At 66.8% G+C, this 54866-nt stretch carries 54 protein-coding genes and 1 tRNA gene (2 of these 55 only partly in view); 30 read left to right on the top strand and 25 right to left on the bottom strand.

The genetic code is table 11. The annotated features are described in order from the left end of the window. Positions 1–1120 carry the 3' portion of an acetate--CoA ligase gene (locus DES47_RS19330; RefSeq protein WP_133702385.1) on the top strand. The gene continues 596 nt to the left of window position 1, outside the view, so 1120 of the gene's 1716 nt are visible here — the last part of the coding sequence; its start codon lies beyond the left edge, outside the window; the stop codon is at positions 1118–1120. A gap of 12 nt (positions 1121–1132) precedes the next feature. Here the strand turns inward: DES47_RS19330 and DES47_RS19325 are convergent, their stop codons facing one another. From DES47_RS19325 to DES47_RS19310, 4 genes are read right to left on the bottom strand one after another with little or no spacing between them, the layout of a single operon-like run. Then, on the bottom strand, positions 1133–1879 hold the full coding sequence (locus DES47_RS19325; RefSeq protein WP_133702384.1) for a hypothetical protein: 747 nt from the start codon (positions 1877–1879) through the stop codon (positions 1133–1135). A 38-nt stretch (positions 1880–1917) separates the two neighbouring features. Beyond that, the gene (locus DES47_RS19320; protein WP_133702383.1) at positions 1918–2451 is read right to left on the bottom strand and encodes a hypothetical protein; all 534 of its coding nucleotides are present in this window, start codon (positions 2449–2451) and stop codon (positions 1918–1920) included. Between the two features lie 35 nt (positions 2452–2486). Then, positions 2487–2708 carry a helix-turn-helix domain-containing protein gene (locus DES47_RS19315; RefSeq protein ID WP_133702382.1) on the bottom strand — a complete coding sequence of 74 codons (222 nt, stop codon included), beginning with the start codon at positions 2706–2708 and terminating at the stop codon, positions 2487–2489. Positions 2709–2724: 16 nt separating this feature from the next. After that, entirely contained in the window at positions 2725–3237 is a 513-nt protein-coding gene (locus DES47_RS19310; RefSeq protein ID WP_166652077.1) for a DUF2975 domain-containing protein, read from the bottom strand. A gap of 116 nt (positions 3238–3353) precedes the next feature. Here DES47_RS19310 and DES47_RS28800 point away from each other — a divergent pair, with 116 nt between their 5' ends. Next, positions 3354–3521 (top strand): hypothetical protein, encoded by a 168-nt coding sequence (locus DES47_RS28800; protein ID WP_166652076.1) that lies wholly within the window; start codon positions 3354–3356, stop codon positions 3519–3521. A gap of 19 nt (positions 3522–3540) precedes the next feature. Then, on the top strand, positions 3541–4602 hold the full coding sequence (locus DES47_RS19305; RefSeq protein ID WP_133702380.1) for an aldo/keto reductase: 1062 nt from the start codon (positions 3541–3543) through the stop codon (positions 4600–4602). 6 nt (positions 4603–4608) lie between these two features. On the opposite strand, the gene DES47_RS19300 is transcribed toward DES47_RS19305, so the two are convergent. Next, positions 4609–5817 carry an aminotransferase class V-fold PLP-dependent enzyme gene (locus DES47_RS19300; RefSeq protein WP_208115055.1) on the bottom strand — a complete coding sequence of 403 codons (1209 nt, stop codon included), beginning with the start codon at positions 5815–5817 and terminating at the stop codon, positions 4609–4611. A gap of 166 nt (positions 5818–5983) precedes the next feature. Here DES47_RS19300 and ybaK point away from each other — a divergent pair, with 166 nt between their 5' ends. The 4 genes from ybaK to DES47_RS19280 are packed head-to-tail and all read left to right on the top strand — an operon-like array spanning position 5984 to position 7927. Next, positions 5984–6481 carry a Cys-tRNA(Pro) deacylase gene (gene ybaK, locus DES47_RS19295; protein ID WP_133702378.1) on the top strand — a complete coding sequence of 166 codons (498 nt, stop codon included), beginning with the start codon at positions 5984–5986 and terminating at the stop codon, positions 6479–6481. A gap of 6 nt (positions 6482–6487) precedes the next feature. Then, positions 6488–7192 carry a glycerol-3-phosphate 1-O-acyltransferase PlsY gene (plsY, locus tag DES47_RS19290; protein WP_133702377.1) on the top strand — a complete coding sequence of 235 codons (705 nt, stop codon included), beginning with the start codon at positions 6488–6490 and terminating at the stop codon, positions 7190–7192. Positions 7193–7194: 2 nt separating this feature from the next. After that, positions 7195–7539, top strand: a complete 345-nt coding sequence (locus DES47_RS19285; protein WP_133702376.1) for a RidA family protein — start codon at positions 7195–7197, stop codon at positions 7537–7539. Between the two features lie 31 nt (positions 7540–7570). Beyond that, positions 7571–7927 (top strand): glutaredoxin family protein, encoded by a 357-nt coding sequence (locus DES47_RS19280; protein ID WP_133702375.1) that lies wholly within the window; start codon positions 7571–7573, stop codon positions 7925–7927. A 36-nt stretch (positions 7928–7963) separates the two neighbouring features. On the opposite strand, the gene DES47_RS19275 is transcribed toward DES47_RS19280, so the two are convergent. The 3 genes from DES47_RS19275 to DES47_RS19265 are packed head-to-tail and all read right to left on the bottom strand — an operon-like array spanning position 7964 to position 10329. Then, entirely contained in the window at positions 7964–8587 is a 624-nt protein-coding gene (locus tag DES47_RS19275) for an L-threonylcarbamoyladenylate synthase (RefSeq protein WP_133702374.1), read from the bottom strand. Between the two features lie 12 nt (positions 8588–8599). After that, complete coding sequence (locus tag DES47_RS19270; protein ID WP_133702373.1) at positions 8600–9529, bottom strand: DMT family transporter; 930 nt, start codon at positions 9527–9529, stop codon at positions 8600–8602. Further along, positions 9526–10329 (bottom strand): PHP domain-containing protein, encoded by an 804-nt coding sequence (locus DES47_RS19265; RefSeq protein ID WP_243748410.1) that lies wholly within the window; start codon positions 10327–10329, stop codon positions 9526–9528. The genes DES47_RS19270 and DES47_RS19265 overlap by 4 nt, the downstream gene beginning before the upstream one ends. A 265-nt stretch (positions 10330–10594) precedes the next feature. Here DES47_RS19265 and DES47_RS29620 point away from each other — a divergent pair, with 265 nt between their 5' ends. Then, positions 10595–12139 (top strand): methyl-accepting chemotaxis protein, encoded by a 1545-nt coding sequence (locus DES47_RS29620; RefSeq protein WP_133702371.1) that lies wholly within the window; start codon positions 10595–10597, stop codon positions 12137–12139. Between the two features lie 15 nt (positions 12140–12154). Here the strand turns inward: DES47_RS29620 and DES47_RS19255 are convergent, their stop codons facing one another. The 3 genes from DES47_RS19255 to DES47_RS19245 form a co-directional block, all read right to left on the bottom strand. After that, positions 12155–14890 carry an ATP-binding protein gene (locus tag DES47_RS19255; RefSeq protein ID WP_133702370.1) on the bottom strand — a complete coding sequence of 912 codons (2736 nt, stop codon included), beginning with the start codon at positions 14888–14890 and terminating at the stop codon, positions 12155–12157. Between the two features lie 49 nt (positions 14891–14939). Continuing rightward, positions 14940–16658: a single-stranded-DNA-specific exonuclease RecJ gene (gene recJ, locus DES47_RS19250; protein WP_133702369.1), complete on the bottom strand. Its 1719-nt coding sequence runs from the start codon at positions 16656–16658 to the stop codon at positions 14940–14942. A gap of 70 nt (positions 16659–16728) precedes the next feature. After that, entirely contained in the window at positions 16729–17652 is a 924-nt protein-coding gene (locus DES47_RS19245) for a hypothetical protein (RefSeq protein ID WP_133702368.1), read from the bottom strand. 78 nt (positions 17653–17730) lie between these two features. On the opposite strand from DES47_RS19245, the gene DES47_RS19240 reads away from it, so the two are divergent. The 4 genes from DES47_RS19240 to sixA are packed head-to-tail and all read left to right on the top strand — an operon-like array spanning position 17731 to position 22272. After that, entirely contained in the window at positions 17731–18609 is an 879-nt protein-coding gene (locus tag DES47_RS19240) for a UDP-2,3-diacylglucosamine diphosphatase (protein ID WP_133702367.1), read from the top strand. Next, on the top strand, positions 18606–19733 hold the full coding sequence (locus tag DES47_RS19235; RefSeq protein ID WP_133702366.1) for a glycosyltransferase family 4 protein: 1128 nt from the start codon (positions 18606–18608) through the stop codon (positions 19731–19733). The genes DES47_RS19240 and DES47_RS19235 overlap by 4 nt, the downstream gene beginning before the upstream one ends. 9 nt (positions 19734–19742) lie before the next feature. Further along, the gene (gene ppk1, locus DES47_RS19230) at positions 19743–21803 is read left to right on the top strand and encodes a polyphosphate kinase 1 (protein WP_133702365.1); all 2061 of its coding nucleotides are present in this window, start codon (positions 19743–19745) and stop codon (positions 21801–21803) included. Between the two features lie 7 nt (positions 21804–21810). Next, the gene (gene sixA / locus DES47_RS19225) at positions 21811–22272 is read left to right on the top strand and encodes a phosphohistidine phosphatase SixA (RefSeq protein ID WP_133702364.1); all 462 of its coding nucleotides are present in this window, start codon (positions 21811–21813) and stop codon (positions 22270–22272) included. A gap of 66 nt (positions 22273–22338) precedes the next feature. Here the strand turns inward: sixA and ppx are convergent, their stop codons facing one another. Beyond that, positions 22339–23865 (bottom strand): exopolyphosphatase, encoded by a 1527-nt coding sequence (gene ppx / locus DES47_RS19220; protein ID WP_133702363.1) that lies wholly within the window; start codon positions 23863–23865, stop codon positions 22339–22341. A 102-nt stretch (positions 23866–23967) separates the two neighbouring features. Between ppx and DES47_RS19215 the strand changes: the two genes are divergently transcribed. Both DES47_RS19215 and DES47_RS19210 read left to right on the top strand, forming a co-directional pair. Then, entirely contained in the window at positions 23968–24816 is an 849-nt protein-coding gene (locus tag DES47_RS19215) for a dienelactone hydrolase family protein (RefSeq protein ID WP_133702362.1), read from the top strand. A gap of 66 nt (positions 24817–24882) precedes the next feature. Then, positions 24883–25659 carry a ZIP family metal transporter gene (locus DES47_RS19210; RefSeq protein WP_133702361.1) on the top strand — a complete coding sequence of 259 codons (777 nt, stop codon included), beginning with the start codon at positions 24883–24885 and terminating at the stop codon, positions 25657–25659. Between the two features lie 80 nt (positions 25660–25739). Here the strand turns inward: DES47_RS19210 and DES47_RS19205 are convergent, their stop codons facing one another. From DES47_RS19205 to DES47_RS19185, 5 genes are all read right to left on the bottom strand, one after another. Then, the gene (locus DES47_RS19205) at positions 25740–26174 is read right to left on the bottom strand and encodes a universal stress protein (protein ID WP_133702360.1); all 435 of its coding nucleotides are present in this window, start codon (positions 26172–26174) and stop codon (positions 25740–25742) included. Positions 26175–26283: 109 nt separating this feature from the next. Continuing rightward, positions 26284–27144, bottom strand: coding sequence for a sulfurtransferase (locus DES47_RS19200; protein WP_133702359.1), 861 nt, complete (start codon positions 27142–27144; stop codon positions 26284–26286). Further along, positions 27141–28034: a DMT family transporter gene (locus DES47_RS19195; protein ID WP_166652075.1), complete on the bottom strand. Its 894-nt coding sequence runs from the start codon at positions 28032–28034 to the stop codon at positions 27141–27143. Before DES47_RS19195 ends, DES47_RS19200 begins: the two co-directional genes overlap by 4 nt. 69 nt (positions 28035–28103) lie before the next feature. Then, positions 28104–29894, bottom strand: coding sequence for an EAL domain-containing protein (locus DES47_RS19190; protein WP_166652074.1), 1791 nt, complete (start codon positions 29892–29894; stop codon positions 28104–28106). A 76-nt stretch (positions 29895–29970) separates the two neighbouring features. Continuing rightward, positions 29971–30585: a PEP-CTERM sorting domain-containing protein gene (locus DES47_RS19185; RefSeq protein WP_133702357.1), complete on the bottom strand. Its 615-nt coding sequence runs from the start codon at positions 30583–30585 to the stop codon at positions 29971–29973. 143 nt (positions 30586–30728) lie between these two features. On the opposite strand from DES47_RS19185, the gene DES47_RS19180 reads away from it, so the two are divergent. Next, entirely contained in the window at positions 30729–34055 is a 3327-nt protein-coding gene (locus tag DES47_RS19180; protein ID WP_166652073.1) for an adenylate/guanylate cyclase domain-containing protein, read from the top strand. Between the two features lie 10 nt (positions 34056–34065). Here the strand turns inward: DES47_RS19180 and DES47_RS19175 are convergent, their stop codons facing one another. Genes DES47_RS19175 through DES47_RS19165 form a run of 3 tightly spaced genes read right to left on the bottom strand, consistent with a single transcriptional unit; the run spans position 34066 to position 36763 of the window. After that, positions 34066–35163: a protein-glutamate methylesterase/protein-glutamine glutaminase gene (locus tag DES47_RS19175; RefSeq protein ID WP_133702355.1), complete on the bottom strand. Its 1098-nt coding sequence runs from the start codon at positions 35161–35163 to the stop codon at positions 34066–34068. Between the two features lie 17 nt (positions 35164–35180). Beyond that, the gene (gene cheD / locus DES47_RS19170; protein ID WP_133702354.1) at positions 35181–35861 is read right to left on the bottom strand and encodes a chemoreceptor glutamine deamidase CheD; all 681 of its coding nucleotides are present in this window, start codon (positions 35859–35861) and stop codon (positions 35181–35183) included. Positions 35862–35908: 47 nt separating this feature from the next. Next, positions 35909–36763 (bottom strand): CheR family methyltransferase, encoded by an 855-nt coding sequence (locus DES47_RS19165; protein WP_133702353.1) that lies wholly within the window; start codon positions 36761–36763, stop codon positions 35909–35911. 177 nt (positions 36764–36940) lie between these two features. Here DES47_RS19165 and DES47_RS19160 point away from each other — a divergent pair, with 177 nt between their 5' ends. The 3 genes from DES47_RS19160 to DES47_RS19150 are packed head-to-tail and all read left to right on the top strand — an operon-like array spanning position 36941 to position 38895. After that, positions 36941–37666, top strand: a complete 726-nt coding sequence (locus tag DES47_RS19160; RefSeq protein ID WP_341800636.1) for a GGDEF domain-containing protein — start codon at positions 36941–36943, stop codon at positions 37664–37666. Further along, complete coding sequence (locus DES47_RS19155) at positions 37663–38463, top strand: MinD/ParA family protein (protein ID WP_133702352.1); 801 nt, start codon at positions 37663–37665, stop codon at positions 38461–38463. The genes DES47_RS19160 and DES47_RS19155 overlap by 4 nt, the downstream gene beginning before the upstream one ends. A 27-nt stretch (positions 38464–38490) precedes the next feature. Further along, entirely contained in the window at positions 38491–38895 is a 405-nt protein-coding gene (locus DES47_RS19150; protein ID WP_133702351.1) for a group II truncated hemoglobin, read from the top strand. A gap of 36 nt (positions 38896–38931) precedes the next feature. On the opposite strand, the gene DES47_RS19145 is transcribed toward DES47_RS19150, so the two are convergent. Beyond that, positions 38932–39582, bottom strand: coding sequence for a Smr/MutS family protein (locus DES47_RS19145; protein ID WP_133702350.1), 651 nt, complete (start codon positions 39580–39582; stop codon positions 38932–38934). Then, on the bottom strand, positions 39579–40253 hold the full coding sequence (radC, locus tag DES47_RS19140) for a RadC family protein (RefSeq protein WP_133702349.1): 675 nt from the start codon (positions 40251–40253) through the stop codon (positions 39579–39581). Before radC ends, DES47_RS19145 begins: the two co-directional genes overlap by 4 nt. Before the next feature lie 111 nt (positions 40254–40364). Between radC and DES47_RS19135 the strand changes: the two genes are divergently transcribed. The 12 genes from DES47_RS19135 to DES47_RS19070 all read left to right on the top strand — a co-directional run bounded on the left by DES47_RS19135 (position 40365) and on the right by DES47_RS19070 (position 53775). Further along, positions 40365–40808, top strand: coding sequence for an FKBP-type peptidyl-prolyl cis-trans isomerase (locus tag DES47_RS19135; protein WP_243748390.1), 444 nt, complete (start codon positions 40365–40367; stop codon positions 40806–40808). A gap of 5 nt (positions 40809–40813) precedes the next feature. Continuing rightward, positions 40814–41797: a 4-hydroxy-3-methylbut-2-enyl diphosphate reductase gene (gene ispH, locus DES47_RS19130; protein ID WP_133702714.1), complete on the top strand. Its 984-nt coding sequence runs from the start codon at positions 40814–40816 to the stop codon at positions 41795–41797. A gap of 130 nt (positions 41798–41927) precedes the next feature. Beyond that, positions 41928–43223: a serine--tRNA ligase gene (serS, locus tag DES47_RS19125; protein WP_133702347.1), complete on the top strand. Its 1296-nt coding sequence runs from the start codon at positions 41928–41930 to the stop codon at positions 43221–43223. A gap of 83 nt (positions 43224–43306) precedes the next feature. Next, a tRNA-Ser gene (locus DES47_RS19120) sits at positions 43307–43394 on the top strand. 236 nt (positions 43395–43630) lie between these two features. Then, on the top strand, positions 43631–44878 hold the full coding sequence (locus DES47_RS19115) for a tyrosine-type recombinase/integrase (RefSeq protein WP_133702346.1): 1248 nt from the start codon (positions 43631–43633) through the stop codon (positions 44876–44878). 106 nt (positions 44879–44984) lie between these two features. Further along, the gene (locus tag DES47_RS19110) at positions 44985–45290 is read left to right on the top strand and encodes a helix-turn-helix transcriptional regulator (protein WP_133702345.1); all 306 of its coding nucleotides are present in this window, start codon (positions 44985–44987) and stop codon (positions 45288–45290) included. 366 nt (positions 45291–45656) lie between these two features. Beyond that, entirely contained in the window at positions 45657–46580 is a 924-nt protein-coding gene (locus tag DES47_RS29005) for a YdaU family protein (protein WP_208115054.1), read from the top strand. Next, the gene (locus tag DES47_RS19095) at positions 46577–47974 is read left to right on the top strand and encodes a replicative DNA helicase (protein WP_133702344.1); all 1398 of its coding nucleotides are present in this window, start codon (positions 46577–46579) and stop codon (positions 47972–47974) included. Before DES47_RS29005 ends, DES47_RS19095 begins: the two co-directional genes overlap by 4 nt. A 703-nt stretch (positions 47975–48677) precedes the next feature. After that, positions 48678–50441 carry a hypothetical protein gene (locus tag DES47_RS19085; protein ID WP_133702342.1) on the top strand — a complete coding sequence of 588 codons (1764 nt, stop codon included), beginning with the start codon at positions 48678–48680 and terminating at the stop codon, positions 50439–50441. Positions 50442–50443: 2 nt separating this feature from the next. Next, positions 50444–51187, top strand: a complete 744-nt coding sequence (locus DES47_RS19080) for a phosphoadenosine phosphosulfate reductase domain-containing protein (RefSeq protein ID WP_133702341.1) — start codon at positions 50444–50446, stop codon at positions 51185–51187. 1 nt (position 51188) lies between these two features. After that, entirely contained in the window at positions 51189–53192 is a 2004-nt protein-coding gene (locus tag DES47_RS19075) for a thioredoxin domain-containing protein (protein WP_133702340.1), read from the top strand. Positions 53193–53256: 64 nt separating this feature from the next. Continuing rightward, entirely contained in the window at positions 53257–53775 is a 519-nt protein-coding gene (locus DES47_RS19070) for a terminase small subunit (RefSeq protein WP_133702339.1), read from the top strand. Between the two features lie 14 nt (positions 53776–53789). Here the strand turns inward: DES47_RS19070 and DES47_RS19065 are convergent, their stop codons facing one another. The 3 genes in view from DES47_RS19065 to DES47_RS19055 are tightly spaced (at most 18 nt apart) and all read right to left on the bottom strand, a layout consistent with a single transcriptional unit that may run on beyond the window. After that, positions 53790–54068, bottom strand: coding sequence for a hypothetical protein (locus DES47_RS19065; protein WP_133702338.1), 279 nt, complete (start codon positions 54066–54068; stop codon positions 53790–53792). An 18-nt stretch (positions 54069–54086) separates the two neighbouring features. Continuing rightward, a complete protein-coding gene (locus DES47_RS19060; protein WP_133702337.1) occupies positions 54087–54641 on the bottom strand; it encodes a Rha family transcriptional regulator in 555 nt (184 codons plus the stop codon). Further along, positions 54634–54866, bottom strand: partial view of a hypothetical protein gene (locus DES47_RS19055; protein WP_133702336.1) — the 3' portion only. Its footprint extends 100 nt past the window's final position; 233 of the gene's 333 nt are visible here — the last part of the coding sequence; its start codon lies beyond the right edge, outside the window; its stop codon occupies positions 54634–54636. The genes DES47_RS19060 and DES47_RS19055 overlap by 8 nt, the downstream gene beginning before the upstream one ends.

Below are 54866 nucleotides of genomic sequence, written 5' to 3'. Positions count from 1 at the left end.
CACCAGCGGTACCACCGGCCCGCCCAAGGGGGCGCTGCTGCCGCACCGGGCGCTGATCGGCAACCTGACCGGCTTTGTCGCCAGCCAGAACTGGTTCGGCTTCGACGAGCCCGACGAGCCCTCGCATGCCGTGTTCTGGAGCCCGGCCGACTGGGCCTGGACCGGCGGCATGATGGACGCGCTGCTGCCGACGTTGTATTTCGGCCGCCCCATCGTTGCCTACCAAGGCCGCTTTGCGCCCGAACGGGCCTTCGAGCTGCTGCAGCGCCATGCGGTGACCCACAGCTTTCTGTTCCCGACGGCGCTGAAGGCGATGATGAAGGCCGTACCGCATCCCAAGCAGCGCTTTGCCATCAAGCTGCAGGCGCTGATGAGCGCCGGCGAGGCGGTAGGCGACGCGGTGTTCGCCTACTGCCGCGACGAGTTGGGCGTCACCGTCAACGAGATGTTCGGCCAGACCGAGGTCAACTACATCGTCGGCAACTGCGCCCGCTACTGGCCGGCCAAGCCCGGCAGCATGGGCAGGCCCTACCCGGGCCACCGCGTGGCCGTGCTCGACGATGAGGGCGACGAGTGCCCGGTCGGCGTGGCCGGCGACGTTGCCGTGCACCGCCGCGATATCCATGGCCACCCGGACCCGGTGTTCTTTCTGGGCTACTGGAAGAACGAGGAGGCAACGCGGGCCAAGTTCACCGGGGACGTCAGCGACTCCTGGTGCCGCACCGGCGACATGGCACTGATCGACAAGGACGGCTACCTCTGGTACCAGGGCCGCAGCGACGACCTGTTCAAGGCCGCCGGGTACCGCATCGGCCCCAGCGAGATCGAGAACTGCCTGGTCAAGCACCCGGCGGTGGCGAATGCCGCCGTCGTGCCCAAGCCCGACGCCGAGCGCGGCGCGGTGGTCAAGGCCTTTGTCGTGTTGGCAGAGGGTTTCGAGGGCTCGGCCGCCCTGGTCGAGCAGCTGCAGCAGCATGTGCGCGGCAAGCTCGCGCCCTACGAGTACCCTAAGGAGATCGAGTTCATCGCCGCCCTGCCGATGACGACCACCGGCAAGGTGCAGCGCCGGGTGTTGCGGCTGCAGGAGGAGGAGCGTTACCTGGCCCAGGCAGGTCACTGAGGCCCATCGTCGTCAGCGGGTCGCGCTGGCCCGCATGCTGAGCCGGCTGCCGCTTGGCGCCACCAGGCGTGCCGCATCCGGCCACTGCTCCTGACCGCTGAGTGTGGTACAGAAGCGGCTCGGTTCGCCCTTGACGGCGTCCGGGTCGCGGTCCTTGGGGTCGGCGCTCAGCGGCACGGCCAGCAGCTGACCCTGCTCAGGCCACTCCAGCTCCCACCGCGGCTGGTCGCTGCACACGCGCACGCCCAGCACCTGGGGGAAGAACATGCGCAGGTACCAGGGCAACACCTCGCTGCGCACCGTGTGTGCGGTCTTCATGATGCGGCGCACCTGCGCCATGTCCAGCTGCTCGGTCGGGGTCGTCAGGCGCAGGGTGGCGCGAATACCCAGGCTGCCCTTGGCCTGATTGGTGGCCAGATCGGCCTCCCTGGCCTGCTCCTGCGGCAATACCGGCAAATCGAACACCTGATCGGCGTTGGGCACGATGGGGATGTAGCGATCGGCATGCTGCAAGGCGATCTGGACCTTGCCCAACGGTTTGGACGGGTCGCTGGGCGTGAGCTTGAACTCGAGACGGAACAGACCCTGGCCGTGGCGCTGCAGCAGGCCCAGCAGCTCGTTGATGCGGCCATAGGGCATGATGGCCGGATCCTTCTGCAGCTGGACGGTCACCTTGTCCAACTGCTCTGGTTCGGCGGCGGATGTGGCGGTGCTGATCAGCAGCAGGGCGGTGGCGAGTAGCTTGAGGCCTGGTGTCATGGCGGGGGTCAGTAAGAGGTGGATCGGGTGGGTGAGCCTCAACGCCGGCACTTGCCGCGCGCCTCGGCCAGGGCCCAGAACGGCGCACTGAGCAGACCCATGCCGCCGCCCAGGAACTCGCCCTTCAGGCAGTCGCCCGTGGCGGCCTGCTGGACCTCCTGGCCGAAGCGTTCTCCGGCCGTCAGCCGGCGCGGCGCCTCACTGGCCTGCGCGGCCTGTTCGCGCATCGAGGGCTGGGCGGCGAGCTGGCGTACGGCCAGCCGGGTCTTCTCGGGGTCCAGCCAGGGTTTGGAGGCGGCCGGCTCCGGAGCGGCGACACTGGCCGCGGGTTCAGTGGGCAGGGCAGCGGTGATCGTGGCGGCTGGCGGCGCCTCGACGGGTTGCCTGATCGGCCGTGGTTCGGGGCGTGGCGCCAGGCCTGTCCGAGCAGGCAAGGGCGGCGTTGCTGCCGGCCGAGGCTCGGCGATCAGCTGCACCATCAAGCGTTGTTGCGGCGCTACCGGATTGCCCGCCCCGGGCCTGAACTGCATCATCAGCCACAAGATGCCGGTGTGCACCAGCAGTGTCAGCATCAGCACTGCCGCACGACGGGTGGGGCTGATTCGCCTCATTCTTCGTCAGCCCGGCCGGTCTCGTAGCTGAGCAGATCGCCGGGCTGGCATTGCAGCACCTCGCAGATCTGCTGCAGGGTATCGAAGCGCACGCCGCGCACCTTGCCCGACTTCAGCAGCGACAGATTGGCCTCGGTGATGCCGATGCGCTCGGCCAGCTCGCGCGAGCGCATCTTGCGCCGCGCCAGCATCACGTCCAGGGTCACGATGATGGGCATGTCTGGGCTTGCCCGGTCAGATGAACCCGGCGTTCTCATCGGCCACACGCACCGCCTCGGCCATCACGCTGGCGATGGCCAGCATGATCAGGCCGAACAGCAGGGCCAGATAGTCATGCCAATGCACATTCAGTATCAGTGCGCGCTGGCCGCTGGGGTTGTCCATCGTCAGCGCCAGGCCCACCAGGGCCACCGACAGCGGCTGGGCCAGCGGAAGGCACAACATGCCCTGGGCTACGCGCTTGAGCCGCAACACCGAGGCCGGCGTGAAGATCTGGCCCTGGCCGTAGGCACCGAACAGCGACCAGACCTGCCACAGCACGAACAGCGCCACCAGGGCCGGCAGCATCGAGGCCGCCGCGCCGAGTAGGCGGTTGTGCAAGCCGAGCTGGATGGCATGGGCCGCCAGGCCCCATTGCGAAGCGGCCGTCTGTTCGATCCAATCCGGTGATGACCAGACAAAGGCCGGCAGCACGATCAGGCACAGTGCGCCCAGGCCGCACAGGGCACGCACGCAGCGCGACAGCATTCGGATCCGGGGCAGGCTTGGGTGCATGGGTGTGGTGGGTCGCTGTGCAGGCTTGTATTTCGATGAAGTTTACTGTAAAACAATAAAAATTCGATGCCTTAAGTAAATTGACATTCATGTCGCGCTCAAGATTTCCTCGCTATCTCGGTGCTTTGCTGGTGCTGGCCGCGCTGGCCCTGGCGCTGTGGCTGATGCGCCAGGAGCCCCAGCTCAAGCTGACACAGGCACCGGCCTGCGAGCCGACGCTGTGCCCCGACGGGTCTGGGGCACACTCGCCGCTTTAAGCCGTCGCGGAGTCTGGATATGGAACACGTCACCCTGGGGCGCAGCGATCTGCGCGTCAGCAAGATCTGCCTGGGCACGATGACCTTTGGCGAGCAGGTGGGGCAGGATCTCGCCCACCAGCTGCTCAGCAGCGCCGTTGAGCAGGGCATCAACTTCATCGACACCGCCGAGATGTATGCGGTGCCGGCCCGTGCCGCCACCTATGGCGCGACCGAGGCCATCATCGGCGAGTGGTTCGCACGCAAACCCGGCATGCGATCAAAAGTGGTGCTGGCCACCAAGGTGGCCGGCCCGGTGCGTGGCTATGACTGGATTCGCAATGCCAGCCCGAACCTGACGGCAGACGACATCGTTGCCGCCTGCGAGGCCAGCCTGCAGCGCCTGCAGACCGATGTGATCGACCTCTACCAGATCCACTGGCCGGTGCGTCATGTGCCGATGTTCGGCGGCCTGAGCTACGACCCTGCCAAGGACAACCCCGGCCTGAGCGGCATCCACGAGCAACTTGAAGGCCTGGGCCGCCTGGTCAAGGCGGGCAAGGTCAGGCATGTCGGTGTCAGCAACGAAACGGCCTATGGCGTGTGCGAGTTCGTGCACCTGGCCGAGCAGCATGGCCTGCCGCGCATCGCCACCGTGCAGAACCCCTATTGCCTGGTCAATCGCGTGCTGGAGATGGGGCTGGACGAGGCGATGCACCGCCACGAGGTGTCGCTGCTGGCCTACTCGCCGCTGGGCTTCGGTGCGCTCACCGGCAAGTACGACGCGCAGGGCATCGCCGATCCGGCCAAGCCCGGGCGCCTGGCGATTTTCGACAGCCTGAAGAAGCAGCGCTGGGCCCGCGAAGACACGCTGGCCGCCGCGCGCCGCTACAACGCGCTGGCTGTGGCCCACGGCCTGACGCCCACCCAGATGGCCCTGGCCTGGTGCTACACCCGCTGGCAGACCGCCAGCACCATCATCGGCGTGACCACCCAGGCCCAGCTGGACGAGAACATCAAGGCCTGGGGCATGGTGCTGTCGCCCGAGTTGGTGATGCAGATCGACCAGATCCGCTGGCAGATGCGGGATCCGGCGCAGTAGTCGCTGTCAAGACTTCAGCCGGGCCAGCGCTTCGACGAGGCGCTGGACCTCGTCCTCGGTGTTCAGATAGGACAGCGTCGCGCGGACGATGCCGTCCAGGCCGCGGGCCTGCATGTCCAGCGGCGTGTAGGGCACGCCGTTGGCGCCGACCTCGATGTTCTGCAGCGCCAGCCGGCGTTTCACCTCGGCAGCGGCGATGCCCGCGACGGTGAACGACACCAGGCCGGAGCGCCCGGGGCCACCCAGATCCTGCACGGTGATGCCCGGCAGTTCACGCAGGGCCTCGCGCAGTTGCTCGGCCAGGCGCTGCACGCGGGCGAAGGCCTGGGCGAGGTCCAGGCGCGTTGCCAGCTCCAGCGCGGCACCCAGCCCCAGGGTCAGCGCCAGCGACGATTCGCTGGTCTCGAACATCTGGGCATCGCTGCGCAGCCGGGCCTGGTCCTCGGTCCAGGCGGCCGATTGCACGTCGACGAACACCGGTTCCAGCTGCTCCAGCAGCGCCTGGCGCACGTACAGCAGGGCGGTGCCGCGCGGCCCGCGCAGATGCTTGCGGCCCGCGCTCTTGAGGATGTCGCAGCCCAGCGCCTGCACGTCCACAGGCAACTGGCCCACGGCCTGGCCGGCGTCGATCAGATAGGGCACACCGGCGGCGCGGGTGATGCGGCCGATCGCCGCGGCGTCGTTGATCAGCCCGCCATTGGCCGGCAGCCAGGTCAGCGAGACCAGGCGCACGCGCGCGTCCAGCATGGGCGCCAAGGCCTCGGGGTCGACACTGCCGTCCTCGCGGCACGGGATCACCTCAACGGTGGCCCCCGTGCGCTGGGCTATGCGTTGATACGTGGCCAGCGAGCCGCCCCATTCCTGACGGCCGACGAGGATGCGCTCGCCGGCCTGCAGGGGCTTATTGGTCGACAGCAGCGCGGCCACGGCCAGGCCCAGCGCGCTGGAGCCGGAGCTGGCGAAGGCGATCTCGCCGACGCTGGCGTTGATCAGTCGCGCCGCGTTCGCGCGGGCACGGTCCACGCCCTCTTGTGCCGCGGCGGCCGCCTCCATGGGGCCGAGTCGGGCTTCGAGCTGCAGCTGCCCGATCACCGCGTCCAGCGTGGCCTGCGAGGGCAGGCCGGCGCCACCGTTGTTGAAATGCAGGCCCTGCGCGAGGCCCGGAGTTTGCAAACGCAGGCCTGTGATCAACTCGGTCAGCATCGAGGCTCCCAAATCCGCACAATCTTATGCCTTGTTTCTGTGGATAAGTCCGGGGGCAAGATGAGGACGGAGGCCGCCAGGCCGCGCCGGCATTGGCTTTGCCTTGGATTGCCGCAAAAAGGTGCAGTCTCCCGTGCGCCGTTGACGGGGCGAATAGCGAACGATTTATGCTTGACTCATGAGCAAGAAAGACAGCAAACACGTCAGCGAAACCCCGGCCACGCAGTTCCTGCGCCAGCAGGGCGTGGCCTTCACCGAGCATGTCTACGACTACGTGGAACATGGCGGCACGGCCGAGTCGGCCAAACAGCTGGGCGTGCCCGAGCACGAGGTCGTCAAGACCCTGGTGATGCAGGATGAGAAGGCGCAGCCGCTGATCGTGCTGATGCATGGCGACTGCCAGGTCAGCCTGAAGGAGCTGGCGCGGCAGATCCCCTGCAAGAAGGTCGAGCCCTGCAAGCCCGAGGTGGCCCAGCGCCACAGCGGCTATATGGTTGGCGGCACCTCGCCGTTTGGCACGCGCAAGGCCATGCCGGTGTTCGTCGAGGCCAGCATCCTGGAGCTGGCGAAGATCTGCATCAACGGCGGACGGCGCGGCTATCTGGTCGGCATCGACCCGAAGCTGCTGACCACGCTGGTGCAGGCCCGGCCGGTGAGCTGTGCCGGTGCACAATAGCCGGCTATGCAAGACACCCTCTATCCCCTGCTGGCCGCACTGGCCGGTTATCTTGTCGGCTCGCTGTCCTTTGCCGTCATCATCAGCAAGGCCATGGGCCTGAACGATCCGCGCAGCTATGGCTCGGGCAATCCAGGCGCCACCAACGTGCTGCGCTCGGGCAACAAGGCGGCCGCCATCCTGACCCTGGTGTTCGACGCGCTGAAGGGCTATGTGCCGGTACTGCTGGTGCTGCTGTTCGGCCAGCCCTATGGCCTGGGCGAGGGCACGGCGGCCATGGTCGGCCTGGCGGCCTTTCTGGGCCATCTGTGGCCGGTGTTCTTCCGCTTCCAGGGGGGCAAGGGTGTCGCGACCGCCGCCGGCGTGCTGCTGGCGATCAACCCGCTGCTGGGCGGCGCCACGCTGGTCACCTGGCTGATCATTGCCTACTTCTCGCGCTATTCCTCGCTGGCCTCCATGGTCTCGGCTGCGTTCGCGCCGTTCTACCAGATGCTGATCTGGGGCGGCGGCCCGGTCGTGCTGGCCATAGGCGTGATGGGCCTGCTCTTGATCTGGCGCCACGAGGGCAATATTCGCAAGCTGCTGGCCGGCAAGGAAAGCAAGCTGGGGCAGAAAGCCGCGGGCGCTGCGCCGGCTGCCGCGCACAAGCAAGTCCATGCCCATCCGCGTGGGCATTCGCACCATCACCATTCACACAAAAAGGGCAAGTAGTCATGGTTCAGCGTTTTGATGTCGGTCCGCGTCTGTCGGAAATGGCCGTTTACAACGGCACGGTTTACCTGGCCGGCCAGGTGCCCAGCGATGCCACGCAGGACGCGCAGGGTCAGACCCAGCAGGTGCTGGCCGCGATCGATGCGCTGCTGGCCCGCGCCGGCACCGACAAGACGCGCATCCTGATGGCGCAGATCTTCATCGCCGATCTGGCCGATTTCCCGGGCCTGAATGCCGCCTGGGACGCCTGGGTGCCGGCCGGCCACACGCCACCGCGCGCCACCGTCGAGGCCAGGCTGGCCAAGCCGGAGTGGAAGGTCGAGATCGTCGTCACGGCGGCGCTCTGAACTTAGCTTGATGGTCGGGCTCTGACCGGCCATGAACACTTTTCGCAAGACCTGGCTGCCGCTGATCGTGGTCGCAGCCCTCGCCTGGGGCGCGGCTTGGGGCCTGCGCAGCTGGCAGGCGGCTGATCAGGCCTCACGCCTGCAGGCTGCGGTGAAACCCGGCGACATCGTGATGCTGTCGTCGACCACCTGCTACTTCTGCGCCAAGGCGCGCAGCTGGCTCAACGCCCACGCGGTGCCGCACCGCGAGTGCTTCATCGAGACCGATGCCGCCTGCCTGGCTCAGTTCCAGGCGCTGCAGGCACAGGGCACGCCGACCTTTGTGGTGCGCGGCCGTCGCGTCGTCGGTTTCGACCGCGAGGCGATATTGGCGGCCTTGGAGCCGTAGCCCGGATGGAATCCGGGGCCCCGGATTGCATCCGGGCTACAGACCGATCCGGGCCGGATCGCCGCCACCCAGCCGCACCAGCACCGGCTCGTCGTCGCTGAGGTCGACCACCGTGGTCGGCTGCATGGCGCAGGCGCCGGCATCGACGATGGCCTGCAGCTGGTGGTCAAAGCGCTCGGCGATCTCCTGTGCGTCGTTCAGCGGCTCGCTGTCGCCCGGCGCGATCAGGGTGGTGGCCAGCAGCGGCTGGCCGAGTATGGCCAGCAGTTCCTGCGTCACCCGGTGCTCGGGCACGCGCAGGCCTATGGTGCGGCGCGAGGGGTGGCTGAGGCGGCGCGGCACCTCCTTGGTCGCCTCGAGAATGAAGGTGAAGGGGCCCGGCGTACCCAGCTTGAGCATGCGGTACTGCTTGTTGTCCACTCGGGCATAGCTGGCCAGTTCGCTCAGATCACGGCATAGCAGGGTCAGGTGGTGCTTGTCGTCGACGCCGCGGATGCGCCTGAGAGTCTCGGCGGCCGCCTTGTCGTCCAGATGGCAGACCAGGGCATAGCTGGAATCCGTCGGAATGGCCGCGATGCCGCCCTTGTCGATGATCTGCGCGGCCTGCTTCAGGAAGCGGACCTGCGGGTTGTCGGGGTGAACCTCGAAGAGTTGTGCCATTGTTTTTCTGCCTCAATCCGCGATCGTATCCTGCTCGACCGTCGAGTTGAGCCGTTTGGCCGACGCCTCGGCGAAGTTCAGCCAGACGCTCGAGGCGCCACAGGCGGCGATGACCAGCATGCCGGCCCAGGCCCAGCCGTCGGGCACATGGTTGAACATCAACCAGCCGACACCGGCGGCGAACAGGATCTGCACATAGACGAAGGGCATCAGCGAGCCTGTGCGCGCCATGCCCAGGGCCAGTATCAGCAGCAGATGGCCAAGCGTGCCCATCGCACCGATGATCAGCATCAGCACCCATTGCTGCGCCGTGGCCTGGCTCAGCAAGTTCAGCACCGGCACCTTTGCCAGCCACAGCACCGGTAGCAGCGCCACGGCGCCGACGGCGCCGGTGTAGAAGTGCGTGGTGATGGGGTTCTCCAGCGAAGCCAGGCGGCTGGTCAAGACCTGGAAGCAGCCGTAGCACAGTGCCATGGTCAGCGGCATCACGGCGGCCCAGCCGAACACACCGCTGCCCGGGCGTATCACGATCAGCGCGCCGATGAAGGCGCCCACCACCAGGGCCCAGCGCAGCGGCGACACCCGTTCGCGCAGCCAGAAGGCGGCCAGCATCGTCACCACCACCGGCGTCAGCATGCCGATGGCGGTGAACTCGGCCACCGGCATCAACTGCACGCCGTAGAAGCTCAAGGCGCTGGTGCCCAGCAGCAGGCCGCCGCGCAGCAGCTGGAACTTCGGGTGCGCCGCATGGAAGCCGGCGCGGCCGCGCCTGCCGGCCAGCCAGGCCAGCATGGTCACCGCCTGGAAGGCATAGCGAGCCCACATGAAGAGCAGCACCGGCAGGGTGGCGCCCAGCAGCTTGGCGCTGTTGTCAAGCAGCGAGAAGCAGGCGCCGGCGCAGAGCACCAGGACCACGCCCAGCAGGGGGCGCTGACGGTTCAAGGTTGATGGACCCGGTCTTGCAGGGCCTGCCAGACCGGGGTGAGCCGTCCTGGCAGATCGGGCAGGGCACCCAGGTCGGTGTGGCTCTCGGTCGGCGAGTGGAAGTCCGAGCCGCGCGAGGCCAGCAGCGAGAACTCCAGCGCCATGTCGGCATACTTCACCACGTCGGCGGCGCTGTGGTTGCCGGTCACCACCTCGACGGCCAAGCCGCCATGGGCCTTGAACTCGGTGAAGAGGGCGTACTCCTCGGTCGGCGTGAACGGGTAGCGGGCCGGGTGGGCGATCACGGCAATGCCTCCGGCCTGGGTGATCCAGCGCACTGCCTCTCCCAGGCCCGCCCAGCGGTGCGGCACGAAGCCGGGCTTGCCCTCGGTGAGGAAGCGACGAAACACCTCGGGGATGTCGCTGCACACGCCGCTGTCCACCAGATGCCGGGCAAAGTGCGTACGCGAAATCAGCTCCGGATTGCCGACGTACTTCAGCGCACCTTCATAGGCGTCCTTGATGCCGACCTGGGCCAGGCTGGCGGACATCTGCTGCGCCCGCGCGCCGCGGCCGCCGCGGGTGCTGTGCAGACCCTCGCGCAAGGCCTCGTTGTGCATGTCGAAACCCAGGCCGACGATGTGCACCACCCTGCCGGCAAAGGTCACCGAGACCTCGGTGCCGGTCAAGTAGGGCAGGCCCAGGCTCAGCGCGGCGTCCCGGGCCCGAGCCTGGCCGGCCAGTTCGTCATGGTCGGTCAGGGCCCACAGCTCGACGCCATTGGCCTTGGCTCGGGCGGCCAGCGCCTCGGGCTCCATCGTGCCGTCGGACACGCAGGAGTGGGAGTGCAGGTCGGCGTTGCTGCAGATGTGTTGGGTGCTCACGGCCCCGATTGTAGAGAGCATGAAGGCTGTCGGTCTTGGGGCCAGGGCTGAACCGGGGCGAGCCGGTGCTATTGCCACGGCAATGGCAAAAAGAGTGTTATGAATAAAACACGCAATTCCCTCTTTCGTCTTGTGTCATTCGCGCAGATACTGCGAACGATCACGACCTCGGCGTTTGTCAACCCTCAGGGAGTTCAAGATGAACAATGTCTCGATCAAGACCCGTCTGTTGCTGCTGGTCGGGGCCCTGCTGGCCCTGCTCGTGATCGATTCGGCCTCGTCCGTGTCGCGGCTGCGGCACAGCAACGCGGTGCTGGCCAGCATCTACAACGACCGTGTCGTGCCGCTGAAGCAGCTGAAGGCGATTGCCGATGCCTATGCGGTGAATATGGTGGACAGCACGCACAAGACCCGTGACGGGATCTTCACCGCGGCCCAGGGTGTGAAGGCCATCGACGATGCCCACAGCGTGATCGAGACGCAGTGGAAGGCCTATGTCGCCACCGAGCTTGTGGCCAAGGAGCAGGAGCTGGTGCGCCAGGTCGAGCCGCTGATGAAGCAGGCCGACGTGGCCGGTCAGCGCGCCCAGGAACTGATGCGCAAGAACGATATCGAGGGCCTGCGCGAATTCGCCGCCAAGCAGATGTATCCGACGATAGATCCGGTCGGCGCCCTGATCGAGCAGCTGATCACCGTGCAGCTGGTCGAGGCCGACCGCGAGTACAAGGAAAGCCAGGAGAACTACGAGGCGGTGTTCTGGCGCACCATTGTGCTGGCGCTGCTGAGTGTCAGCGTGGCCGGCGTGATGGCCTGGCTGCTGATCGGTGCCATCAGCCGTGGCATTGCCCGTGCGGTGCAGGTGGCGGAGACGGTGGCGGCCGGCGATCTGAGCTCGCGTATCGAGGTCCAGGGCACCGACGAGATCGGCCAGCTGCTGGGCGCACTCAAGCGCATGAATGACAGCCTGGTGGGCATTGTCGGCAAGGTCAGGCACAGCGCCGACTCGATTGCCACCGGCTCGGCGGAGATTGCCACCGGTGCAGCCGATCTGAGCCAGCGCACAGAGGAGCAGGCCGCCAATCTGGAAGAGACGGCGGCCTCGATGGAGCAGTTGACCGCCACCGTGGTGCAGAACACCGAGACAGCACGCCAGGCCACGCAGCTGGCGGCCAGCGCCTCGACGGTGGCCGGCCAGGGGGGCGCCATCGTCGGTGACGTGGTCAACACGATGGAGGCGATCAGCGCCAGCTCGAAGAAGATCGTCGACATCATCGGCGTGATCGACGGCATCGCCTTCCAGACCAATATCCTGGCGCTGAACGCGGCGGTGGAAGCGGCCCGTGCCGGCGAGCAGGGCCGGGGCTTTGCCGTCGTGGCCTCCGAGGTGCGCAGCCTCGCCCAGCGCTCGGCCCAGGCGGCCAAGGAGATCAAGACCCTGATCGGCGACAGCGTCGAGAAGGTGGACAACGGCTCGCGCCAGGTGGCCGATGCGGGCAAGACCATGGGCGACATCGTGAACCAGGTCAAACGCGTCAATGACCTGATCGACGAGATCAGCCATGCCAGCACCGAGCAGAGCAGCGGCATCGGCCAGGTCGGTCAGGCGGTCAATCAGCTCGATCAGGTGACCCAGCAGAATGCCGCGCTGGTGGAACAAAGCGCCGCCGCCGCCGAAAGCCTCAAGCACCAGGCGGCCGAACTGGCGCGCACCGTGGTGGCGTTCAAGCTGCCCAGCCCGGCCTGAGGCGGGACAGAACGATCAAGCCCCGCCAGCGCGCAGCAGCCGGCTGACGCCGGCCAGAAACGGCTCCAGGTCCAGCGGCTTGGTCCAGTAGTCGTCGGCGCCGGCCTGCAGGGCAGCCTGCACCTCGTCGGCCATGGCGCCAGCCGACAGCGCGACAATGGTCAGCCCGGCCGTATCGGCATCGGCGCGCAGCCGGCGCAGGACCTCCAGGCCGGTGATGTCCGGCAGATCGAGATCGAGCAGCAGCAGATCGGGTTGCTGGCTGGTCGCCAGCGCCAAGCCCTCGGCACCGTTGCAGGCCTGCAGCAGCTCGACGCCGGGCAGGCGGGCCAGCATCTGTTCGACCAGCAGCATATTGACCGCGTTGTCCTCGATGTAGAGCACGCGGCCGCTGGCCGGGGCCTGGTGTGGTGCAGGCAGGGCATCGAGCGCACCCGGCTCGGTGGTGCCGGAGCTGGTCCAGCCCGGCAGGCTCAGCCGCACCCGCGTGCCCCGGCCGGGCTGGCTGTCGATCCGGATCTCGCCCTGCATCAGCTGCATCAGCTGCCGCGTCAGCGCCAGACCCACGCCGCTGCCCTCGACCTTGCTGGCCTCGCGGCCCAGACGGTTGAACGGTTCGTACAGATGGGCCAGCTGCTCGGCACTCATGCCCAGGCCGGTATCGGTCACTTCGATCTCCACCATGCCCTGCTGCTGGCTGCAGCTCAGACTCACCTGACCATCGCGTCGGTTGTACTTGATGGCATTGCTCAGCACATTGATCAGGACCTGGCGCAGCCGTATCGGGTCGGCGCGCACCGTCAGCTCATCGCCCGGCGGCGGCGGGTGCAGATGGACGCCATGCTCGCTGGCCAGGGCCTCGGTCATGTCCAGGGCCTCATGTACCACCTGCAGCAGCGGCAGCCGCCGGGCATGCAGGCGCAGGTTGCCCGCTTCGATGCGCGCCACGTCCAGCACATCATTGACCAGGGCCAGCAGGTGCCAGCCGGCGCTCTGCACATGGGTCAACTGATCCAGCTCCTGCGGGCTCCGGCGGCTGCCCGCCGCCGTCATCAGCAGCTTGGTGAAACCCAGCACGGCGTTCAGCGGCGTGCGCAGCTCATGGCTCATGCGCGACAGAAAGGCGGTCTTGGCCTGGTTGGCGGCCACCGCGGCCTGCTGCTCCTCGCGTGCCTTCTCGGTCATGCGCCGCTCGGTCACGTCCAGGCTCATCGCCAGCATGCAGGTTTCACCGTGGTAGCTGATCAGCTCGGCGCTGAGCAGGCCCCACAGCAGGGGCCCGGCCCTGCCCCGCAGCTGCACCTCCAGATTGCTGACGCGGCCCTCGGCCTCCAGGCGCTCGTACAGGGCCTGGCGATAGGCCGGCAGCAGGCCAACATCCAGTTCCTGCATTGTGTGGCCAATCATCTGCTCGGCGCTCAGACCATAGCGCCTGGCGCCCAGCGAGTTGACATCCAGGACCCGCTTGCTCTGCATCGAGATGATCAGCGTGGCCACGGGCGAACGATGGAACAGCAGGCGGAACTGCTCGCGGTCACGCTCGGCATCCGCCAGTGCCGTCTGGCGGGCGCGCTCGCGGTCGATATCGTCCAGCGCATAGGACAGGTCACCGACCATTTCGTCCAGCAGCGCGAGCAGCGGGGCGTCGAAGAAGTTCGGTTCGCTGGCATAGACGGCCAGCACGCCGAAGACCTGCCCGCCGCGCCGGATCGGGAAGGCGGCCATCGCGCGCAGCCCGTTCTTCAGCGCGCGTTCGTGCCAATGCAGGGTGGCCAGGTCCTCCAGAAAGTCCTGGCAGACGGCGTGCTGCCCGCTGCGCCAGGCGGTGCCGGTGACGGAGCGCTGGGCCTCGTCGGTGCCGAGATCCCAGCGCTGGGGCAGACCGGCAAGAAAGCCGTCCTGTGCGCCAGCATGGGCCTGGCGCACCAGGTGGCCATCGTCCACCAGGCCGATGGCGCAGCAGCCGGCATGGCCGGTGTTCACGCAGATGCGGCAGATTTCGGCAAACAGCGTGGCTTCGTGACGCTCGCGCACGATGAGCTGGTTGGTCTGCGACAGGGCCATGTAGAAACGCTGCAGCCGTTCGCGCCGCTGCTCCTGCTCCCGGCCCTCCAGCCGATAGCGGGCGAACACGGTCCAACCCATGCCGGTGCCGGCCAGCCCGGTGATCAGCATCAGGGCGGCAATCACCCAGATCGCCTCGTCATAGGCGGCCCGGCTGGCCCGGTTCTCCTCTTCGGCCACTTTCAGCTGCAGGGTGATCAGCGCGTCGAGGCGCCCGGACAGCGGTTGCAGCGCCGCCGTCAGTCGCGCCTGGCTGAGCGAGGCCAGCGAGGCGGCGTCGCGGCGCTCCAGCAGTTCCAGCCAGGCTTGGATCTGGGTCTCGGCCTGGCGCATCAGCGGCTCGGTCTGGGCGATCAGGCGCAACTCGTCCTCGACCAGATAGGTCTTCAGGTAGCGCTGCCATTCGGTCTTGATGAGCTGTCGGGCCTGGGCGATGTCACGCATGGCCTGGCCCTGGCTCAGGCTGCCTTCGCGGGCGAGGGTCAGGGCATCGGCGATCTGCACGCGGTAGGCGTTATGTATCAGGCGCAGCTGCTGCAGCGGCAGGACGCGGTCCTGATAGACGGTGCTGATCGAGGCGGCGACCCCGCGCAGGCGCTGTAGGGCCAGATAGCCGGACAGGCCCATCAGCGCCAGCAGCACGACCAGCAACCAGGTCAATCGGGTCTTGAAACCGGGACTTCGCATCGCACCGCTTTCTCATGGCCAGATGCGTTTGTACCTCAGTTTTTGAGGCCTAAAGCATCGCCTCGACGACCATTTGCACGCGCTGCTGGCCGTTGTACTCGTCCAGGCTCAGGCGGTAGGCCAGCAGGCCCTGCTCGGCCACCGGTTCGATGTGGCCGAACCAGATTGCGTCACGCAGCACGCCCCCCTGGCGCACGCGCAGCTTCAGGTGTTTCTCGCCGACCAGGCGTTGCGAAACGATCTGCACCTGATCGCAGAACACCGGCGGCTCGAAGGCCTGGCCCCAGACCTGGGCGTCCAGCTGCTGCACCGTGGCGGGGGTGAACTGCTCGGGGGCCAGTGGCCCGTCGGTGCGCAGCGTGCGCTGCAGGCTGGCGGCGTCCAGCCACTCGGCGGCCACCTGCTGCAGCGCCCGGTCGAAGGTCTCGAAACCGTCCTCGGCCAGCGTGCAGCCGGCCGCCATCGCATGGCCGCCGAACTTCTTCAGCACCTCGGGGTGGCGCTTGCTGACCAGGTCCAGCGCGTCGCGCAGATGAAAGCCCGGGATCGAGCGGCCCGACCCTTTGAGCAGGCCGTCGGCGCCGATGGCGAATACAAAGGTCGGCCGGTGCACCCGGTCCTTCAGCCGCGAGGCGACGATGCCGACCACACCCTCGTGGAAGTCGGGGCCGAAGATGCACAGGGCGGCCGGTGGTTCGCCCTCGGGCATCAGCGCCTCCAGCAAGTCCTCAGCCTGCTCGCGCATGCCGGCCTCGATATCGCGGCGCGCGCGGTTGATCTCGTCGAGCTGCTTGGCCAGCACCAGGGCGCGGGTCGGGTCGTCGCACAGCAGGCACTCGATGCCCACCGTCATGTCGCTCAGCCGGCCGGCGGCATTGATGCGCGGTCCCAGCGAGAAACCGAGGTCAAAGCCGCTGGCGCGACTGGCGTCGCGCCCTGCGGCGGTGAACAGGGCCGCCACGCCCGGCTGCATGCGGCCAGCGCGCATGCGCTTGAGCCCCTGGGCCACCAGGCGGCGGTTGTTGGCGTCCAGCTTGACCACATCGGCCACCGTGCCCAGGGCCACCAGGTCGAGCAGGCTATCCAGCCTGGGCTGATTGCTGGCATCAAAGCGGCCGCGGGTGCGCAGCTCCGAGCGCAGGGCCAGCAGCACATAGAAGGCCACGCCCACCCCGGCCAGGTTCTTGCTCTCGAAGGGGCAACCGGGCTGGTTCGGATTGACGATGGTGGTGTCGGGCAGCTCGATGCGCTCGTTGACCAGGGCCGGCAGATGATGGTCGGTGACCAGCACCTGGATCCCCAGGCTCTGGGCATGGGCCACGCCGGCCATGCTGGCAATGCCGTTGTCCACCGTCACCAGCAGCCTGGGCGCCTGGGCCAGGGCCAGCTCGACGATGGCCGGGGTCAGGCCGTAACCATGGATGGCGCGGTCGGGCACCACATAGCTGAGTGTCTCGGGCCGCGCGCCCAGCAGGCGCAGCCCGCGCAGGGCCACGGCGCAGGCGGTGGCGCCGTCGCAGTCATAGTCGGCGACGATGCAGATGCGCTCGTTCCTCTCTATGGTGTCGGCCAGCAGCCGTGCGGCCTCGGCAATGCCCTTCAGCCCGTCGGGTGGCAGCAGCCGGTTCAGCGCATCGTCCAGCTCGTCGCTGGAGCGCACACCGCGGGCGGCGAACAACCGGGCCAGCAGGGGCGAGACGCCGGCCTGCTCCAGCGCCCAGACGGCGCGGGGCGGCACGTCGCGTGTCACCAACTGGGGGCTGCTCATGTGGGCACCCTACGCACTGCGTGCGATCCCGCCAAGCGGGAGTTCGCCCCTTCGGACGGCCGCGCGGAGCTCACAAGGCCTCCAGCACGGGTGCGGTGGCAACCGGCGGGTTCCACAGCCGCTTCCACCAGGGCCGCGGCTGCCGGCTCCAGCTGCGCGCCTGGCGCTCGCCGCACAGGGTCAGGCGCACGTCCTGGCCCTGCTCGGCGGCGCGCAGCAGGTCCTGGACCGGGCCGGCGTCCAGCGCGATCCAGGCCTCGGCCCAGGCGGCCCAGTCCCCGGCCAACAGCGGTGCGCGCAGGCGCCAGTCGGTCTGCAGATCCGCATCGGCCTGCACGGCCTGGGCCGGGCCGCAGCCGCTGATCCAGACCGAGTTGACCGGCAACAGGCCTTTGGCCTCGCGGGCCTCGTTCAAGGGATGGTTGTGCAGCAGCATCTGCACCTCGTTCTGCAGGGTGCGCAGGCGGCGGGGCTCGGGCATCCAGGGATCGACACCCCGGCCCATCACCCGGTCCAGGCTGGCGCCGGGCAGGCCGCGCAGCGATTCGTGGGCCACATACCAGCGCAGCGGCGCGCCCCAGGCGCTCGCCCAGCCTTCGCTGGCGGGGAACAGTTCGGCCAGCGACTCGAACAGCGCGCGCGAGGTGGTCGGGTCGAGGCTCAGGGTGGCGGTGTCCAGCGCGCTGATCTGGTCGCTGCCTACAGCCAAGTGCAGCGGCGTCAGCTCGGCCCAGCAGAGTTCGCTGGTGACGATGCCATCGGCCTGGGCATGGCGGGCAGCAAAGGGCAGGCAGCCATCGGCGCCGCTCCAGCCCCAGGCCTGGGCCAGCGCCCGCTCATGTGGTGGGGTCAGGCTGTATTCGTCGCTGTCCAGCAGGGGCTCCTCGGGCGTCAGCAGGCTCAGGGCCCGGGCGAGCCGGGGCAGGGCCAGGTCCTTCAGGGTATGGGTGGCGTTGTCGCCCAGGGCGCTGGCAAACGGAATCAACAGGTGCATGGGCGCATTATCGAGTGTCACCGTTTGTTCACGCCCCGGTCACGGGCGGGACATGGCCCGGCGTGAAGCTGTCGGCTCATGAAACCAGCAGACGGCTTTCTGAATGCCTTGACGGGCGGGGCGCCCGCCGGAGGGGGTGACGACAGCGACGACGGAGCCGGCGAGCTGCGCTACCGCAGCGTCTGGATCTCCGACATCCACCTCGGCACACCCGGTTGCCAGGCCCATGCGCTGCTGGACTTTCTGCGCCGGGTCGAGAGCGAGCATCTGTTCCTCGTCGGCGACATCATCGACGGCTGGCAGCTGCGCCGCAGCTGGTACTGGCCGCAGGCCCACAACGACGTGGTGCAAAAGCTCCTGCGCAAGGCCCGCAAGGGCACCAAGGTGGTGTTCATTCCCGGCAACCACGACGAGTTCGCGCGCAAATACCTGCAGCACAACTTCGGCGGCGTCGAGGTGGCCGAGGACTGGATCCATGAGACGGCCGACGGCCGCAAGCTCTGGATCACCCACGGCGACCTGTTCGACGGCGTGATCCAGTGCGCCAAATGGCTGGCCCATCTGGGCGACACGGCCTACGAGTTCACCCTGAAGCTGAACCGTCATCTGAACTCGCTGCGCGCCAGGATGGGCCTGCCCTACTGGAGCCTGTCCAAGTATCTGAAGCTCAAGGTCAAGCGGGCGGTCAGCTATGTCGGCGACTTCGAGTCCGCGGTCGCCCGCGAGGCGCGCAACCGCGGCGTGCAGGGCGTCGTCTGCGGCCATATCCACCATGCCGAGCTTCGCGACATCGACGGCATTCTCTATGCCAATGACGGCGACTGGGTCGAGAGCCTGACCGCCCTGGTCGAGCATGCCGACGGCCGGCTGGAGATTCTCGACTGGTCCAGCCGGGCGCTGCAGGCGCGGCAGACCCAGCTCGGCACAGCCATCCAACCCGTCGGGAGCCCCGCATGAAACTGGTTCTGATCACCGATGCCTGGGGGCCCCAGGTGAATGGCGTGGTCACCACCCTGGTCGAGCTGGTGGACGGCATGCGCGCCCGTGGCCACGAGGTGGTGCTGATCGAGCCCTCGCAGTTCAGGCGCATGCCCTGCCCGGGCTACCGCGAGATCGAGCTGGCGTTGCGGCCCTGGGGCAAGGTGAAGGCCATGCTTGATGAGGCCTTCGAGGCGTCGCCGGGCCGCCCCAAGACGCCTCGCTCCCCCTCGGGGGGGTGGGCGTCGCGCAGCGGCGACCTTGGGGGCCATCAGGAAGTTGCGATCCATATTGCCACCGAAGGCCCGCTGGGCACCGCCGCCCGCCGCTGGTGCCTGAAGAACAACAGGGCCTTCACGACCGCTTTCCACACCCGCTTCCCGGACATTCTGTCCAGCGCGCTGCACATCCCCGAGTCCTGGGGCTATTGGTGGTTCAAGCGTTTCCATGCCCCCTCGTCCGGTGTGATGGTGCCCACCGAGGGCATGCGGCAGATCCTGCAGCACCATGGCTTCACGAATCTGCGCAGCTGGTCGCATGGCGTGGACCTTGAGCTGTTCAAACCGGTGGCCGGGGCCAGCCTGGACCTGCCCGGTCCGGTATGGCTCTATGTGGGGCGGGTTTCCTACGAGAAGAATCTGCAGGCCTTTCTGAACCTGGACCTGCCGGGCTCCAAGGTCGTCTATGGCGTGGGCCCCCTGCTTGAAAAATTCCGGCGCGAGCACCCGCAGGTGCATTGGCGCGGCGTGGTGCCGCGCAGCGAGCTGCCGCGGATCTACAGCGCCGCCGACGTGTTCGTCTTTCCCAGCCGCAGCGAAACCTTCGGCCTGGTGATGCTGGAGGCACTGGCCTGCGGCACCCCGGTGGCGGCCTATCCGGTGGCGGGGCCGCTGGACGTGCTGGGCGAGTCGGACGGCGGCGTGCTCGATGCCGATCTGCGCCGGGCCGCGCTAGCCGCGCTGCACATCACGCCCGAGCGGGCGCTGGCCCGCGCACATCAGTTCGATTGGCACGCCGTGGTCAACCAGTTCATCGGCCTGCTGGTGCCGGCCGGGCCGGCGGCGGTCACGCACTGTCATGAAACTGTCGCAAGTCGGTCATAAACTGGCCGAATGACGCAAATCAGAACGCACGCCCCTGTGCGCCTGCTCAGCCGTGAGCAGGCCATGCTGGAATTCAATCGCAGGGTCTTGCTGCAGGCGCGGCGCGCCGATGTACCGCTGCTCGAGCGGCTGCGCTACATCTGCATCGTCTCGTCGAATATGGACGAGTTCTTCGAGGTGCGATTTGCCGACATGCTGGACGCCGCCCGCGAGAGCGGCAGCGGCATCAGCACCCAGGATGTGCTGCGCGTGGCCCAGGAGGCCCATGGACTGATCGACGAGAAGTACGCCGCCTTCAACGAGCAGGTGATGCCGGCCCTGAAGGAGCAGGGCATCCTGGTGCTCAATCATGCCGACCGCAACGAGGCGCAGACGCGCTGGGTGGACACCTTCTTCAAGCGCCAGGTGCGGCCGCTGCTGGTGCCGGTGGGCCTCGACCCGGCGCACCCGTTTCCGCAGGTGGCCAACAAGTCGCTGAACTTCATTGTCAAGCTCGGCGGCAAGGACGCCTTCGGTCGCGACAACTCGATCGCCATCGTCAAGGTGCCGCGCGTGCTGCCTCGGGTGATACGACTGCCCGCTGCCATCAGCGAGGGCACGCAGGCCTTTGTGCTGCTCAGCAGCGTGATCCGCTCGCATCTGGAGGAGCTATTCCAGGGCCGCGAGGTGGTGGCCTTCTCGCAGTTCCGCGTCACCCGTGACTCCGACCTCGATGTCGACGAGGAGGAGGTTGCCAACCTGCGCCAGGCCCTGCGCACCGGCCTGACCACGCGCCACTTCGGCCGCGCCATCCGCATCGAGGTGGTGAACAGCTGCCCACCCGAGCTGTCGGACTTTCTGCTGGAGCAGTTTGCCGTGCCCGAGGCGGCCCTGTACCGGGTCAACGGCCCGGTGAATCTGGTGCGGCTCAATGAGCTGATCGATCAGAGCGACGCGCCCGATCTGCGCTTCCCGCCCTATGAGCCGGCCTGGCCGCAGGACCGGCTGCCGCGATCACGCTCGATCTTCGAGCAGCTCAGGCGCGGCGACGTGCTGCTTCATCACCCGTTCGAGAGCTTCGAGCCGGTGGTGCAGTTCCTGCGCGAGGCCGTCGAAGACCCGGACGTGCTGGCCATCAAGCAGACGATTTACCGCACCGGCGCCAAGTCCGTGCTGATGGACCTGCTGATCGAGGCGGCCCGCAGGGGTAAGGAAGTGCTGGCCGTGGTGGAGCTGAAGGCACGCTTCGACGAGGAGGCCAATATCAACTGGGCCGAGCGGCTGGAGGCGGTCGGTGCGCAGGTGGTGTATGGCATCGTCGGCCTCAAGACCCATGCCAAGATGATGCTGATCACCCGCCGCGAGGGCTCGCGGCTGCGCCGCTATGTGCATCTTTCGACCGGCAACTACAACCCCAAGACGGCGCGGCTGTACACCGACATCGGCTACCTGACCGCCTCGCCGGAGCTGACGGCCGATGCCGACACGGTGTTCCGCCAACTCGCCTCGCTGAGCAAGGTCAAGCCGCCGCGGCATCTGATGATGGCGCCGTTCAGCCTGCACAAGCGCATGGTGCGGCACCTCGAACAGGTGGCCGAGGCCGCTCGGGCCGGCCTGCCGGCGCGGGTGGTGGTGAAGATCAATGCGCTGACCGATGTGCTCTTGATCGAGGCCCTGATCGAGGCCGGCAAGGCCGGCGCCAGCATCGACCTGATCGTGCGTGGTGCCTGCATGCTGCCGCCGGGCATACCGGGCTACAGCGACAACATCCGCGTGCGCTCGGTGGTGGGACGCTTTCTGGAGCACACACGGGTGATCTATGTCCGCTGGGGCAACGCCGAGAGCGACGAGGCGCTGTATCTGTCCAGCGCCGACTGGATGAGCCGCAATATGTTCCGCCGCATCGAGATCGCCTGGCCGGTGACCGACGCCAGGCTGCGCCAGCGTGTCATCGACGAATGCCTGGTGCCTTATCTGCATGATGGCCAGGATGCCTGGAGCCTCAAGCCCGACGGTCACTACGAACATGTGTCCGGGCAGGGGCACAGCGCCCAGCGGGCGCTGATGCACAAATTCAGCCGCGAGGAATGATGCCGCGATGGACCTGATTCTGTGGCGACATGCCGAGGCCGAGGTCCGCCGTGAGGGTCAGGACGAGCTTGATCGCGCGCTGACGCCAAAGGGCGAGCGCCAGGCCCAGCGCATGGCGGCCTGGTTGAACCGGCACCTGGCGGAGTCCACCCGCGTGCTCGTCAGTCCGGCCCTGCGCTGTCAGCAGACGGCCGCGCATCTGGGCCGCAGTTTTCGCACCGTGCCGGGTCTTGCCCCGGCCGGCGGTGTTGATGACCTGCTGCGTCTGGCCCGCTGGCCCCAGGCCAACGAGCCGGTGCTGGTGATAGGGCATCAGCCGACGCTGGGCCTGGTCTGCGCGCAGCTGCTCAGCGGCCAGGAGCAGGCCTGGCACGTCAAGAAGGCGGCGGTCTGGTGGCTGCGCCAGCGCGAGCGCGAGGGTGTGTCCGGGGTGTTCCTGCAGGCGGTGCAGGCGGTGGATGGGCTCTAGACGTGGCCCCGGATTGCATCCGGGCCACGGTGGATTGGTAGCCCGGATGCAATCCGGGGCCAGACATCAAGCCTTCAGCGTCAACTCCAGCAGCCCGCTGCGCGCCCAGGCCTGCAACTCCTCCTGCAGCAGATAGACGGTGCGCGGATGCCGGGCGGCCCAGCCGGGTGCCATCTGCAACTCCACCGCCTGATCACGGCGCTGCAGCCGCATGGCCGCCTTGTCGAGGCGGTCGCGCGCATGGGCCTTGATGACGGCCAGGCGCAGGCTCAGCAGCTGCCAGATGAAGCCGCTGTCGGCCAGCCGCGTGTCCAGCTTCTTAAGGCCACCGCGCTGGCCCAGCACCAGGTCGCTGATCAGGCGCAGCTGGCTTTGCGAGAAGCCCGGCGCATCGACGTGCGCCAGCAGATAGGCGCTGTGGCGATGGTGATCGTGGTGCGAGACCATCATGCCGATTTCGTGCAGCGCCGCGGCCCAGCCGAGCTCGCGCCGCGATTCCGGCTCGGCCTCGGGCACCAACTGCCGGTACAGCGCCAGCGCCTGCTGCTGCACGCGCCGGGCCTGGGCCAGATCGACATCGAAGCGCTGCTGCAAGCCCTTCACCGAAGGCTCGCGGATATCACCGACCCGGACCTTGCGGCCGCTCTCCGCGGTCTCCAGGCGTTCGGCCAGGTCGAAGATCACACCCTGGCGCAAGGCGCCCTTGGCGGGCAGCAACTCGTCGATGCCGAACTGCATCACCAGTGTGTAGAGAATGCACAGGCCACCGGCGACGACGGCGCGGCGGTCTTCCTTCAGGCCGGGGAGCTTGATGCGGTCCACATGACCTGCGGCCAGGCATTGCTCGATGCACCAGCGCAGCGCTGCCGGCGTGATGCGACCATCGGTGATGCCGCTGGCGGCGAGCAGCTGCGAAACCGCGCCGACGGTGCCCGACGAGCCAAGCGCCTCACGCCACAGGCCAGGCGCAAAGGGCTGCAGCGCCTCTTCCAGCTCGGCCCCGCAGGCCACCTGGGCGGCGCGAAAGGCCTCGGCGCTGAACTTGCCGTCCGGGAAGAAACGCATCGACAGGCTGACACTGCCGACCTGGAAGGACTCGGCGGTGATCGGCCGCCGACCCCGGCCGAGGATCATCTCGGTCGAGCGGCCGCCGATATCGATCACCAGCCGCGGCAGCTCGGACGGCTGCAGCCGCGCGACGCCGGCATAGATCAGGCGGGCCTCCTCGCGGCCCGAGATCACCTCCACGGGATGACCCAGCACCGTGCGGGCGCGCTGCAGAAAGGCATCGCGGTTGCGGGCTTCGCGCAGGGTCTGGGTGGCCACCGCGCGCACCTGCTGAGGCACAAAGCCGTCCAGGCGCTGGGCAAAGCGCTGCAGGCAGTCGAGGCCGCGCTGGGCTGCGGCCTCGGTGAGCATCTTGTTGGCATCAAGCCCGGCGCCCAGGCGCACGGTCTCCTTCAGATAGGCGATGCGGCGGTAGCGGCCCTGCTCCAGCTGGGCAATCTCCAGCCGGAAGCTGTTGGAGCCCATGTCGATGGCGGCGAGCTGCCCCGCAGCAAGGCGGGACGGGGATGGTTTGGATTCAGGCATGAGTGCCGGCATTGTCGCGGCAAATCATGACGCCAAGCCCGCCACACCACGAGGTTTTGCAGCGGCCCCTAGAATCCTGCAGCTTATCAAAGGACACATGCCATGGCAGAACTCGACCTGAACCGCCGCGACTTCGTGCGCGCCGCCGTGGGCAGCGGTTTTGCCGCCGCCGTGCTGCCGGTGACGGCACAGACCGTCGTCAAGACCGACAGCGCAGGCTTGCGTGTCGGCGAGGTCACGATTCCGTTGGGCGACTTCAAGATGCCCGCCTACCGGGCCATGCCCGAGGGCGGTCGCAATCTGCCGGTGATCCTGCTGGTCAGCGAGATCTTTGGCGTCCATGAGTACATTGCCGATGTTGCCCGCCGCCTGGCCAAGCAAGGCTATCTGGTGATCGCGCCCGAGTTGTTCGTGCGTCAGGGCGATGCCGGCGACTATGGCGAGATCGCCAAGCTGCTGGCTGAGGTCGTCAACAAGGTGCCCGATGCTCAGGTGATGGGTGATCTGGACGCCTGCGTGGCCTGGGCTAGGACCCAGGGCGGAGACACATCAAGGCTGGGCATCACCGGCTTCTGCTGGGGCGGGCGCATGACCTGGCTCTATGCCGCGCATAACCCGGGCGTGAAGGCGGGCGTGGCCTGGTATGGCCGCCTGGTCGGCGCCAGCACGCCGCTGACGCCCAAACACCCGGTCGATCTTGCGGCCGGGCTGCGTGGGCCGGTGCTGGGCCTCTATGGCGGGCAGGACGCCGGCATACCGCTTGACACGGTTGATAAGATGAAGGCCGCGCTAAGCCAGGGGAGCGCCTCGGCCAAGGCCTCGAGTTTTCATGTCTATGCCGAGGCGGGACACGCCTTCCATGCCGACTACCGCCCGACGTTCCTGAAGGGCCCGGCCGAGGACGGCTGGCAGCGCTGTCTGGCCTGGTTCAAGGCGCAGGGCGTCGCCTAGGCGAGCACTGCGACCCAGCCGCGCCAAAAGTGCGCGGTCTTGTTTTCTTTCATCCACTGGAATTGAATGACGCTGCTGTACATCGTGATCGCAACCTTGGCCGGCGGCCTGCTGTCGGTGCTGATCGCCGCCAGCCTGACGGTCAAACTGCTGGGCAAGCTGGTGCGCCACCTGGTCAGCCTTTCGGCCGGCCTGCTGCTGGCCACCGCCCTGTTGCATGTACTGCCCGAGGCCTTCGAGAGCAAGGCCGACACGCACCAGCTGTTCCTGACCCTGCTGGCCGGTCTGATGTTCTTCTTCCTGCTCGAGAAGGCCGAGCTTTACCGCCACAACCACCACCACGAGGGCGATGACCCTCACCACCACCACCACCATGGCTTCGACGCCGAGCAGGCGGGCCGGGGCGGCTGGAGCGTGCTGGTCGGTGACAGCATCCACAACTTCTGCGACGGCATCATCATCGCGGCGGCGTTTCTGGCCGACACGCATCTGGGCGTGGTCACCGCGCTGGCCATCATCGCGCACGAGATTCCCCAGGAGGTGGGCGACTACATCGTGCTGCTGAATGCCGGCTTCAGTCGCGCCAAGGCGTTGCTGTACAACGCCATTTCCGGCCTCTCGGCGGTGGTCGGCGGCGTGCTCGGCTACTTCATCGTCGGGCCCTGGGAGGCGCTGTTTCCCTATCTGCTGGTGGCTGCCTCAAGCAGCTTCATCTATGTGGCCGTGGCCGATCTGATACCGCAGCTGCAGCGCCGCCTGCCCTGGCGCGAGACAGCGTCTCAGCTGGCCTGGCTGGCGGTGGGGATGGGTATCGTCGTTGTCGCGGTAGGGAGTGCACATTGACTGCGTAGCCCGGATGCAATCCGGGGTTTGCCGCTGAAGGGCCCCCGGATTGCATCCGGGCTACGAGACTGGGAAAAAACTCAGCGAACCACCAAGACAGGCGTCGTCGTGTGCGTCAGCACCTTCTGCGTCTCGCTGCCCAGCAGCAGGGCCTCGACGCCTCGGCGGCCGTGCGAGGCCATCACGATCAGGTCGGCATTGATCAGCTTGGCATGGTCGATGATGGCTTCCCAGGCGTGCAGGGCCTCGACCGTGTGGCCTTCGATAGGCACGCCAGCGGTCTCGGCTGCCTTCAGCACGGCGGCGATGCGGGCGCCGGCGATGCGTTCCTGGGCATCGAAGAACTCCTGGGGCGGGGTCGGCTGCATTTCCGAGATCGCGCTGTAGGGGAATGGCTCCTTGATGCTGATGGCGTAGAGCTTGGCGCCATGGACCTTGGCCACGCCGATGGCGGTCTGCACCGCCTTGGCCGTGATGTCGGAACCGTCGGTGGGAACGATGATGCGTTGGAACATGGTTTTCCTCCAGTTTGGGCCGCACCTGAAGACCTTCAGGCGTCGACGACAAGGTCAGTGTCGCGTGACATCTTCGGAGTCGCCTTGTTCCAAGTCAAGTCGGCCGACTTCAGCCTCTTGCCACCGGCCGGCTTGGGTCGGACGACCATTCGCTCCATGAACCCGGGTAGAGCTGTGAGCCGCCGAGGCCGGCAAATTCCATCGCCAGCAGGTTGTGACAGGCGGTGACGCCGGAACCGCATTGGTGCACGACCTCGGCCGGCGCGCGGGCGCCCAGCAGGGCGGTGAAGTCTTCGCGCAGTGCCGCGGCCGGCTTGAAACGGCCATCGGCCTGCAGGTTGTCCTTGAAGAAGCGGTTGCTGGCGCCGGGGATGTGGCCTGCCAGCTTGTCCAGCGGCTCGACCTCGCCACGGAAGCGCTCACCGGCGCGTGCGTCGATCAGCCGCACCCGACCCAGGCGGGCCAGCAGTGCATCGCCGTCCAGGCTGGGGGCCAGGCTTTCACCCAGCGGATAGGCGGCGCTGGCGTCAGGTGTTGCCGGCAGTGTCTGGCTCAGCGCGCCACCGGCGGCCGTCCAGGCTGGCAGGCCGCCATCGAGCACCGCCACCGCGCCGTGGCCTATCCAGCGCAGCATCCACCACAGCCGCGCCGCATACATGCCGCCCTGGCTGTCGTAAGTCACGACCTGGACCCCGGGCCTGACGCCCAGCCGTGCGGCGGTGGCGGCGAAGGCCTCGCGCGTGGGCAGCGGATGGCGGCCGTTGCGGCCGGTCTTGGCACCGCTCAGGTCGCGGTCCAGGTGGGCATAGTGCGCCCCAGGCAGATGGCCGGCCGCATAGGCCCGCTCGCCGACGGCCGGGTCGGCCAGATCAAAGCTGGCGTCGATGATCAGCAGCGGCGCGCCTGCGGCAAGCAGGTCCTGTAGCTGGGCGACGTTGATCAGGGCGGTGTAAGAAGCATTGGCGGTCATGATTCGAGCGTGGAGTGTTGGCTGTCGGCCGGCGTGCTGCGGCTGCGCAACAGGGTGGCGGCCAAGCCGGCCACGATGATGAGACACATGCCCAGCAGCGCCGAGGGGGTCAGCGCATCGCCGAACAGCAAGGCGCCGTAGAGGAATGAGAACACGATACCGAGGTATTGCAAACTGGCATTGACCAAGGTCTTGCCACGGCTGTAAGCGCGTGTCATCGACAGCTGGGCGGCCGTGGCCAGCAGGCCCACGGCCAGCAGCAGGGCGCTGCCGCGCAGGCTGTGGCCATGCCAGTCGCCGGTGGCCAGGGTGGTCAATGCGCCGGCCGCGATGCCACCCAGCGAGAAATAGAACACGATGCGGTACTCCGGCTCGCCGGCCCGGCCCAGCGAGGTGACCTGCAGATAGGCCAGCGCCGACAACATGCCCGACAGCAGGCCGGCCAGGCCGTACCAGAGCTGCTGTTCGTCCATCGTCGGCCGCAGCACCAGGGCGACGCCGCAAAAGCCCAGCAGCACTGCGGCAACCAGGCGCGGATCGACCCGGGCGCTGCCCATCAGGACACCGCCGCCGATCAGGAACAGCGCCATCCAGACCGAGGACATGTAGTTCAAGGTCATCGCCGTGGCCAGCGGCAGCTTGCCGATCGAATAGAACCACAGCGACAGGGCCAGCACGCCCGAGAGGCTGCGCCAGAAGTGCATGCCGGGCACGGCGGTGCGCAGGCTCTGGCCCTGCCAGCGGGACATCGCAGCGATGACCAGCACGCCGACCAGGCCGCGGTAGAAGACGATCTCGCCGGCGCCGTACTCATCGGAGGCGAGCTTGACGCAGACCCCCATGGTGGCGAACAGGAGGGTGGCAAGAACCATCAGTAGCGAGGCGGGCATGGCTGCGATTGTGGCCCGCCCCCGTGCCGCGGCGATGCGGCATGCGCACGGTTGTGCCCGTAGGCCCTGTCAGCCCTCCATCACATAGACCTTGTGCGCCCCATGCTTGGCTTCGCGCTTGGCGCTGGCTGCGGCACTGGCAACGTCCTCGCTGCGCGACAGCGTGCCCGAGCGAATGCGCACCGCGCCTATGCACAGCGTCGTGCAGGGGTGGAAGCGCATGTCGCCGTGGCGGTCCTCGGCCATGATGCCGCCGGCCTGCAGCGCCGCCTCGTCGAACAGCGACAGCGCCCTTTCATTGAAGCTGTTGACGATGGCCTCGCAGCGCGACTCCCAATCGCTGCTCTGGAACAGCACGACGAAGTCGTCGCCGCCGACATGGCCGACGAAGTCGCGCTGCGGGTCGCAGTGCAGGGCCAGCGCGCGGGCCACCAGGCGGATCATCTCGTCGCCCCGCCAGTAGCCGTAGTGGTCGTTGAAGGGCTTGAACTGGTTCAGGTCGGCATAGGCGGCAACGAACTCGCGGCCGCTGGCCAGCAGCCGGTCGATGTGCTGGCTGATCGGGATATTGCCGGGCAGGAAGGTCAGCGGGTTGGCATGGCGGGCCGCCTCGATGCGCGCCTCGGTGACCGAGCGCACCAGCTGCTGGCCGGTGCCCAGGCCCAGGTAGCAGCCGCCACGGGTGACGATGAAGCCTTCGCTGAGGTAGCGCTGGTCGGGCGAGGTCAGCACCGAGGTCAGCTCCTCGATACCGGTGTCGCCCTCGACGATCAGCGGCGCATGGTTGGCGAACAGGCTGCAGCTGTGGCGGCCGTACAGGTCGTTGAAGAAGGGCTTGGCCCAGCGCGCGATGAACTGGCTGCGGTCCACCAGGGCGATCGGGCGCTGCTCCTCGTCCACCAGGGCCAGCGCATGCAGGCGCTCGTCCTTGGAGAAGATGCGGTACAGCTGTTCGTTGGTGGTGGCCGTGCCGACGGTGGGCAGCTGCGCGCACAGATGCGCGGCCAGCACGCCCGAGCCGCTGGCACGCCGCAGTTCCGGCAGCACGGCGATGTCAGCGCTGGCCAGCACCTGCTGGGCGGCCTCGGGGGCGTGGGCCAGGCCCTCGGCCGCGGGCCGACCGAGCAGCCAGCCCTGGCCGTAGCTGATGCCCAGATCGCGCAGCACGCGCAGCTCGTCGGCCGATTCGATGCCCTCGGCGACCAGGCGCGAGCCCAGGGTCTCGGCCAGCTGCAGCAGCGCGCGGAAGGTCTGCAGCTTCTCCGGCTGGGCGTGAACGTTGCGGGTGAAGTACTTGTCTATCTTCACCAGGTCGGGCTGGATCTCGGACCACAGGCGCAGCGAGGAGCGGCCATCGCCGAAATCGTCCAGCGCGATGCCGACCTTGTGCTTGCGCAGCACGGCGATGGCGCGCTTGAGCGCATCCAGGTCGGGCACCCGCTCATGCTCGGTCAGCTCGATCAGCACATTCTCGGGCAGCACCCCGCAGCTGGAGAAGTGCAGCAGGGTGCGCTCCAGCCCCATGTCGTGGACGGCGCGGCTCAGCGCGTCGGCGCTCATGTTCACCAGCAGCTTGCCGGACAGGCCCTGCGGCCCCCAGTCGCGCAGCGCACGCATCGCGCAGCGTACCTCCAGCTCCACCGTCAGGCCCTCTGCGCGGCCGGCGGCAAACAGGGCATCCGGAAACTCCAGCGAACTGCCGGCCGGGCCACGTATCAAGGCCTCATGACCATAGACCGCGCCGCTGCCCAGGTGCACGATCGGTTGGAAGTGCGCGACCAGCTGGTCACGGGCGATCAGCTGCTGCAGGGCCGTGGCGGGCGTTTCGGCCTGGGGCCTGAGGGTGTGTAGGGTGCTCATGGGGGCATTCTTCAAAGCCCGCATGACACTCCCGTGACCCCGCCGTGACCCCCGGCCCTGCCATTCCCTCGAAGCGTCAAATGTTCACGCCACCGCCATGCCAGCGCCTGCGTCGCTGCAGGCCGATGGCAGCCAGGCCGGCCAGCATCAGCGCATAGCCATCAGGCTCGGGGACCTGGGCGGTGATGTGGGCGCCATAGTTGGCCGGCACCTCGCCAGGCAGCTGCATGCCATAGACGTCTATCCACAGGCAGCTCTTGACCGGGCAGGGCTTGGTGACCGAGAAGCCACCCGAGCCGATCGCCGTCTTGCCCTGGTCGGTGATCAGGAAGGGCAGGGTGGTGCGGCCGCCGCCGCCATCGAGAAAGCTCAGGCCGACATCGGTGAAGCTGACGCTGCCGAAGGCGAAGATCTCCTTTGCGACCAATTGGTAGTTGCCGGCAGGCATGTCGCTGACATCGATGTTCCAGGAGTCGAAGAAGGGCACCGGAGCGACGGCGTCCTGGGCAAAGGGCCCGGAGTCCACCGGATCGCCGCCCGCCGTGCCGCGACCGAAGCCGAACAGTATCAGCTCGAAGCCGGTGCCTGTCGTCGAGGCGACGAACTTGGCGGTGTTGTACTCGGCCGCGTGGGCGGCGGGAAGGCAGGCCAGGCCCAGCAGGACGGTGGCAGCAAGCGCTTTGAAGTTCATCTCGACTCCTGGCGGAGAACGTGGTCGATCAACTCATGCAGCCCAACGACAAGGCCTGTAGTATTCAGCGGGGGAACAGTAGCACAGCAGGGCCTCGAGAGCAAAGCAATGCACGGCCCCTGGCTCAGACGCGAGGCTCATGCATGACCGAACAAGAGCAGATCGAGGCTGGCATGGCGGCGCTTGAGGCGCAGCGCGGCACCCTCGGCGACGCGGTGGTGGACGTGGCCATCGCGGCCATGCGTACCCAGCTGCAGGGCCTGCTCAGATCGGTCGCGGCACCGGCGCAGCAGCTCAAGCAGGTGACGGTGATGTTCATCGATACGGTGGGCTCCACCGCGATGGGCCAGGGCCTGGACCCGGAGGACGTGCAGGCGGTGATCGACGGCGCGCTGGAGCGCTTCACGGCCATCGTCCAGCGCTTCTCGGGCCGGGTCCTGCAGTACGCGGGCGATGGCCTGCTGGCCGTGTTCGGTGCCGACGAGGCCCATGAGGACGACCCGGAGCGGGCCATCCGCGCCGGCCTTGAGGTGCTGGCCGAGGCGCAGCGCCATGCGACCCGGGTGGCCCGCGATCTGCGCGTGACAGGTTTTCAGGTGCGCGTGGGCATCAACACCGGCCCGGTGCTGCTGGGCGGTGGTGTCGATGCCGAGGGCACGATACGCGGTGCCACCGTCAACCTGGCCGCCCGCATGGAGCAGAGCGCCCCGCCCGGCGAGTTGCGCATCAGCCATGACAGCTACCGCCATGTGCGCGGCCTGTTCCGCGTCAGCGAGCAGCCGCCGCTGATCGTCAAGGGTTATGACCAGCCGCTGGCCACCTATCTGGTGCAGGGCGTGCAGCCGCGCGCCTTCCATACCGGCTCGCGCGGCATCGAGGGCCTGGAGGTGCGCATGGTGGCGCGCGAGGCCGAGATGGAGCTGCTGCAGGAGGCCTGGGGGGCGGTGGCGCGCAAGGCCGCCTTCAGCTCGGTGCTGGTGGTCGCCGAGGCGGGGCTTGGCAAGAGCCGGCTGTTGCAGGAGTTCGAGCGCTGGGTGGAAGACCAGGATCGGCCCGCCCTGGTGCTGCGCGGCCGTGCCGACCCGCGCGCCCAGAGCCATCCGTTCGGGCTCTTGCGCGACCTGCTGTGCCGCAGCCTGCAGATCAGCGAGGAGGACGATCCGGCCACCGCCCGCCGCAAATTCTGCGAAGGGCTGCTGCCCCGCTTTGACATGGGGGCGGAGGAGGGCGAGGCTCATGCCCATCTGCTGGGGCATCTGATCGGCCTGGACTTCTCGGGCAGTCCCCATCTGCGCGGCATTCTCGAAGACGGCCGGCAGATCCGCAACCGCGGCTTTCACGCGGTGGCGCAGATGCTGCGCATCGCCCATGCCCGCGACGGCCTGCCCAATCTGCTGCTGCTGGACGATCTGCACTGGGCCGATGACGGCTCGCTGGATTTCGTCGACTACCTGCTGCAGGTCAACCGAGATGTGCCGACGCTGATGCTGGGCCTGACCCGCCCGCTGCTGTTCGAGCGCCGGGCCGACTGGGCCGAGGGCGAGGCCACCCACCAGCGCATCGACCTGCAGCCGCTGGACAAGCGCGGCAGCCGCGAACTGGCCAATGTGCTGCTGCAGCGCCTGAACCCTGTGCCGCCGACCCTGCGCGAGCTGATCACCGGCGGCGCCGAGGGCAATCCCTTCTATATGGAGGAACTGCTGCGCATGCTGATCGACGAGGGCGCCATCGCGGTGCAAGGAGGGCGCTGGCATCTGCTGCCCGACAAGCTGCAGGCCGCCCAGGTACCACCGACGCTCACCGGCGTGTTGCAGGCGCGGCTGGACACGCTGGCTCCGCACGAGAAGCTGTCGCTGCAGCAGGCCGCGGTGATCGGCTTCGTGTTCTGGGACCAGGCGCTGGCCGCGCTCGACGCCCAGGCGCTGCAGCCGCTGGACGCGCAGATCCGGCGCGGCCTGGTGGTGCCCCACGACCGCGCGGCCTTCGAGGGCCAGAACGAATACGCGTTCAAGCACCAGATCCTGCACCAGGTCACCTATGACAGCCTGCTGCGCCGCAGCCGGCGCGAGTACCACGCCAAGGCGGCCGCCTGGCTGGTGCATCTGGGCGAGTCGGGGGCCAGCGGCCTGTCGCAGACCCTGGGCCCGGCGGCCGAGCACTTCGAACGGGCCGGCGATATGCGCAATGCGCTGAGCTACTTCGTCCGCGCCGCCGAGGACGCCGCCGCCCGCTATGCCAACGAGGCCATGCTGGGTTTCGTCGCCCGCGGCCTGGCGCTGGCACAAGGCGATGACCATGAGGCGCGCTGGCGGCTGCTGCGCCTGCGCGAACGCCTGCTGCAGACGCGCGAGGACCGCGCCGCCCACGAGGCCGACCTGCAGGCGCTGGCCGAGCTGGCCGAGCGGCTGGACGACGACCAGCGGCGCATCGAAGTCCTGCTGCGCCAGGCTTTTGTGCTGCGCGCGGCCGGTGATTTCGAGGCCGCCGAGCGCGCCGACCGGGCCGGCTTTGCGTTGGCCGCCGGGCTGCCCGAGGTGCCGCCGGCGCTGTTTCCCAGCCTGGCCACCACCCTGACCGGTCGAGGGGACTATGCCGGCGCCCGCGAGGTGTCCGAGCAGGGCCTGGCCCTGGCCCGGCGGCAGGGCGACCGCGTGGGCGAGAGCAAGCTGGTCAATGCGCTGGGCCTGATCGCGATGGAGCAGGGCGATCTGGCCACCGCCGCCGACTGCTTCGAGCGCGGCCTGCTGATGGTGCGCGAGGCCAGGGACCGCGGCGCCGAGGGTTTGCGGCTGAACAATCTGGGCTCGGTCTATCCCCGCCTGGGTGACTATGCCAAGGCGCGCCAGCATCTCGACCAGGGCCTGCGCCTGGCCCGTGCGCTGGGCCAGCGCGACACAGAGGCGGTGGTGCTGTTGAACACCGGCTCGGTGGCCCATCTGCAGGGCGACGACACCAGCGCCCTGGCCCACGCCAATGCGGCGCTGGAGGCGGCCGCCGCCAGCGGCCAGCGCGACCTGGAGGCCTATGCGCGCCTGGTCGCCGGCCATGCCGAGCTGGGGTTGGGGCGGCTGGAGGCCGCACAGACCGCCTACGCCGATTCACGCGACCGGCTGCTGCAGCTGAAGATGCGCGGCCAGCAGGTGCTCGATCCGGTCTCGGGCCTGGCCCGTGTGGCGCTGGCCCGGGGCCAGGTGGCCGAGGCCTTGCGGCAGGTCGAGCTGATCCTGGCTCACCTGGCCGGCGGCGGCAGCCTGGACGGTACCGAGGAGCCGCTGCTACTGCCACTGACCTGCTACCAGGTGCTGCTGGCAGCCGGCGACGTGCGCGCGCTGGAGGTGCTGGCGGCGGCCCATGCCGAATTGCAGGCCCAGGCCGCGCGCATCAGCGACGCCCGGGTGCGCCAGGGATTCCTGAGCAACGTGCCGCACAACCGCGAGATCGTGCGCGCCTGGGAAGCCTTGAATCGCTAGACGCGGTGTATCAGACGCGACTGAGTGCAATGCCCGAAGTGCTGCGCAGGCGATCGATCAGCCGCGGCGCGATCTGCTGCAGCGGCAAGACCTCGTCGGCCGCGCCGGCGTTGATGGCCTCGCGCGGCATGCCGAACACCACGCAGGTGGCCTCGTCCTGCACGAAGTTGTAGGAGCCGGCGTCCTTCATCACCTTCATCGCCTTGGCGCCGTCCGCGCCCATGCCGGTGAGCATGATGCCCAAGGCGTTGGGGCCGACGACGCGGGCCGCCGAGTGGAACAGCACCTCGACCGAGGGCTTGTGGCGGTTCACCGGCTCGCCGTCCTGCACCCGGGCGATGTAGTTGGCGCCCGAGCGCTCGACACTCAAGTGAAAGCCGCCCGGCGCGATGTAGCCATGACCGGGCAGGATGCGCTCGCCGTCCTGGGCTTCCTTGACGCGGATGCGGCACAGGCTGTCCAGCCGCGCCGCATAGCTCTTGGTGAAGCCTGGCGGCATGTGCTGGGTAATGACAACGGCCGGGCAGTCGGCCGGCAGATTGATCAGCACGTCCTTGGTCGCCTCGGTGCCACCGGTGGAGGCGCCAATGAAGATGATCTTCTCGGTCGAGAGGCGACCGATGCCGGCCATCGTCACCGGTTTGGCGGGTGCTGCCGGTGCACCGCCCGCGGTGGGGGCCGGCGCAGGGGCCGCGTGGCGACGGATGTGCGCCTTGGCGGCGATGCGTATCTTGTCGGTGATGTCGTCGGCCAGCTGGCGTATGCCATCGGCCACACCGATCTTGGGTTTGGCGACGAAATCGACCGCGCCCAGCTCCAGCGCCTTCATCGTCACCTCGGCGCCCCGCTCGGTCAAGGTGGAGACCATCACCACCGGCATCGGTCGCAGCCGCATCAGGCGCGACAGGAAGTCGATGCCGTCCATGCGCGGCATTTCCACGTCCAGCGTGATCACGTCGGGGTTGAGGTTGCGAATCATCTCGCGCGCGATCAGCGGGTCGCTGGCGGCGCCGACGCAAATCATGTCGGGCTGGCGGTTGATGATTTCGGTCAGGATGCTGCGCACCAGCGCCGAGTCGTCCACGACGACCACTGTGGTTTTGGCCATGCCGTTCTCTCCAACTTCTAGAACAGGTCCACCGAGCCACCCGCGACGACCGGCGCCACCTTCTGTGCGGCCAGCCTGTCTTGCTGGACCAGCGCATCGGTATTGGCCGGGGCGAGGCGTTTCACCATCGCCTTGCCGCTGTGGGGCAGAAAGCAGACCTTGCGGGGATAGATGTCGAGCACGTCCTTGGAGACGATGGGTATGCGCTCGGTCTTCAGATAGTCGATCACGAAGGCGGTGTTGCGCTCGCCGACGTTGATGGTGTTCATGCCGCCGATGACCGCGCCGCCGCCAAAGATCTTGGCTTCCATGGTCATGCGCGAGGCGCCGCGCTTCATCATCTCGTTGATCAGCAGTTCCATCGCGAACGAGCCGTAGCGGCCCGAGTCGCCGGCGCCCTCGGGCAGCATGAAGTGGTTCATGCCGCCGACCTTGGCATTGCGGTCCCAGATGCAGGCGGCGATGCAGGAGCCCAGGGTCGTCATGACCAGTATGTCTTCGCTGTCCACGAAGTATTCGCCGGGGAGAATCTTCACCGCCTCATTCTTGAAATGGGCGTCCCAGAAGAAGAAGGAGGCTTCGCCGGGCTTGCGGGCCTGGGATTTGAGCTTGGTCAGCCGTGGCGACCCCCCCAACGATGAGCTCGTGAAGGCGGCCGCGGCGGGACGAGCTGGGGAGTTGGACTGTGCGGATTCCATAGGCTTTGGCTTTTATCGGCAGCGTGGGGTGAGGCTTGATGGCCCGGTCACACGCGTTCGTAAATTGTTTTTCCGCGCAGGCGGAACAAGTCCCTGGATTCGGTGAAGTTCTCGGAATGGCCGACGAACAGCAGGCCACCGGGCTTCATCACCCGGTGGATGCGCTCCAGCACCTTGCGCTGGGTCGGCGCGTCAAAGTAGATCATCACATTGCGGCAGAACACGATCTGGAACGGGTCGCCCAAGGACCATTGCTGGTCCATCAGGTTCAGCGAGCGGAACTCGATCTTCTTGGCCAGCTCGGGCTTGATGCGGATCTGGCCCGAGTTGTTGCCGGTGCCGCGCATGAAGTGCTTGCGCAGCCGCTCGGGCGACAGGCCTCGCGCCTCGGCGCTGTAGACGCCGCGCCGCGCGGTGTTGAGCACATTGGTGTCGATATCGCTGGCGACGATCTGCGCCGTGGCATTCGTGCCCAGCGCCTCGGCCACCGTCATCGCGATCGAATAGGGCTCCTCGCCGGTGGAGGCCGCGCAGCACCAGATGCGCAGCGGCTTGCCGGCATGGGGCTTGAGGTCGTCCATCAGGCACTGGAAGTGGTGGTCCTCGCGAAAGAACGAGGTCAGGTTGGTGGTCAGGCAGTTGACGAACTCCTGCCATTCGCTGGCGCCCTGGGCGCCGCTTGCGTTCTCCAGCCACTGCAGATAGTCGCCGAAGCTGCGGTGGCCGGTCTCGCGCAGGCGCCTTGAGAGTCGGCTGTAGACCATCGCCTGCTTGCCCTCATGCAGGCTGATGCCGGCATGCTGATAGATCAGTTTGCGGACACGGTCGAAGTCATTGCGGTTGAAGGTGAACTCATTGTCGAGCCCGTCTTGCGTCGAGGCAGTGTTCAGCACAGCGGTCATGGCGGTCTTTTTTTTGAGCCCACAGCGAGCTTGATCGCTTCGGCGTTGAAGTGATGGAACGAGTCTGTTCCTTGTACTCCAAAAGTAAGCCAAGAACAGCACGGAGTTGGCCTCGCTATTCTTCGCTCCGTGACAAGCTTGCCTGCTAGACTCATTTGTACCCTGTCCGAGAGACCTTTGAAGCCGATTGACCCGCCACCGTTGATTGACGCCGCCGAGTTGCGTCTGGACTTGGCCCTGCAACTGCTGCAGCAGGCCGGTGCCAGCCTGCCGGACGCCGAGCCGCGCAGCGCAGCGTGGCTGCAAGGCGTGCTGGACGCGCTGTGCGATCTCTCCAGCCGCGATGCGTTGACCGGCCTGGTCAATCGCCGCTCGTTCGAGATGGCGCTTTCGCGCGAGGTGGACCGGGTCGCCCGCTCCGGCGAGTCGGCCCTGCTGCTGACCCTGGACATCGACCATTTCAAGGCCGTCAACGACACCTACGGACACGCCGCCGGCGACCTGGTGATACAGGCCGTGGCCGAGGCGGTGAACCGTGCTGTTCGGCCGATGGACACGGTGGCCCGCGTCGGCGGCGAAGAGTTTTCCATCATCCTGCCCAGCTGCCCCTTCACCTTCGGCCGCACGGTGGCCGAGCGGGTGCGGCAGATGGTGTCGGAATTGAATGTGCAGGTGGCGCCCGGCAAATCGCTGGCGGTGACCGTCAGCCTCGGCGGCGCCTTCGCCCCGCAATGGGTGCGCTCCTCGGCCCTGCTGTGGATGGAGCGGGCCGATCGCCAGCTCTACCGTGCCAAGGCCGAGGGTCGTAACCGCGCCTGTCTGGAGCCCCAGGCCGAATGCCTGGTCAGCGCCGAGGAAAAAGGCATGCTGTTCGCAGCCACGCAGTTTCAGGAAGTTGAATGAGCACGATCACTGCGACTGCCACCAAACCCGGCGCCCGGCGCGCCGTGGCCCGCACGCTGGCGGTGACCAGCGGCAAGGGGGGCGTGGGCAAGACCTTCGTCACCGCCAATCTGGCCGCGGCCCTGGCCGCACGCGGCGAGCGCGTACTGGTGCTGGACGCCGACCTGGGCCTGGCCAATCTGGATGTGGTGCTGAACCTGTACCCCAAGATCACCCTGCACGACGTCTTTACCGACAAGGCGACCCTGGAAGACGCGATCCTGCCCGCGCCCGGCGGTTTCTTCGTGCTGCTGGCCGGCTCCGGGCTGGTCGAGTACTCGCGGCTGACGCCCGAGGTGCGCGACAAGCTCTTGCAGATCATCGACCAGGTCAAGCCCCGTTTCGACTGGGTCTTGCTGGACACCGGCGCCGGCATCTCCGATGTGGTGCTCTTTGCCATCTCGCTGGCCGAGCAGGTGCTGGTCGTGGCCACGCCCGAGCCGACCTCGATGACCGATGCCTATGCCACCATCAAGGTGCTGGCCACGCAGCAGGAGCGCCGCCACATCGGCCTGCTGGTGAATCAGGTCCAGCAGCTCGGTGAGGGCAAGACGGTGCGCAACCAGCTGCAGCAGGTGGTGCAGCGCTTCGTCGACGTGGGCCTGCCCCAGCCGGTGAAGCTGGAGCTGCTGGGCGAGGTGCGCAGCGACAACGCGGTGCGCGAATCGGTACGTCGCCGCCAGCTGCTGATGGAGGTCTATCCGGGCTCCGAAGCGGCCCAGGCGATACGCGCCTTGGCAGCCAAGCTGTGCGAGTGATCTGCCCTCAGCCCTGGACGTTTTCCGATGTCAGAAACTGAACAAGGCGGCCAGACCACGGCCTTTGACCTGCTGGGCGGCGAGCCCGCCGTGCGCGCCCTGGTCGATCGCTTTTACGATCTGATGGACCTCGAGCCCGGTTATGCCAGGCTGCGGGCAATCCATCCCACCACGCTCGACGGCTCCCGCGACAAGCTGAACTGGTTTCTCTGTGGCTGGCTGGGCGGTCCCGACCACTACATCGAACGCTTCGGCCATCCGCGCCTGCGCGCCCGCCACATGCCCTTTGCCATCGGCATTGCCGAACGCGACCAGTGGATGCTGTGCATGCGCCAGGCGATGCAGGAGCTGGGGTTTGATCCGGTGCTGGAGCAGCGCCTGGCCGATGCGTTTTTCGGCACCGCCGACTGGATGAGGAACTGCCCGGCCTAGGAGGCTGTCGGGCTCGACCCCAAGCCCGACAGCCTGCTAGCTTGCTCCCTGCAGCAACACGATCAGCGCCCCGTTGCCGCCCTCGCTCGCACGCGCCTGCGTGAAGGCCAGCACCTCCTGCTTTTGCACCAGCCAGCGCCGCACGCGGGCCTTCAGCACCGGCTCCCGGCCCGGCGAGCCATTGCCCTTGCCATGGACCACGCGCACGCAGCGCATGCCGGTGCGGGCGGCGTGGTGGATGAACTCGCCCAGCGACTCTCGGGCCTCGTCGCGGCGCAGGCCATGCAGATCGATCTGGCCCTGAAGCGACCAGTGGCCGCGGCGCAGCTTGCGCACCACCTCCTGGCTGATATTGGTGCGGCGGAACGACAAGGCCTCGTCGGTTTCGAGCAGCGAATCGACGTCAAAGTCGTCCGACAGCGCCTGGCGCAGCGCCTGCTGCTCGTCCTGCTCGCGCTGACGCGGCTCGGGGCTGGGTTTGGCGCGCTTCAGCTCGGCTCGTATGGCCGCCACCAGCGGCGTGACCGGGCCGACGGTGCGGGTGAACAGCTGCTGCTCGTGCAACAAGCGCTGGCGTTCGGCCTCGCGTGCCGCCGCCTGTGCCGCGGCCTCTTCGCGTGCCTGGGCCAGCGTGCGTTTCAGGTCCTGTAGGTCCTGCAGGGCCTTCAGTGGCGTGGTGCGCCTCACAGCTGGCCCCGCTCGGCCAGCGACACCACCTCGGACGCGCCGACCACCATATGGTCCAGCACCCGCACGTCGATGAAGGCCAAGGCGTCGCGCAGTCCATGGGTCAGCAGCTCGTCGGCACGCGACGGCTCGGCCACGCCGGAAGGGTGGTTGTGGGCCAGTATCACCGCGCCGGCATTCAGCGCCAGCGCGCGCTTGAGCACTTCTCTTGGATAGACGCTGGTCTGTGTCAGGCTGCCCTGGAACATCTGTTCCAGCGCGATCAGCCTGTGCTGCGAGTCCAGGAACAGCACGGCGAAGACCTCGTGGCTGAGGTTGCCGAGCTGCAGGCGCAGGTAGGTCTTGACCGCCTCGGGTGAGTTGAATACCGGCCGCTCGGCCAGCTGCTGCAGCAGCGAGCGCCGGCTGATCTCCAGCACGGCCGCGATTTCGGCCCGCTTGGCCGGCCCCAGGCCCTTGATTCTGGCCAGATCGGCAAGACTGGCCTGCAGCAGGCCGCGCCAGCCACCGAGTTGGTCCAGCAACTGCTGGGCCAGCTGCAGCACCGAGGTGCCCTTGATGCCGGTGCGCAGCAGCAGGGCCAGCAATTCGGCATCGGCCAGCGCCGCAGGGCCGCGGGCGAGCAGCTTCTCGCGCGGTCGGGCATCGGGGGGCAAATGGTCGAGTGGCATGGTGGGTACAAGGTGATTTTGGACCCAGATCAAGGGATTCCCCGGGGCCTGACCGGGGCAGAGGGCGCGGGCAGCCTAAAATCCGCGCAGTCTAGCGAACAAGGCCGTCACGTGAATCTCATCCAAACAGGGTCTTTCCTGACCCTGCATTACCGTCTGGCAGGGCCCGATGGTAACGACTTGATCAATACCTTTGCCGACAAACCGGCCACCCTGTCTCTGGGCGCCGGGGAACTGGCGCCGGCCATCGAGGCGCGCCTGCTGGGCCTGGCCGAGGGCACGCGGGTGACCCTGGACTTGGCCCCCGGCGAGGCCTTTGGCGAGCGCAACCCCGAACTGCTGCAGCGCGTCAAGCTCAGTCTGCTGCACGAGCTGGGCGACCCGGACGAACAGTATTCGATCGGGGACGTGGTGCAGTTTCCGACGCCGGACGGCCGCGGCAGCTATGCCGGTCTGGTGCGCGAGGTGGGCGAGGACTGGCTGCTGTTCGACTTCAACCACCCGCTGGCCGGCCAGCCGGTGAGCTTCGAAGTGCAAGTGATAGGGGTGTTGTGATGACGATGTCCAGCGTGTCCGGTGTGAATTTGCAGGAAGTCGTGCTGGCCGAGCCGCGCGGCTTTTGCGCCGGTGTCGATCGCGCGATCGAAATCGTCGAGCGGGCACTGATCAAGTTCGGCGCGCCCATCTATGTGCGCCACGAGATCGTGCACAACACCTATGTGGTCAACGACCTCAAATCCAAGGGCGCGATCTTCATCGAGGACCTGGCCGAGGTGCCGCCCGGCGCGACGCTGGTGTTCAGCGCCCATGGCGTCAGCCAGGCGGTTCGCCGCGAGGCGGCCGAGCGTGGCTTCCATGTCTTCGACGCCACCTGCCCGCTGGTCACCAAGGTCCATGTGGAGGTGGCCAAGCTGAACAAGGAAGGCTATCAATTCATCATGATCGGCCACAAGGGGCATCCCGAGGTCGAGGGCACGATGGGCCAGCTCAATGCCGGCATCCATCTGGTCGAGGAAGTGGCCGATGTGGCCAAGGTTGACTTGGCGCCCGACACCAAGCTGGCGGTGGTCACGCAGACCACGCTCAGCGTCGATGACGCGGCCGAGATACTGGCCGCCGTGAAGGCCCGCTTCCCCCAGGTGCGCGAGCCCAAGCAGCAGGACATCTGCTACGCCACGCAGAACCGCCAGGACGCCGTCAAGGTGATGGCGCCCCAGGTCGAGGTGGTGGTCGTCGTCGGCAGCCCGACCAGCTCGAACAGCAACCGCCTGCGCGAACTGGCCGAACGCCTGGGGACGCCGGCCTATATGGTGGACAGCCCCGAAGACCTGCTGCCCGAATGGCTGGAGGGCCGCAGCCGCGTGGGCCTGACGGCCGGCGCCTCCGCCCCCGACATCCTCGTCACCGAGGTCATCGCCCGGCTGCGTGCCATGGGCGCCACCTCGGTGCGGCGCTTGAGCGGCGTCGAGGAGACGATACAGTTCCCGCTGCCGCTGGGCCTGGGCGACAAGTCCATGGCCGAGGTGAGTTCCTCGCGATCTTGATCGTGGCGCTTCGCTAGATGCGGCGCCACGGTGGCGCCGTTTTGCTTTCATAGAATTGCCATCTGATTTCCTTGGGGTCAGACCTTGGCGTACCCGGCAAGCTCTGACCTCAACTGTCTGAAGGAACACCATGCTAGACATCAACCTGCTGCGCAAAGACCTGCCCGCCGCCATCGCGCGCCTGGAAACGCGCAAGAGCCCGCAACCCTTTCTCGACGAAGAGCGCTTCCAGGCGCTGGAAACGCAGCGCCGCGGCGTGCAGATCCGCACCGAGGAACTGCAGGCACGGCGCAACACGCTGTCCAAGCAGATCGGCCAGCTCAAGGGCAAGGGCGAGGACACCACCGCACAGATGGCCGAGGTGGCCAGCATTGCTGATGAATTGAAGGCCGGCGCCGCGAGCCTGGATGTGATCCAGGCCGAGTTGCAGACCATGCTGATGAGCGTGCCCAATCTGCCGCACGAATCGGTGCCGGTGGGCAGCGACGAGGCAGGCAACGTGGAAATGCGCCGCTGGGGTGTGCCGCGCGCCTTCGACTTCGCCGTCAAGGACCATGTGGACCTGGGCGCCCCGCTGGGCCTGGACTTCGACACGGGTGCCAAGCTCAGCGGCTCGCGCTTCAGCTTCCTGAAGGGCCCGATTGCCCGCCTGCACCGTGGTCTCGCCCAGTTCATGCTGGACCTGCAGACCACCGAGCACGGCTACACCGAGTGCTACACGCCCTATATCGTCAACCGCGAGGTGCTGGAAGGCACGGGCCAGCTGCCCAAGTTCAAGGAAGACATGTTCTGGGTGCTGCGCGGCGGCGATGACGAGCAGCCCGAGCAATACCTGATCTCGACCTCGGAGATCTCGCTGACCAACAGCGTGCGAGAGCAGGTGCTGGACCCGGCCGAACTGCCGATCAAGCTGACCGCCCACAGCCCCTGCTTCCGCTCGGAGGCGGGCAGCGCCGGGCGTGACACCCGCGGCATGATCCGCCAGCACCAGTTCGACAAGGTCGAGATGGTGCAGATCACCCATCCGGACAAGAGCTACGAGGCCCTGGAAGAGATGGTCGGCCACGCCGAGGCCGTGCTGCAGAAGCTGGGTCTGCCGTACCGGGTGCTGACGCTGTGCACCGGCGACATGGGCTTCGGCTCGACCAAGACCTACGACCTCGAAGTCTGGCTGCCGGCGCAGAACACCTACCGCGAGATCAGCTCCTGCTCGAACTGCGAAGCCTTCCAGGCCCGCCGCATGCAGACCCGCTTCAAGAACGCCCAGGGCAAGAACGAATGGGTCCACACCTTGAACGGCTCCGGCCTGGCTGTGGGCCGCACTCTGGTGGCCGTGCTGGAGAACTACCAGAACGCCGACGGCAGCATCACCGTGCCCGAGGCACTGCGCCCCTATATGGGTGGTGTCGAGGTGCTGCGCGGCTGATCGATTGTCGGTCGGGTCTTGCGGGACGGGCCTGGGATTAGGCTATAATCACAGGCTTGTCTCAATAGACACCAAGAACACCTGGAGAGGTGGCAGAGTGGTTGAATGTACCTGACTCGAAATCAGGCGGGCGGAAACGCCTCGGGGGTTCGAATCCCCCCCTCTCCTCCAGAACAGTGAATCACAACGGTTCACGACGAAGCAAGGCCCCAAGTAAATCAACGACTTGGGGCCTTTTTTCATGTCACGTTGGATCACGACGGTGCTTTACAGCGCACCCCAAACCGGGGAACATCTCGGGGAACGTTTCGGCCAGATCGGGGTAAACCGGGGAACACAGCACCGGGGCAACCGCAGCAACCGGGACACCACTGTTCCCCGATTGACCGGGACACCGGGACACCGACATGCCAACGCTGACAGAAGCTGCCTGCAAGAACGCATCCTGCCCTCCTGAACTGAAGCGCCGACGGCTGACCGATGGCGGTGGTCTGTACCTGGAGGTGGCGCCCTCGGGCAGCAAGCGCTGGTTCTGGAAGTTCTACCCAGACGGGAAGGAATCGCGCCTGGCGCTCGGCAGCTATCCGGACGTGACGCTGAAAGCCGCCCGTGCGGCACGGGACGCAGCCCGCATGACCCGACAGGCCGGCGTGAACCCCGTCCAGGCCCGCAAGGCCGAGAAGATCGCCAGCAGCACCATCAACGCGAACACCTTCGAGGCCGTAGCGCGAGAGTTCCACATGCTCAAGGCCGACACTTGGAGCCCGGGCCACGCCGACAAATGGTTGCGCTCCAGCGAAAACCATCTGTTCCCGTATTTGGGCACGTTGCCACTGGACTCCATCAAAGCCCCCGTGTTGCTGGCGGTGCTGAAGAAGGCCGAGGCCAAGGGAATCTTGAGCACCGCGCAAGACCTGTTATCGATGGCGGGTCAGGTGTTCCGCTTGGGCGTGCAGACCGGCCGCTGCGAGCGCAATCCGGCCGCCGATCTGCGCGGGGCTCTCAAGCCGCACGTGGCGCAGAACTTCGCGGCTATCGTGGATCCGGTGAAGGCGGGTGAGCTGCTCCGCGCGATCGACGGCTACACCGGCCAGCCGACCACAAGGGCGGCGCTGCAACTGTCTGCGCTCATCTTCCAACGGCCCGGCAACGTTCAGGCGATGGAGTGGGCCTGGCTGGATCTCGACGCTGCGTTGCTGACCATTCCTGCCGCGGCCATGAAGCGTACGGCGCACGGCAAGCTCAACGGCCGGCCGCACCTCGTGCCGCTATCAGCGCAAGCTCTGGTTTTGCTGAATGCGCTCAAGCCGTTGACAGGGCACGGCACGTACGTCTTCCCGTCGGCGCGCACCGGCGAGCGGCCCATGAGCAACGGCACCTTGAATGCCGCCCTGCGCCGACTGGACTTCGCTGGCGATGAGCATGTGGCGCATGGCTTCCGGGCCATGGCGCGCACGATGATGGCAGAGATCCTTCCCGGCATCGATCCCGATGTGGTGGAGGCCCAGCTGGCGCACGGCAAGAGCGGACCACTGGGTTCAGCCTATGACCGCGCCGAGTACATGGTGCAGCGGCAGCAGATGATGCAGACATGGGCTGACTATTTGGACCAGCTCAGGGCAGGGGCAAAGGTGCTGGCGTTTAAGACCGCTTGATCACTACTGTGAGGAACCTCATCAGGTTCATTTGCCGTTCCTGAACGGTTTTGGGATTCCGTGCCAAGCATGGCAAGTTCCGCTTCAACCAAGAAGGTTGAAGCACATGAACGCTGTTAAGAACACATCCTCTCGCGGAAATAGCCGCAACCCGCAACCACTTCACGTCTTGCAACTGCAGGACGCCTTGTTGCGAATTGGCACCGTTGCCCAGGCCACCGGCCTTTCCGCCGCAACGATCTACAGGAAGGTCGCCGCGGGCGAACTGCCTATCGTGAAGATGGGGGCCCGTTGCACTCGATTTCGAGCAGCTGACGTTCGAGCATTCATCGCGAGGCAAGGACGATCGCCGAGCTGCTCGCCAACCGAAGCAGGTGCGATGCATCGCGCGACCGGCGAGGTTTCCGCATGAGCACGGGCCCGGACAGTATGTGCGCGGCGCATGGTCGCCCGGCATCTAGAATCATCAGCGGATGCCCCGACATTGTTCGACGGCATCAGCTGCAAACCCGAGCGCAGGAGTGCTCCATATTTTATGGAGTGACTTTATGCATCGCGGACTTGGAGTTGTCACCCCGGCGCCTGGCAGGGCGCGGGGGACAGAGGAAGTGCGTTCGGGAGAGCGCGCGAGCAAGCATGCCAGCCTTGGCACGGCAGCGTGCCATTGCGGCGTTGGTCGAGCGCCATCGCCTCGATACGCCTGCATCACCTGCCTCCGGTGGAGCAGGGTGCTCGACCACATCGTGATTAGCGGCCCCGACAGCAGGCGAGAGCCGCGATGAACTACTTTGAGCTGCACATCGGTGACCTCACCGAGGCGACGGCGCATCTGACGATGCTCGAGGACGGCGCCTATGGGCGCCTGCTGCGCAAGTACTACGCGACCGAGAAGCCGTTGCCAGCAGACATCAAGACCGTGCAACGCCTGGTGGGCGCACGCAGCGATGAAGAGCGAGTAGCGGTCGAAATCGTCCTCGACGAGTTCTTCACCCTACAAAGCGATGGCTGGCATCAAGAGCGTTGCGACGCAGAGATCGCAGTTTTTCACGAGAAGCAGCAAGGTCGAGAAGACAAGCGCGAGGGGGCAAAGGAACGCCAGCGCCGCGCTCGCGAGCGTCGTGCGTCGCTGTTCGAGACACTGCGCGGTCACGGTGTTGTGCCGCCGTGGTCCACCACAACGGCCGAACTTGAGACGCAGCTGTCACGCGTGACAGGTGGTGATGCGTCACAAGGTGTCACGCAACCTGTCACGCGTGACGACACGGCTACCCAGACACCAGACACCAGACTCCAAACACCAGTAGGTGTAGGCGATCCTGCTGGGCAGGACGCCTCCCCTTCTCAATCCCGTTCAAAGGGCCGGAAACCCAAGGCAACCGAGGTAACCCTGCCCGAGTGGCTGGCGGCCGTGGAGGCCAATGGCGAAAAGCAAATCCCAGCGGGGGACCCGGTGTTCGACTACGCCCATACCATCGGCCTGCCCGAGGACTTCCTGCTCATCGCCTGGCGGGCGTTCAAGGCCCGGTACACGGCGCCGCCGGTGGGCGGCAAGAAGCTATCGATGTACGTTGACTGGCGGGCGGCGTTTCGCAACGCGGTGCGTGAAAACTGGCTGAAGCTCTGGTATCTCGATGGCCAGCAATACGCGCTGACCACTGCCGGCCAGCAGGCCCAACGCGCGCACCAGGAGAGCGGCAAATGATGCGCGACGACGTGCCACTCCGCGAAGGCGAGACGCTGCAGCCGGTGCCGTGGTCACGGGAGGCGGAGCAGTCGGTGCTTGGCGCGCTGCTGCTGGACTCGGAGGCGTTCGATCGCGTCGGCGACCTGGTGCAGGTGCAGAGCTTCTTCGATGTCCGGCACGGCGCCATCTTCGGCGCGATCGCCGGCATGGCTAGCTCGCAGAAGCCGGCAGACGTCGTGACGGTTTTCGAGGCTTTGAGCAGTGCCGGCAAGGCCGAGGACTGCGGCGGCCTGAGCTACCTGAATGCGCTGGCCCAGAGCGTACCCAGCGCCGCCAACGTGCGCCGGTACGCCGAGATCGTCGCCGAGCGCGCTGCCGATCGCAAGCTACGCATGGTGACCGACGAGGCCGCCGGCGTGGCCAGAGAAGGTTCCCCAGTGGCGGAAAAGATCGACCGCATCGCAACAATGTTTGCTCAGCTGCAGCAGACCGGCCTGCGGTCGCGCCCAGTTGCAGCGGCCGACCTGTTGCCGGCGCAGATCGACTATCTGAACGCTCTGGCGAATGATGAGATCCTGCCTGGCGTGCAGACGCACATCCAGTCGCTGAACGAGGCCCTGGGCGGCATGGCCGAGGGCAAGGTGGTTGTGATCGCGGCCCGGCCCAGCATCGGCAAGTCGTCGCTGGCCGAGGATCTGCTGCTGCACTTCGCGAAGACCGGGCACACGAGCCTGTTCCTGTCGCAGGAGATGGAGAAGCGCGAGTTGATGGAACGCGCACTGGCGAACCTTGGTCACGTCGACTACTCGCGGCTGCAGGCCGGAAAGTTGCAGGACCACGAATGGACCCAAGTGACCGATGCCGTCGAACAGCTCGGCCGGCTGCCGCTGTACTTTGACGACCAGCCTGCGCTGACGCTGATGGACATTCGGTCCAAAGCGCTGCACTTGGCCAAGCAGGGTCTGCGTTTCCTGGTGGTTGACTACCTGCAACTCTGCTCGGGCCCAGCTGGCGCGCGCCGCGAGAACCGGAACACCGAGATCGAGGAGATCTCTCGCGGCCTGAAGACCCTGGCCAAGCAGATGAAGCTGACGGTGATTCTGCTCTCGCAGCTCAACCGCGAAGTGGAGCGTCGCGCCGTGCCGGAACCGACGCTGGCCGACCTTCGCGACTCAGGCGCGATCGAGCAGGACGCGGACGCGATCCTTTTCCTCTGGCCGGCGCGCAGCGAGTACGTGCCAGGCACGCCAAGGCTGATTGCCTGCACCTTGGCAAAGGGCCGGCAGAGCAGCCGTGCAGGCACCAGGCTCGCGCTTGAGTTCCAGGGCGCGTATCAGAAATGGTTCGAGTCCAGCGAACCCATCAAGCACACGACCCACTCCCCCCGCGGATCTGGAGGATTCTCCGAATGACTTCCTGCAAACCCAAGCCGATGCCCGAGGCAGTTGCACCGCCGACAGGTGGGCCAGCGAGTTCACGCTGGGCTTTGACGATCAAGCAACTATCTGTGGCTGGAGCGACACGCGTCGAGCGACCAAGGGCAATCAATCCTCGCCCTGCAGGCGTCATTCGCAATGGCAGTGCCACCCATGCTGTATTGGCCTGCTTCCAGGCACGCCCCGGAACACTTCTCACGATGCAGTCGCTCAAAGCACTGTGCGGCCATACGGACAAGGCCATCAACTGGGCCCTGCTGTTCTTGAGAACCCAGGGCTTGATCAGTGCGCAGCCGGATGCGGCGCGCAACGAGCGATGCCTGCGCTATCGACTGAATCAGGAGGTCGCAAACAGGTATGCCCGCGTCTCTCTGCCGGCGAGTACGGGGGATAGGCCGTCTGGGCGCGACATGGCTGCTGAGGACTCCCTTCGACGCTGCGCTACCTGCAATCGGCTCTCGGCTGCAAACACTTGCATTGCCGCCACGAAGAGCGGTGTGCCGCGGCCCAAGGTGGACGCACCTCGCCGCTGTGTGGCCTATGTGCCCAAGTGGGAAGAACAGGACCAGCGCACCGGACTCCAGCTCTGGCCCGAGCTGGCCATGTCCCGAAGTGCGGGCGGTGACCAAGCAAATCCCGTTCTCGATTCCAACGCTCATCAATCGAAAGGAGATTCCAAATGATCAGCACCAAGTTCTCCGGCTACCGCCGCGACGGCCGCCGCGTGCTGCCGTTCGACCTGGGCGGCGACGCCCCTCCGCCACCCGACTACACCCCGATGGCCAACGCCTCAGCAGAGACGGCCCGGCTGTCCGCGGAGATGAGCCAGAAGCAGCTGGATGAGGCAAAGCGCCAGTACGACAACAACATGGGCATCGCCAGGCCTATCGTTGACGCCCAGTTGCAGGTGATGCAGCAGGGCCTGGCCCAGGGGCAGGACTACTACGACTACATGAAGTCGAGGCAGCGCCCGGTTGAGGACGCGCTGCAGTCTGCCGCATTGGCCGACAACAGCTCGCGTGATGCTGCCGAGCGCCAGGCGATCATCGATGCTCGCAACGGTCTGGCCGGCAAGGTTGGTGATGTCGGGGCGCGTCAACGCGCCTTCGGCATGGAAGCGGCCGGTCAACTGGATGAGCGTCTCGGTGGCGTAGCTGATCGATATCGTTCTTCCACCGGCTCAGCCCTCGACGACTACCGCGCTGACAGTCAGCGGTACAGCGATGAGTCTGGGGCCATCAATTCCAACTTCCGGGCCACGTCCGCCGCGGAAATGGCGCGGCTCTACGGGATCTTCGGCGACTCGGTCTCCAGGCTGGACAGCTCGCTCGGCGAGTCGGACGCGGCCATGCGTGCGGCTGCCGCCTCAGCCTCTGGCGCTGCCTCTTCGATCATGTCGAACTCTGGCCGCTACGAGGGTCAGATCAATGACGACATCGCCTTGTACACCGGCGGGAACGATGCGATTCGCAAGCGCTATGGCACCGACATCGAGAACGATGCTGCGCTGGCCATGGCTGATGCAAGAACCGGGCAGGCGAACGCGACGAACAGCGCGATTCGCCAGGCGATGCGCTACGGCTTGAACACCAGCAGCATCGCCAGCGACACTGCATTGAAGGCTGCCCAGGCGCAGGCTGCCGCGGCCAATGGCACGCGCGTGGCCAGCACCGACAGGTATCGTGCCACCGTGGGTGAGGGGATTGGCATGCGCCAGAACCTCATGAACTCGTCGAACTCGGCTGCTATCGCTGCAGCAAACGCGCAACTGGCGGCCGCGCAGATGGCCAGCTCGGGCGCCAATAACCGCGGATCAAACGCACTGAGCAGGGCCGGCTTTGTGCAAAGCGCCGCTTCTGACATCACCGGCAAGGCGCTGGACTCGGCTCGTACCTGGGCGGCGCAGGGGCTCGGTGCGCTGGGCGATCGCGCCGGCATGGATGGGAACTATGCGAACGCTCGTTTCCAAACGGCTGGAGCCCAGGCGGGCATGGATGCAACCACGGCCGGCACCATCTACGACGCACGCAAGGCGGCGTCCGATGGCGGGTTCGCTTCCGAATTGAGCTCTGCGGATATCTTGGCCACGTCGCCGTCCCTTGCTCGGGACCTGCGCATCAATGACGATTCGCGAAGCAACGCGCGTCTGCTTGATGCCGCCGGGCTGTACCGCAACATGCCGGGCGCCTCCGCTGGCGCCTATGGCCTGGCGGTGAACGCCGGCAACTCGGCCAACGCCAACAACATGGCCCCGGGTCAGAGCTACATGCAGGGCATGAACAGCGCCAATAGCACCACGCTGAGCGGCCGGCAGATCGCTCAGCAGGGGCTGGGTAGCATCCTGGGGGCCCAGACCAGCTACGCGAGCTTGCTGGCCAATCAGGACAGCGGGGCGATGGGCGCATTCGGGACTATCGCCGGTTCGGCCATTACGGCATTTTGAGCATGGACAGCACCCTGCTCCTTGGTCACCGGAAGCCGGTTCTGTTCTTCTCTGCAGGGAAGGATTCCCTTGCCTGCCTGCTGCTGCTGAAACCGTTGCTGGACCGCGTTACGGTCGTGTGGGCAAACCCAGGTGCCCCTCACCCGGCCACCGTCGCCTACATGGGCAGAATCCGAAGCTGGGTTCCCAATTTCGTGGAGCTGGTGGGCAATCAACCTAGCTGGATTCGGGCCCACGGCTGGCCGGCGGACGTCGTGCCAATCCGTGCAACGACCGATGGCGAGGCCAGTGCAGGGGTCGGGTCACTGCGGTTTCAGCCCTACCTCAGCTGCTGCTGGGCCAACATGTGGGCGCCAATGCTGGAGTACCTGAACGCCAGCGGGTCGACCTTGGTGATCATGGGACAGCGCAAGGCAGAAAATCTTCGCAATCGTCTGCGCGACGAAGTCGTTCAAGAACTCGACGGCATCACCTACTGGCAGCCACTCAACGAATGGTCGGACCAGGCTGTTTGGGCGTTTCTCCGTGAATGCGGCGCCGAGGTGCCGCCGTTCTATGAGCAAGGCGCTACGAGTTCTTCGGACTGCTGGAACTGCACGGCATACCTCGATCACAACGCTGAACGCCTGGCCTATCTGCGGCGATCGGAGCCAGAACGCTTCGCCGTCGTCCATACGGTCCTTGAGGCGCTCGCTTTGCGCCAGCAGCAGGAAATTCAACCGCTACTGAGAATCTTGGAGGATTGACATGGGCAAGTGGAGTTCATTCATCAAGGGCTATGGTCTGGGCCAGCGCCTCGTCGGCGACTACCGGCAAGGGCAGCAAAATCAGGAGCTACAGGCCATCGCAGACGAGCGCCCCGTCACCATTGACGGCTACAGCCCCCAGGACGGCCAGCAGCTCGACGCCATCGCCAAGGCGGTGGACGAGAACGGCCAGCCCTACTACCAGGTGGGCGCCGACGAGGCTGGCCGCTACACCGTTACGCCGAACCAGGGCGGTGCCGGTGGCGAGGCCGGCGTGCTGGTGCAGTTGCCCACGCAGCAGCGCACCCAGTTCCTCGGCCAGACCTATGACCAGCCGCTGAGCCCATCTGGCGCGACCAGCGCCCGCACCATGGCCATGGCCGGCATCCTGAAGAAGCACGGCGACGTGCGCGGCGGCCTCGCGCTCGAGCAGCAGGTGCAGCAGGGCCAGCGCGAAGACAAGCGCTTCGACTGGGAGCAGAAGCGAGCCGGGCGCGAGCAGCGCCTGGCCGACAAGGAAGATGAACACCGCTCCGCGCTGGAAGCCGTCGATCGCGATGTCGCCGACTGGAGCGCTGCCCGCCTGGCCAATCCGGACGGCACAGCGCGCGACATGACGATCGACGATCAGCTGGCCGCCAGTCAATACCGGGTGTCGAAGCTGGTGGGCGCCGGCAAGCTGGCCGAGGCCAATGCCCTGGCCAAGGACAACATGCAGATCGCCGGCCAGAAGATCCAGTTGCAGACGGCCGAGCGCAACGACGCACTGGCCAGGGTGGCGGCCGCAGTGGCCGCCGGCGACCTGAGCAGCCTGGAGAAGTTCTACGAGACCTTTGTGCCTGACGGCGCGAATATCACGGCGGTGACCCAGGATCCGAAGACCGGGAAGATCACCATCGAGCGCGAGACACTGGACGGCAAGAAGCTGCCGCCCAAGGTGGCCAAGGATGCGAACGAGATCCTGGCCGGGCTCAAGACCTTCCAGGACCCGATGGCCCTGTACAACTTCAGCCAGTCCGAGTTCGCCCGCAACCTGCAGGTGAAGGCCGACAAGCGCGCCGACGCGCAACTGGGCGTGTCGCAGGCCGCTGGCGGCCGGGCCCAGGCCGAGTTCGAGGCCGGCGCCCCCGAGCGCGACCTGAAGAAGACCGTGGCCACGCTGCAGCTCGGCCTGGCCAATGCGGCCGACCCGGCGGAACGCCAGGCCATCCAGGACAAGCTCACCGCCATCCAGGGGGGTCTGGGTGTGGGCAAGGATCAGCCCTCCGAGGTGAAGCTGGCCCAGGCCCTGGTGAAGGCGGGGGTGTCGCCCGACATGCGCAGCGCGCTGGAGATGGCCATCACCAAGAAGGGCAAGAACCCGGACGAGGTGCATCAGGAGTTTGTGGCCGCCGGCATCAAGAACATGGCCAAGCCGGCCGAGGCGGTCAAGGCGGCCGACGAGGTGATGACCAGCATGGGCTATTCGAAGAAGGGCAACCGCTGGGCGGCCCAGGGTGAGCAGGCCGGCGGCGCCATCGCGTCGGATCCCAGGGCCATCGCAATCCGTGATGACCCGAGCCTCAGCTATGAGCAAAAGAAGGCCAAGTTGATTGACCTTGGCTACGCGGCGACCCGCACCGAGCAGAAGTCAGTCCCTATATCTGCGCGTTCTCTCGCCGCTCAGGGCATTGGTGTTAGTGCCACTGGCGGCGCACCGATCGCCGGCAGCCCACAACCTTCTCAGGGCCCGACCGAGTCACCGGAAGCTATCAGCTTCGATGCTGCCCGAGCTGCGGTTGAGCAGGCCGGTGAAGCCCTGGTCGCGGCGAAGAAGCAGGCTCTCAGTTTTGGGTCTATCCAGCGAGCCAGCAATCCTCGCGGGTACTCAGCTGCTCAGGAAGCGGTCGCTCGGTCTGAGGCCGCGCTTGAGGAGGCAAAGGCAAGGAGCAAGAGCGCTCAACGCGCGTATGAGCGGTCCGCGGCTCAGCTCGGGCTGCCTGCCTTTCGCTATCCCGCGCCGTAGCCAGATCCAGCTCTGTGCAAGGACTTGAACTGGCCATGACGCCAACCGAAACGGACGTTGAAAAATGAATGGAACCACATTGACCCCGAAGGCCGAGGCCTTTGCCCGACTCGTTGTCGAGGGTAGTAGCCTGGCCGCAGCGTTCCGGAAGATCTATCCGCGCTCCCAGAGCTGGCAGCCAGCGGCAGTGCATGTCAACGCGTCGAAGCTGCTGGCAAACGCTAAGGTTGCGCTAAGGGTGAGGGAGTTGCAGGAGGCTGCGGCGGAGCGGTCAACGATGAAGGCGGCCGGCGTGTTGAACGAGTTGCGCGCACTCGTGCACAGCGACATCGCGGACATCATGACCCTCGATGGCAAGGTGAAACTGCCGCACGAACTTGCCGCCGGCACGCGCGCTGCGGTGAAGACCTTCAAGATCGACGAATACGGCCGCATCGAGTACCAGTTTTGGGACAAGAACGCCGCGATCGAAAAGGCCATGAAGCACTTGGGCCTGTACGAGAAAGACAACAAGCAGAAGACCGACGCGCTGGGCGACTTGCTCAATTCGCTGTCGGGCAAGGTGGTTTCGCCGGTGAGCTAGACCGCCGCTGCAGGTCAGAAACTCGACTGATCTGAGCTTCTGCCTGGGCTGATCGCCGAGGCGCGGTCTTGGCTCGGCTGCAGCGGCCGCGCCAGCCTGCGCAGCATCGCCAGATCGCCATAGACGGCGCGCTCAATGATGCTTCGCGCGTACTCCGACTTCGACATGCCTGCCATGGCCGCCAGCGCGATCACGGCCTCGGCGGTTTCTTCGCTCAGCGGCACGTCCAACCGCTCGGTCAACTTGCCGCCCGGGTCTGTCCTCCCTGATCGGGATAGCATCGGATCACTCATGGGAGGGCCTTCCGTGTCTCATTTCTGGTGGCAGGCCGCAGCGCTGTTCTGGGCGGCTTTGTGCTTGTTTCGTGTGGGGGCGCAGCTCAAGCGCATGCGCGCGGATTGGCGCATGTGGTTCGAGATCTGCCAAGCGGCGGGTATCGTGGTGGTCCTGTTCGCACTACTCACCGAGGGCCGAGGATGCCGCGCGGCCAGCTCGATCGCTCTGTTCGCCTCCACCTGGTCGGCCCAGGCTCGTGCGGCGGCCACAGGGTCGGAGAAGTTCGGTAGCGCCGGGCCGGCGGCCTGGGCCTCCAGTTCCTGCCAGCGATCGACCAGGCGGGCGGTGAACTCGGGCGAGAGCTGGGCCACGATGACATAGCTGTCACGCTTGCCCACCAGATAGACCGCGATCGTCTTGGGACCTGGGCCGTCGTTTGAGACTTCCTCAGATTGAGGAAGTGTGATTGCGCCCTTGGCGGCAAGAGATTCGATGGTGCGCTTCACGTTGTCGTGACGCAGCTCGACCAGCGTGGCAATCTCGCGGCTGGTAATCGTTACCCGGCCGGAAATGGTCATCAGCTCAGCCATGGTGCCGCCTCCCATGCTGGAACCGGACTACGTTGGAGGGCAGGGCGGCGGCTTGCCGGACACGGTCCTCGAGCATCTTGATGGCGCTGGTGAGTTCGTCGATGAAGATGCTGCACAACTCGGGCTCAAGGCCTATGCCGGCGATGTCGACGTTTTCAGCTTGCAAGACGATGGTCAGCGCTGAGATCGGTGGCTCATCGGCCATGGCCTTGTCGATGAGCCACT

Source organism: Roseateles toxinivorans, from assembly GCF_004362525.1.
Lineage (GTDB): Bacteria > Pseudomonadota > Gammaproteobacteria > Burkholderiales > Burkholderiaceae_C > Paucibacter > Paucibacter toxinivorans.
Note: the sequence above shows the minus strand (reverse complement) of the source record. Positions and strands in the feature narration are given on the sequence as shown.

What these genes read in the sequence shown, in the direction of transcription:
- radC (WP_133702349.1), bottom strand. Translation starts at nt 40,253, where the DNA reads ATGCCACTCGACCATTTGCCCCCCGATGCCCGACCGCGCGAGAAGCTG.
- DES47_RS19060 (WP_133702337.1), bottom strand. Translation starts at nt 54,641, where the DNA reads ATGGCTGAGCTGATGACCATTTCCGGCCGGGTAACGATTACCAGCCGC.
- DES47_RS19070 (WP_133702339.1), top strand. Translation starts at nt 53,257, where the DNA reads ATGAATGGAACCACATTGACCCCGAAGGCCGAGGCCTTTGCCCGACTC.
- DES47_RS19325 (WP_133702384.1), bottom strand. Translation starts at nt 1,879, where the DNA reads ATGACACCAGGCCTCAAGCTACTCGCCACCGCCCTGCTGCTGATCAGC.
- DES47_RS19215 (WP_133702362.1), top strand. Translation starts at nt 23,968, where the DNA reads ATGGCAGAACTCGACCTGAACCGCCGCGACTTCGTGCGCGCCGCCGTG.
- DES47_RS19210 (WP_133702361.1), top strand. Translation starts at nt 24,883, where the DNA reads ATGACGCTGCTGTACATCGTGATCGCAACCTTGGCCGGCGGCCTGCTG.
- cheD (WP_133702354.1), bottom strand. Translation starts at nt 35,861, where the DNA reads ATGGAATCCGCACAGTCCAACTCCCCAGCTCGTCCCGCCGCGGCCGCC.
- DES47_RS19080 (WP_133702341.1), top strand. Translation starts at nt 50,444, where the DNA reads ATGGACAGCACCCTGCTCCTTGGTCACCGGAAGCCGGTTCTGTTCTTC.
- DES47_RS19265 (WP_243748410.1), bottom strand. Translation starts at nt 10,329, where the DNA reads ATGGAGCCCGAGGCGCTGGCCGCCCGAGCCAAGGCCAATGGCGTCGAG.
- DES47_RS19315 (WP_133702382.1), bottom strand. Translation starts at nt 2,708, where the DNA reads ATGCCCATCATCGTGACCCTGGACGTGATGCTGGCGCGGCGCAAGATG.
- DES47_RS19155 (WP_133702352.1), top strand. Translation starts at nt 37,663, where the DNA reads ATGAGCACGATCACTGCGACTGCCACCAAACCCGGCGCCCGGCGCGCC.
- plsY (WP_133702377.1), top strand. Translation starts at nt 6,488, where the DNA reads ATGCAAGACACCCTCTATCCCCTGCTGGCCGCACTGGCCGGTTATCTT.
- DES47_RS19185 (WP_133702357.1), bottom strand. Translation starts at nt 30,585, where the DNA reads ATGAACTTCAAAGCGCTTGCTGCCACCGTCCTGCTGGGCCTGGCCTGC.
- serS (WP_133702347.1), top strand. Translation starts at nt 41,928, where the DNA reads ATGCTAGACATCAACCTGCTGCGCAAAGACCTGCCCGCCGCCATCGCG.
- DES47_RS19075 (WP_133702340.1), top strand. Translation starts at nt 51,189, where the DNA reads ATGGGCAAGTGGAGTTCATTCATCAAGGGCTATGGTCTGGGCCAGCGC.
- DES47_RS19085 (WP_133702342.1), top strand. Translation starts at nt 48,678, where the DNA reads ATGATCAGCACCAAGTTCTCCGGCTACCGCCGCGACGGCCGCCGCGTG.
- DES47_RS19165 (WP_133702353.1), bottom strand. Translation starts at nt 36,763, where the DNA reads ATGACCGCTGTGCTGAACACTGCCTCGACGCAAGACGGGCTCGACAAT.
- ppx (WP_133702363.1), bottom strand. Translation starts at nt 23,865, where the DNA reads ATGCCTGAATCCAAACCATCCCCGTCCCGCCTTGCTGCGGGGCAGCTC.
- DES47_RS19200 (WP_133702359.1), bottom strand. Translation starts at nt 27,144, where the DNA reads ATGACCGCCAATGCTTCTTACACCGCCCTGATCAACGTCGCCCAGCTA.
- DES47_RS19175 (WP_133702355.1), bottom strand. Translation starts at nt 35,163, where the DNA reads ATGGCCAAAACCACAGTGGTCGTCGTGGACGACTCGGCGCTGGTGCGC.
- DES47_RS19285 (WP_133702376.1), top strand. Translation starts at nt 7,195, where the DNA reads ATGGTTCAGCGTTTTGATGTCGGTCCGCGTCTGTCGGAAATGGCCGTT.
- DES47_RS19235 (WP_133702366.1), top strand. Translation starts at nt 18,606, where the DNA reads ATGAAACTGGTTCTGATCACCGATGCCTGGGGGCCCCAGGTGAATGGC.
- DES47_RS19245 (WP_133702368.1), bottom strand. Translation starts at nt 17,652, where the DNA reads ATGCACCTGTTGATTCCGTTTGCCAGCGCCCTGGGCGACAACGCCACC.
- DES47_RS19095 (WP_133702344.1), top strand. Translation starts at nt 46,577, where the DNA reads ATGATGCGCGACGACGTGCCACTCCGCGAAGGCGAGACGCTGCAGCCG.
- ybaK (WP_133702378.1), top strand. Translation starts at nt 5,984, where the DNA reads ATGAGCAAGAAAGACAGCAAACACGTCAGCGAAACCCCGGCCACGCAG.
- DES47_RS19320 (WP_133702383.1), bottom strand. Translation starts at nt 2,451, where the DNA reads ATGCTGACACTGCTGGTGCACACCGGCATCTTGTGGCTGATGATGCAG.
- DES47_RS19180 (WP_166652073.1), top strand. Translation starts at nt 30,729, where the DNA reads ATGACCGAACAAGAGCAGATCGAGGCTGGCATGGCGGCGCTTGAGGCG.
- DES47_RS19310 (WP_166652077.1), bottom strand. Translation starts at nt 3,237, where the DNA reads ATGCTGTCGCGCTGCGTGCGTGCCCTGTGCGGCCTGGGCGCACTGTGC.
- ispH (WP_133702714.1), top strand. Translation starts at nt 40,814, where the DNA reads ATGTCCAGCGTGTCCGGTGTGAATTTGCAGGAAGTCGTGCTGGCCGAG.
- DES47_RS19275 (WP_133702374.1), bottom strand. Translation starts at nt 8,587, where the DNA reads ATGGCACAACTCTTCGAGGTTCACCCCGACAACCCGCAGGTCCGCTTC.
- DES47_RS29005 (WP_208115054.1), top strand. Translation starts at nt 45,657, where the DNA reads ATGAACTACTTTGAGCTGCACATCGGTGACCTCACCGAGGCGACGGCG.
- DES47_RS19305 (WP_133702380.1), top strand. Translation starts at nt 3,541, where the DNA reads ATGGAACACGTCACCCTGGGGCGCAGCGATCTGCGCGTCAGCAAGATC.
- DES47_RS19065 (WP_133702338.1), bottom strand. Translation starts at nt 54,068, where the DNA reads ATGAGTGATCCGATGCTATCCCGATCAGGGAGGACAGACCCGGGCGGC.
- DES47_RS19195 (WP_166652075.1), bottom strand. Translation starts at nt 28,034, where the DNA reads ATGCCCGCCTCGCTACTGATGGTTCTTGCCACCCTCCTGTTCGCCACC.
- ppk1 (WP_133702365.1), top strand. Translation starts at nt 19,743, where the DNA reads ATGACGCAAATCAGAACGCACGCCCCTGTGCGCCTGCTCAGCCGTGAG.
- recJ (WP_133702369.1), bottom strand. Translation starts at nt 16,658, where the DNA reads ATGAGCAGCCCCCAGTTGGTGACACGCGACGTGCCGCCCCGCGCCGTC.
- DES47_RS19110 (WP_133702345.1), top strand. Translation starts at nt 44,985, where the DNA reads ATGAACGCTGTTAAGAACACATCCTCTCGCGGAAATAGCCGCAACCCG.
- sixA (WP_133702364.1), top strand. Translation starts at nt 21,811, where the DNA reads ATGGACCTGATTCTGTGGCGACATGCCGAGGCCGAGGTCCGCCGTGAG.
- DES47_RS19280 (WP_133702375.1), top strand. Translation starts at nt 7,571, where the DNA reads ATGAACACTTTTCGCAAGACCTGGCTGCCGCTGATCGTGGTCGCAGCC.
- DES47_RS19240 (WP_133702367.1), top strand. Translation starts at nt 17,731, where the DNA reads ATGAAACCAGCAGACGGCTTTCTGAATGCCTTGACGGGCGGGGCGCCC.
- DES47_RS19190 (WP_166652074.1), bottom strand. Translation starts at nt 29,894, where the DNA reads ATGAGCACCCTACACACCCTCAGGCCCCAGGCCGAAACGCCCGCCACG.
- DES47_RS19115 (WP_133702346.1), top strand. Translation starts at nt 43,631, where the DNA reads ATGCCAACGCTGACAGAAGCTGCCTGCAAGAACGCATCCTGCCCTCCT.
- DES47_RS29620 (WP_133702371.1), top strand. Translation starts at nt 10,595, where the DNA reads ATGAACAATGTCTCGATCAAGACCCGTCTGTTGCTGCTGGTCGGGGCC.
- DES47_RS28800 (WP_166652076.1), top strand. Translation starts at nt 3,354, where the DNA reads ATGTCGCGCTCAAGATTTCCTCGCTATCTCGGTGCTTTGCTGGTGCTG.
- DES47_RS19255 (WP_133702370.1), bottom strand. Translation starts at nt 14,890, where the DNA reads ATGCGAAGTCCCGGTTTCAAGACCCGATTGACCTGGTTGCTGGTCGTG.
- DES47_RS19150 (WP_133702351.1), top strand. Translation starts at nt 38,491, where the DNA reads ATGTCAGAAACTGAACAAGGCGGCCAGACCACGGCCTTTGACCTGCTG.
- DES47_RS19205 (WP_133702360.1), bottom strand. Translation starts at nt 26,174, where the DNA reads ATGTTCCAACGCATCATCGTTCCCACCGACGGTTCCGACATCACGGCC.